General features: G+C 48.4%; 48 protein-coding genes (2 of these 48 cut by a window edge). 39 read left to right on the plus strand and 9 right to left on the minus strand.

Features of this window, described 5'->3' with window-relative positions:
- The 6 genes from DMN77_RS13005 to DMN77_RS13030 form a co-directional block, all read left to right on the plus strand.
- Positions 1 to 1,065 carry the 3' portion of an extracellular solute-binding protein gene (locus DMN77_RS13005; RefSeq protein ID WP_179015334.1) on the plus strand. Its footprint begins 252 nt before the window's first position, so only the last 1,065 of its 1,317 coding nucleotides appear in the window; its start codon lies off the left edge, out of view; its stop codon occupies positions 1,063 to 1,065.
- Positions 1,065 to 1,943, plus strand: a complete 879-nt coding sequence (locus DMN77_RS13010; RefSeq protein WP_229716894.1) for a carbohydrate ABC transporter permease — start codon at positions 1,065 to 1,067, stop codon at positions 1,941 to 1,943. The genes DMN77_RS13005 and DMN77_RS13010 overlap by 1 nt, the downstream gene beginning before the upstream one ends.
- A complete protein-coding gene (locus DMN77_RS13015) occupies positions 1,930 to 2,769 on the plus strand; it encodes a carbohydrate ABC transporter permease (protein ID WP_068782665.1) in 840 nt (279 codons plus the stop codon). Before DMN77_RS13010 ends, DMN77_RS13015 begins: the two co-directional genes overlap by 14 nt.
- A 49-nt stretch (positions 2,770 to 2,818) precedes the next feature.
- The gene (locus DMN77_RS13020) at positions 2,819 to 4,477 is read left to right on the plus strand and encodes an alpha-glucosidase (RefSeq protein ID WP_372775867.1); all 1,659 of its coding nucleotides are present in this window, start codon (positions 2,819 to 2,821) and stop codon (positions 4,475 to 4,477) included.
- 95 nt (positions 4,478 to 4,572) lie between these two features.
- A complete protein-coding gene (locus tag DMN77_RS13025; RefSeq protein ID WP_120464844.1) occupies positions 4,573 to 5,520 on the plus strand; it encodes an MTP-1 family protein in 948 nt (315 codons plus the stop codon).
- A 25-nt stretch (positions 5,521 to 5,545) separates the two neighbouring features.
- Positions 5,546 to 6,607, plus strand: coding sequence for a BtaManbiosPhlase (locus tag DMN77_RS13030; RefSeq protein WP_068782663.1), 1,062 nt, complete (start codon positions 5,546 to 5,548; stop codon positions 6,605 to 6,607).
- A gap of 105 nt (positions 6,608 to 6,712) precedes the next feature.
- Here DMN77_RS13030 and DMN77_RS13035 read toward each other — a convergent pair whose 3' ends face one another.
- Entirely contained in the window at positions 6,713 to 8,062 is a 1,350-nt protein-coding gene (locus tag DMN77_RS13035) for an extracellular solute-binding protein (RefSeq protein WP_179015343.1), read from the minus strand.
- 395 nt (positions 8,063 to 8,457) lie between these two features.
- Here DMN77_RS13035 and DMN77_RS13040 point away from each other — a divergent pair, with 395 nt between their 5' ends.
- The 17 genes from DMN77_RS13040 (at position 8,458) to DMN77_RS13120 (ending at position 27,023) form a co-directional block, all read left to right on the plus strand.
- On the plus strand, positions 8,458 to 9,462 hold the full coding sequence (locus tag DMN77_RS13040) for a hydroxyacid dehydrogenase (protein ID WP_179015344.1): 1,005 nt from the start codon (positions 8,458 to 8,460) through the stop codon (positions 9,460 to 9,462).
- A 28-nt stretch (positions 9,463 to 9,490) separates the two neighbouring features.
- Positions 9,491 to 10,663, plus strand: coding sequence for a GNAT family N-acetyltransferase (locus tag DMN77_RS13045; protein ID WP_179015346.1), 1,173 nt, complete (start codon positions 9,491 to 9,493; stop codon positions 10,661 to 10,663).
- Positions 10,664 to 12,061: 1,398 nt separating this feature from the next.
- Positions 12,062 to 13,129, plus strand: a complete 1,068-nt coding sequence (locus tag DMN77_RS13050; RefSeq protein ID WP_068782659.1) for a methionine ABC transporter ATP-binding protein — start codon at positions 12,062 to 12,064, stop codon at positions 13,127 to 13,129.
- Positions 13,126 to 13,806 carry a methionine ABC transporter permease gene (locus DMN77_RS13055; protein WP_068782658.1) on the plus strand — a complete coding sequence of 227 codons (681 nt, stop codon included), beginning with the start codon at positions 13,126 to 13,128 and terminating at the stop codon, positions 13,804 to 13,806. The genes DMN77_RS13050 and DMN77_RS13055 overlap by 4 nt, the downstream gene beginning before the upstream one ends.
- Positions 13,807 to 13,898: 92 nt before the next feature.
- Positions 13,899 to 14,360 carry an S-ribosylhomocysteine lyase gene (locus DMN77_RS13060; protein WP_068782657.1) on the plus strand — a complete coding sequence of 154 codons (462 nt, stop codon included), beginning with the start codon at positions 13,899 to 13,901 and terminating at the stop codon, positions 14,358 to 14,360.
- Positions 14,361 to 14,365: 5 nt separating this feature from the next.
- Positions 14,366 to 15,136 (plus strand): SDR family NAD(P)-dependent oxidoreductase, encoded by a 771-nt coding sequence (locus tag DMN77_RS13065; protein ID WP_068782656.1) that lies wholly within the window; start codon positions 14,366 to 14,368, stop codon positions 15,134 to 15,136.
- Positions 15,137 to 15,267: 131 nt separating this feature from the next.
- Positions 15,268 to 16,116: a MetQ/NlpA family ABC transporter substrate-binding protein gene (locus DMN77_RS13070; RefSeq protein WP_068782655.1), complete on the plus strand. Its 849-nt coding sequence runs from the start codon at positions 15,268 to 15,270 to the stop codon at positions 16,114 to 16,116.
- Between the two features lie 10 nt (positions 16,117 to 16,126).
- Positions 16,127 to 16,849 (plus strand): 5'-methylthioadenosine/adenosylhomocysteine nucleosidase, encoded by a 723-nt coding sequence (locus DMN77_RS13075; protein WP_179015348.1) that lies wholly within the window; start codon positions 16,127 to 16,129, stop codon positions 16,847 to 16,849.
- Between the two features lie 253 nt (positions 16,850 to 17,102).
- A complete protein-coding gene (locus DMN77_RS13080) occupies positions 17,103 to 17,849 on the plus strand; it encodes a LytR/AlgR family response regulator transcription factor (protein WP_218652961.1) in 747 nt (248 codons plus the stop codon).
- A gap of 252 nt (positions 17,850 to 18,101) precedes the next feature.
- Positions 18,102 to 19,244 (plus strand): sensor histidine kinase, encoded by a 1,143-nt coding sequence (locus DMN77_RS13085; protein WP_179015350.1) that lies wholly within the window; start codon positions 18,102 to 18,104, stop codon positions 19,242 to 19,244.
- 160 nt (positions 19,245 to 19,404) lie between these two features.
- Positions 19,405 to 20,145 carry a sensor histidine kinase gene (locus DMN77_RS13090; RefSeq protein WP_068782652.1) on the plus strand — a complete coding sequence of 247 codons (741 nt, stop codon included), beginning with the start codon at positions 19,405 to 19,407 and terminating at the stop codon, positions 20,143 to 20,145.
- A 445-nt stretch (positions 20,146 to 20,590) separates the two neighbouring features.
- Positions 20,591 to 21,814, plus strand: coding sequence for an FTR1 family iron permease (locus tag DMN77_RS13095; protein ID WP_179015351.1), 1,224 nt, complete (start codon positions 20,591 to 20,593; stop codon positions 21,812 to 21,814).
- A gap of 45 nt (positions 21,815 to 21,859) precedes the next feature.
- On the plus strand, positions 21,860 to 22,492 hold the full coding sequence (locus DMN77_RS13100; protein ID WP_068782651.1) for an iron transporter: 633 nt from the start codon (positions 21,860 to 21,862) through the stop codon (positions 22,490 to 22,492).
- Positions 22,493 to 22,550: 58 nt separating this feature from the next.
- On the plus strand, positions 22,551 to 23,852 hold the full coding sequence (locus DMN77_RS13105; protein ID WP_179015353.1) for a Fe-S-containing protein: 1,302 nt from the start codon (positions 22,551 to 22,553) through the stop codon (positions 23,850 to 23,852).
- A 33-nt stretch (positions 23,853 to 23,885) separates the two neighbouring features.
- Positions 23,886 to 25,184 (plus strand): ABC transporter permease, encoded by a 1,299-nt coding sequence (locus DMN77_RS13110; protein ID WP_179015355.1) that lies wholly within the window; start codon positions 23,886 to 23,888, stop codon positions 25,182 to 25,184.
- A 3-nt stretch (positions 25,185 to 25,187) separates the two neighbouring features.
- Positions 25,188 to 26,327 carry an ABC transporter permease gene (locus DMN77_RS13115; protein ID WP_179015356.1) on the plus strand — a complete coding sequence of 380 codons (1,140 nt, stop codon included), beginning with the start codon at positions 25,188 to 25,190 and terminating at the stop codon, positions 26,325 to 26,327.
- Between the two features lie 21 nt (positions 26,328 to 26,348).
- Positions 26,349 to 27,023, plus strand: coding sequence for an ABC transporter ATP-binding protein (locus DMN77_RS13120; protein WP_179015358.1), 675 nt, complete (start codon positions 26,349 to 26,351; stop codon positions 27,021 to 27,023).
- 262 nt (positions 27,024 to 27,285) lie between these two features.
- On the opposite strand, the gene DMN77_RS13125 is transcribed toward DMN77_RS13120, so the two are convergent.
- The gene (locus DMN77_RS13125; RefSeq protein ID WP_068782647.1) at positions 27,286 to 28,059 is read right to left on the minus strand and encodes a GTP pyrophosphokinase; all 774 of its coding nucleotides are present in this window, start codon (positions 28,057 to 28,059) and stop codon (positions 27,286 to 27,288) included.
- Between the two features lie 193 nt (positions 28,060 to 28,252).
- Between DMN77_RS13125 and DMN77_RS13130 the strand changes: the two genes are divergently transcribed.
- Complete coding sequence (locus DMN77_RS13130) at positions 28,253 to 29,947, plus strand: M3 family oligoendopeptidase (RefSeq protein ID WP_179015359.1); 1,695 nt, start codon at positions 28,253 to 28,255, stop codon at positions 29,945 to 29,947.
- A 95-nt stretch (positions 29,948 to 30,042) separates the two neighbouring features.
- Here the strand turns inward: DMN77_RS13130 and DMN77_RS13135 are convergent, their stop codons facing one another.
- The 3 genes from DMN77_RS13135 to DMN77_RS13145 all read right to left on the minus strand — a co-directional run bounded on the left by DMN77_RS13135 (position 30,043) and on the right by DMN77_RS13145 (position 33,575).
- The gene (locus DMN77_RS13135; protein WP_068782645.1) at positions 30,043 to 31,341 is read right to left on the minus strand and encodes an NRAMP family divalent metal transporter; all 1,299 of its coding nucleotides are present in this window, start codon (positions 31,339 to 31,341) and stop codon (positions 30,043 to 30,045) included.
- A 190-nt stretch (positions 31,342 to 31,531) separates the two neighbouring features.
- Entirely contained in the window at positions 31,532 to 32,176 is a 645-nt protein-coding gene (locus tag DMN77_RS13140; RefSeq protein ID WP_068782644.1) for a DUF1232 domain-containing protein, read from the minus strand.
- Positions 32,177 to 32,804: 628 nt separating this feature from the next.
- Complete coding sequence (locus DMN77_RS13145; protein ID WP_179015361.1) at positions 32,805 to 33,575, minus strand: MurR/RpiR family transcriptional regulator; 771 nt, start codon at positions 33,573 to 33,575, stop codon at positions 32,805 to 32,807.
- A 159-nt stretch (positions 33,576 to 33,734) separates the two neighbouring features.
- On the opposite strand from DMN77_RS13145, the gene DMN77_RS13150 reads away from it, so the two are divergent.
- From DMN77_RS13150 to DMN77_RS13205, 14 genes are all read left to right on the plus strand, one after another.
- Complete coding sequence (locus tag DMN77_RS13150) at positions 33,735 to 35,714, plus strand: fructose-specific PTS transporter subunit EIIC (RefSeq protein ID WP_179015362.1); 1,980 nt, start codon at positions 33,735 to 33,737, stop codon at positions 35,712 to 35,714.
- Between the two features lie 68 nt (positions 35,715 to 35,782).
- The gene (locus DMN77_RS13155; RefSeq protein WP_179015364.1) at positions 35,783 to 38,413 is read left to right on the plus strand and encodes a glycoside hydrolase family 38 N-terminal domain-containing protein; all 2,631 of its coding nucleotides are present in this window, start codon (positions 35,783 to 35,785) and stop codon (positions 38,411 to 38,413) included.
- 5 nt (positions 38,414 to 38,418) lie between these two features.
- Complete coding sequence (locus DMN77_RS13160; protein ID WP_179015365.1) at positions 38,419 to 40,116, plus strand: alpha-amylase family glycosyl hydrolase; 1,698 nt, start codon at positions 38,419 to 38,421, stop codon at positions 40,114 to 40,116.
- Positions 40,117 to 40,841: 725 nt separating this feature from the next.
- Positions 40,842 to 41,672, plus strand: a complete 831-nt coding sequence (locus DMN77_RS13165; RefSeq protein WP_179015367.1) for a helix-turn-helix domain-containing protein — start codon at positions 40,842 to 40,844, stop codon at positions 41,670 to 41,672.
- Between the two features lie 15 nt (positions 41,673 to 41,687).
- Positions 41,688 to 41,855 (plus strand): hypothetical protein, encoded by a 168-nt coding sequence (locus tag DMN77_RS13170; protein WP_157259366.1) that lies wholly within the window; start codon positions 41,688 to 41,690, stop codon positions 41,853 to 41,855.
- A 711-nt stretch (positions 41,856 to 42,566) separates the two neighbouring features.
- A complete protein-coding gene (locus DMN77_RS23920; RefSeq protein WP_256872375.1) occupies positions 42,567 to 42,974 on the plus strand; it encodes a hypothetical protein in 408 nt (135 codons plus the stop codon).
- Positions 42,975 to 43,014: 40 nt separating this feature from the next.
- Positions 43,015 to 43,401 (plus strand): phosphotransferase, encoded by a 387-nt coding sequence (locus tag DMN77_RS23925; RefSeq protein ID WP_256872376.1) that lies wholly within the window; start codon positions 43,015 to 43,017, stop codon positions 43,399 to 43,401.
- 26 nt (positions 43,402 to 43,427) lie between these two features.
- Positions 43,428 to 43,637 carry a hypothetical protein gene (locus tag DMN77_RS23930; protein ID WP_256872377.1) on the plus strand — a complete coding sequence of 70 codons (210 nt, stop codon included), beginning with the start codon at positions 43,428 to 43,430 and terminating at the stop codon, positions 43,635 to 43,637.
- A gap of 135 nt (positions 43,638 to 43,772) precedes the next feature.
- Complete coding sequence (locus DMN77_RS13180; protein WP_179015369.1) at positions 43,773 to 44,147, plus strand: hypothetical protein; 375 nt, start codon at positions 43,773 to 43,775, stop codon at positions 44,145 to 44,147.
- Positions 44,148 to 44,378: 231 nt separating this feature from the next.
- Positions 44,379 to 45,389, plus strand: coding sequence for a LacI family DNA-binding transcriptional regulator (locus DMN77_RS13185; RefSeq protein WP_068782709.1), 1,011 nt, complete (start codon positions 44,379 to 44,381; stop codon positions 45,387 to 45,389).
- A 319-nt stretch (positions 45,390 to 45,708) separates the two neighbouring features.
- Positions 45,709 to 47,832, plus strand: a complete 2,124-nt coding sequence (bglX, locus tag DMN77_RS13190; RefSeq protein WP_179015475.1) for a beta-glucosidase BglX — start codon at positions 45,709 to 45,711, stop codon at positions 47,830 to 47,832.
- A 154-nt stretch (positions 47,833 to 47,986) separates the two neighbouring features.
- Positions 47,987 to 49,060, plus strand: a complete 1,074-nt coding sequence (locus DMN77_RS13195) for a helix-turn-helix domain-containing protein (protein WP_179015370.1) — start codon at positions 47,987 to 47,989, stop codon at positions 49,058 to 49,060.
- 6 nt (positions 49,061 to 49,066) lie between these two features.
- Entirely contained in the window at positions 49,067 to 50,320 is a 1,254-nt protein-coding gene (locus DMN77_RS13200; protein ID WP_179015372.1) for an FAD-dependent oxidoreductase, read from the plus strand.
- 251 nt (positions 50,321 to 50,571) lie between these two features.
- Positions 50,572 to 51,486, plus strand: a complete 915-nt coding sequence (locus tag DMN77_RS13205; protein WP_068782634.1) for a DUF5692 family protein — start codon at positions 50,572 to 50,574, stop codon at positions 51,484 to 51,486.
- 78 nt (positions 51,487 to 51,564) lie between these two features.
- Here the strand turns inward: DMN77_RS13205 and DMN77_RS13210 are convergent, their stop codons facing one another.
- The 4 genes from DMN77_RS13210 to DMN77_RS13225 all read right to left on the minus strand — a co-directional run bounded on the left by DMN77_RS13210 (position 51,565) and on the right by DMN77_RS13225 (position 56,715).
- Complete coding sequence (locus tag DMN77_RS13210) at positions 51,565 to 52,704, minus strand: toxic anion resistance protein (RefSeq protein ID WP_068782633.1); 1,140 nt, start codon at positions 52,702 to 52,704, stop codon at positions 51,565 to 51,567.
- Between the two features lie 24 nt (positions 52,705 to 52,728).
- Entirely contained in the window at positions 52,729 to 54,417 is a 1,689-nt protein-coding gene (locus tag DMN77_RS13215; protein ID WP_068782632.1) for a vWA domain-containing protein, read from the minus strand.
- A gap of 13 nt (positions 54,418 to 54,430) precedes the next feature.
- The gene (locus DMN77_RS13220) at positions 54,431 to 55,174 is read right to left on the minus strand and encodes a hypothetical protein (protein WP_068782631.1); all 744 of its coding nucleotides are present in this window, start codon (positions 55,172 to 55,174) and stop codon (positions 54,431 to 54,433) included.
- Positions 55,175 to 55,458: 284 nt separating this feature from the next.
- On the minus strand, positions 55,459 to 56,715 hold the full coding sequence (locus DMN77_RS13225) for a chitinase (RefSeq protein ID WP_068782630.1): 1,257 nt from the start codon (positions 56,713 to 56,715) through the stop codon (positions 55,459 to 55,461).
- 403 nt (positions 56,716 to 57,118) lie between these two features.
- Between DMN77_RS13225 and DMN77_RS13230 the strand changes: the two genes are divergently transcribed.
- Positions 57,119 to 57,671, plus strand: partial view of a DNA-binding transcriptional repressor DeoR gene (locus DMN77_RS13230; protein ID WP_179015374.1) — the 5' portion only. It continues 383 nt past the right edge of the window; the window shows 553 of its 936 coding nt (coding positions 1–553); its start codon is at positions 57,119 to 57,121; its stop codon lies off the right edge, out of view.

Here is a 57,671-nt window from a genome sequence, read left to right on the forward strand (position 1 = left end):
GCAATTGCAGGCGGCAATGCGCCTACGATTTCCGAAAATATCAACCGTGGCTTCGCCGCTCAGCTGTCTAACAGTAAAGCGCTTGTCGCACTTGAAGAACTGCCACAATTCAAGGAAATCATTGAAAAACGCAACATGGCAGAAACGATTAAGCCTTGGGAATTTGCTGATGGTCATCAATACGTGCTTCCGATCTACTCCAATCCGATGCTGATCGGCTGGCGTACAGATATTCTTAAGGAAATCGGCTATAATGAGCCGCCAAAAACATATAGCGAAGTACTTGATGCAGCAAAGAAGCTAAAAGCAAAATACCCTGATAAATTCATGTGGGGGAAAGGTGCTGACTTGGCTGATCCTACGGCCTGGAAGCGTTGGTTTGATTTCTTCATCATGTATAACGCTGCTTCCGATGGCAACAAATTTATCGAAGGCTCCAATTTTGTAGGTGATGAGAAGGCCGGTATAGAGATGCTTACGTTTGTAAGTGATCTTGTGAAGGAGAAAGCGGTCCTTACCAAGCAGGCAACAGACCCATTTGAAACAGGCTTGGGTGTGTTCACCGATATCGGTCCATGGACGTTTGATATGTGGAAAGAAAAATATCCTGAATTGAAATACAAAGAAAACTATGATCTTACGTTGCCTCCGGTACCAGACAATATGGATCCGGCTGATTCCAAGACTTATGCCGATGCGAAGGGGCTTGTGATCTTTGCAAGCGCTCCGAAAGATAAACAAGAGGCTGCTGCAGAATTCCTCAAATGGGTATATTCCGATAGTGCCAATGATGTTGCTTGGTTCCAAAAAACAAACTTGCCTCCTGCGCGTGACGACTTGATGGAGCTTGAAGAGTTCAAAAATGTCATAGCAGAGAAGCCAGAGCTTGGACCTTTTGCAGAAGCTGTATCCAAGGCAGTTCCTTCTATTGATAATCCACGCTTTAATGAACTGCAAACGTTGATTGGTTCAGAAGCTTTTAACAAAATTGTTCGTGGCGAAATTGATCCGCAGACGGCTTGGAATAATATGAAGAAAGCCATTGAAGGGGAACTTCAGCAATGATCAATAAACAAAATAATCGGTTGGGCTGGCTCTTTGCCAGTCCCTACCTTATTTTTGGACTTATATTTTTCCTGGGCCCGCTCGTCTGGTCGTTCTATCTTGCCTTTACAAATTGGGACTTGATAGCACCGACGTATGATTTTGTGGGGTTCAAAAACTTTGCGAAGGCATTGGCATCACCGGGTGTACAATCTTCGTTCTGGGTTACGTATAAGTTCATGCTGCTATTTGTGCCACTTGTTACTGTGATGTCTTTGGCAGTAGCTGTATTGGTACAGGGGTTGCCAAAGTTAAAGAGCTTGTATCTGATTGGCTTCTTCTTGCCATATCTATCTTCAGGGGTTGTATCTTCTCTGATTGCCAAAGGCTTTTTGTCTTATAACAGCCCTGTAAATCAATTTTTGCGCAATACCTTTGGTTGGGATATTGACTGGCTTGGATCACCTATCTCAGCCCTTGCTATTGTAGGAATTATTCTGGCCTGGAAATTTACCGGTTATTATGCGCTCATACTAACCTCAGGTCTTGAGAGTATTGATCGTGAAGTGTATGAAGCTGCCGCGATTGATGGTGTTACGGATCGTCAGCGGTTCTGGAAAATTACGTTGCCGCTGTTATACCCAGCTCTCTATACAACCTTAATATTATCCTTTGGGGTCACTTTCGGAATATTTACAGAGGTGTACCAGTTAACAGGCGGTGGGCCAAACTATGCAACGAATACATGGCAGATGGAGATCTACAATCAGGCCTTTACGAATCTGCAAGCAGGATATGCATCCGCAATTGCTATCCTGGCGTCTGTAGTGACCTTTATCTCCATTTTCGTGATTAGAAAACTTCTGGAAAGTTGGGGTAAGCGAAATGGTTGGGTCTAAAAGAAAAAGCAAACTTCGTCTTTCAATCCGATATATTGTTGCGACAGCGCTGTTGCTTGTAATGGTCTACCCTTACCTGTATATGGTGCTTAACTCCTTTGCAGATTGGACACAGATTGATAAGCAGCTTGTACCCTCGAAATTTACGTTGAAATCATATGGATGGTTGTTCACGGGTGGAGAAGTTGGTATTGCCAGACCATGGGTGAACTCATTTTTTAACAGTATTCTTGTGTCCTTGGCATCTACGGCTCTTATGATGTTGTTTGGTGTCATGGTAGCATATGCGCTGTCCAAGCTGAATTTCAGAGGACGCGATACGGTGAATAACTTTGTATTGTTCCACATGTTCTTTCCGGCGATTATACTGCTCATCCCTCAGTTTCTCGTGATTCAAAAGGTGGGGCTGTATGATACGTACTGGGCTATGATCATTCCAAAGGCTGTCAGCTTATGGGCGATCTTTATGTACACCAACTTCTTCAAGGCAATTCCTACTGTATTCATTGAAGCGGCAAAGCTTGATGGGGCCTCTGACTTCAAGATTCTGTATCGAATTATGATGCCGATGTCGAGGTCTATCACAGCTGTCATCTTCTTATTCTTGCTGATGGAACGTTGGACAGAACTCCTATGGGATATGCTTGTTGTGCGCAGTGATAATATGCTGACCCTGAACGTACTCTTATCCCAAATGTTCGGACCTTATGGAAGCTATCCGGGTCCTTTGTATGCAGCATCCGTAATTCTTACGGTTCCGATTATCATCATGTTTGCGATCTTTGGTAAGAAGTTCAAGGAAGGCATGCAGTTTAGTCTTAAATAATAGGGTGCCATTATTTTTCATCCTGATGAGCATAGCATGAGGTGGTATTGTGGGAGCAGCGGAGATAGATTCCAAGGTTTTGTGGTGGCGCCGTACTGTTTTCTATGAGATTTACATGCCAAGCTTTTGCGATGGCAACGGAGACGGCGTGGGTGATTTTGTGGGGATAACTTCGAAGCTGGATGATCTAAAGACATTAGGGATCGACGGCATATGGCTAACCCCGTTCTACAAGTCGCCAAAAGTGGATAACGGCTACGATATTGCGGATTATTACAACATGGATCCTGACTATGGAACGATGAAGGACTTTGATGCTTTTATAGAAGCCGCTCATCAGCGTAATATCCGCGTCATCGTGGATCTTGTATTGAACCATACTTCTTCCGCACACCCGTGGTTCCAAGCGTCCAAATCTTCTAAGGACCATCCCAAGCGTGATTGGTATATCTGGAAAGACCCTGTAGATGAAGGCATGCCGAACAACTGGGAGTCTTTCTTTGGGGGTCCGGCCTGGGACTATGACGAAGCAAGCGGACAGTATTACTATCATGCGTTCGCAAAGGAACAAGTCGATTTGAACTGGGCAAATCCAGAAGTCAGAGAAGCCATGAAGGAAGTGATGGGCTTCTGGTTGGATAAGGGCGTAGATGGATTCCGCCTTGATGTCATTAACTTTTTGAAAGTGTCCGCTCAATTCCCAGACAATCCATATCAGGACAATGGAGAGCAGGATCATCGATATGACAAGGATCAGGACGGAATTCTGGATACGATTCGAGAAATTTGCGAATTCGTTCATCAGCGTGAAGGGGTCTTTATGGTTGGTGAAGTAGGTTCTGAGGATATGTCGCTCCTGAAGCGGTATAGTGGGAATGGTCTTCTTGATGTTGTGTTTAACTTCAACCTGGGTAGTCAGGAGCACTATCAGCCGAACCAGCTGATGGATCAAATTCTTCTGATGGAACAGGTACATCGCCCAGATCAGGTTCCGACCTTGTTTTTCAGCAGTCACGATATGGCAAGGCATATTAGCCGTTTTGGCGAAGGGAATCCTGAACTTGAAGTGCTTCGCGCAAAGCTGATGGCAACCTTTATGCTTACAGGTAAGGGTGTCCCTTTCCTTTATTACGGAGAAGAGGTCGGGATGAGGGATTATTACTGCCCTTGTATTGAGGATATGAGGGATATTCAAGGGCTAATGCATTATCAGTTGGCAAAAGCAGAAGGGTTGTCGGAAGAAGAAGAGCTTCGACGCGCGAATGAGAAGAGCCGTGACAAATCGCGTACCCCGATGCAGTGGGACGGAAGCGAATATGGAGGCTTCTCTAATGTGAAGCCGTGGATCGCGATGGGACCGGGCCATAATCAGATTAATATAGAGGCTGAGCGGACAAAATTGGATTCGATCTATATTTATTATCAGCAACTGCTAATGCTTCGGAAAGATCATCCCTCGCTTGCTGAAGGGGGCTACTCCAATATCGAGTGTAGAGGTAATACGTTGATTTATACGAAAAATATATCAGAAGACGTATCATTTGTTGCGCTCAATTTTGGAGCAGAGTCTGTGGAAATAAGCCTGGCCGAAGTGGAGAACCTTTCGCTTCAATTTGCAATTGCCTCACAGCCTCTGGAGGATGACCAAACAGATAGCAAGATCATATTGCAGGGTCATACTGGCGCAGTATGGATCAGCCGTAAATAAGTTTTTATATTGATATTGATCTTATTTTAGTTATTTCATTGATATAGCAAGGGTAAATAGCAACGAAAACAGGATAGGAAAGGGAGAAATCCACCATGGCATTGTATAAATCCGATGTGAAAACATGTGAAACGTTATTGAAGGAGTACCAGGCGAAGGATTCACTGGCCAAAGACCCAGTAAAACTGAGCTTTACTGGCGTAGGTAACAAGGATGTATATAACATTACGGCTCCTTTTGAAGACCAGGGCGAACTGGTTATTGCAGGCCGTGTGGAATCCAGGGACAGCGAACATTCTGAAATTCATTTCTTTGTTGAAAAGGGCGGGGATTGGGTGCCCCGCGAAGGTGCGCCTGTATTTACCCTTCAGGATCCATTTTTCACTTTTATTCATGGTGAGCTTGTTCTAGGCGGTGTTCAGATATTTCCGCATCCTACACAAAAAAATGCGTTGATGTGGCGGACGGTGTTCTACAAAGGGAGAAGCATTCAGCAATTGACCCCATTTTTTGTTGGTCCGGATGCCATGAAGGATCTTCGTCTAGTGGAGCTTTCCAATGGAGAAATCGGCGTATTTACTCGCCCTCAAGGAGAGAAAGGTGGACGCGGGAAGATTGGCTTCACAACAGCCAGGAGCCTCCAAGAGCTGTCGATCGCACTGGTGAATGACGCCCCGCTGCTTCAAGATCAATTTGTTGATGAGGAATGGGGCGGAGCCAATGAACTTCATATCTTGAAAAATGGACTTGTTGGCGTTCTTGGTCATTTTGCCTCGTTTGATGATGAAGGAAATCGTTATTATTATCCGATGATATTTGCGCTCGATCCTGCAACAGGAGAGTATTCTGACATTGAACTGATAGCGACTCGTAACAAGTTCCTTCCAGGTGCAACGAAGCGTCCGGATTTGGTCGAGGTTGTATTCAGTGGTGGATTGGTGCGAAAAGCGGATGGAACAGCTGATTTGTATGCGGGTATCAGTGATGCTGAAGCGCATCGCTTGACAATTGCTGATCCATTTTTGAAATTTGAGCAAAATTAAGCTTAGGATTGGAGTACGAGACACCATGAATATCTATAGATACGAAGAGAACCCACTGATAACACCTGCCGATGTTAGGCCGCATCGGGATGATTTTGAGGTCATTGGCGCATTCAATGCAGGCGTTGCCGAATACAATGGAGAGATTTTATTGTTGCTTCGTGTGGCAGAACGTCCTATCAGCAAGGATTCGATGATTGTGAAAGCTCCTGTATATAATGTGGAAACGAAGCAGCTTGATATTATCGAATTGCGTAAGGATGACAAGCGATATGACTTCTCCGATCCACGCGTTATTCGCAATGTATCGAAGAGCGCGACGTTCGATTATTTGACCAGCTTATCATATATCCGTATTGCTCGCAGCAAGGACGGGCATCGCTTTACAATTGACGACGAACCGTTGGTATATCCATCCCAGTCCCTTGAGACGTTTGGGATCGAGGATCCGCGTGTGACCCAAATCGGGGATACGTATTACATTTACTTCTCCGCTGTATCTCCGGTTGGTGTTGGCGAATCGATGGTATCGACGAAGGATTTCATAAACTTGACTCACCATGGCATGATTTTTGGACCTGACAACAAGGATGTATTGATCTTCCCGGAGAAGATTAACGGTAAATTCTATGCGCTGCATCGTCCCACGACGAGGAGTACTGGCAATCCGGAGATGTGGATCGCTGAATCTGACAATTTGCTGTATTGGGGCAACCACAAGCACCTGGCAGGTCTTCGTGAAGGCATGTGGGATAGCGGCCGAATGGGCGGAGGCGCAGTTCCATTTAAGACGGAGAAGGGCTGGCTGGAACTTTATCATGGCGCAACACTGGATCATCGCTATTGCATGGGTGCGCTCCTATTGGATCTGAACGATCCATCCAAGGTGCTTGCCCGCTCTGAGCAGCCGATTATGATGCCAGAAGCTGATTATGAAAAGAAGGGCTTCTTCGGCGATGTTGTCTTTTCCTGCGGAGCTGCTGTTCATGGCGATGTTGTGAGAATGTATTACGGTGTATCTGATACATCGATGGCATGTGCCGAACTTAGCGTACAAGAAATTCTCGACAGCTTAAAATTTGAATAAAATATACGGCGCTGATCAATAAGGGACGCCGGCTTAGAACAAACCCCACCATATCTCTGGTGGGGTTTTAGGTTTAAACGGATAGCAATCTGTACTTTTATGATCTTAAGAGAACACATCCAGCCCTTCCATCCTGGACAGGTAGAGCTTGATACGCTGGCGGATGTCTCCAAGCTCTGAATAAGTGACGTTTAGCGCAGTGTGGTAGCAGAAGCTGGGGAAAATCTCGCGATAGACGAAATAACGTGATGGCAGCTTAACCTTTCCATGTCCATTCCATTCCGCCGCGCTTTTGAGGCTAGGGATACTTAATGTATTTTGCCGAATGGTCAGCTGGGTGTTGTCAGACATCATGAAGTTAATAAAGGCTTGAGCTGCCTGCTTATTCTTGGAGTTCCTGTGAATCGCCAGGCCGATGGCAATGACCAGAGTCCGGGGCGTGCCCAGATAGGGCAGCGGCGATATATCATAGGAGAAATCGACGTCCTTGATCTTGTTCAGGCAGAAGTAAGACGTCAGGATCATCGACACCTTCTGCTGGCAAAATAGCATCTCAGCATCGTCATCATTCTCCGATCTGAACGGCGGAAAAACCTGATCGAGCAGTTCCTTAGATATCTGCAAACTCTCGGTAAGCGCGGCTTCATCAAGGTTCAGCTGCTTGTCCTCACCGTTGCTGCGATGAAAGCGGACGTTATTCTGCAGCAGGAAGATAGGCCAGCGATTATCGGATAAATAGTGGAAGAAGAACCCGTGGCGAACTGTACCTTCGGCGAGTAACTTCGCGGTTTTTTTGACGGTATCCCATGTCCAGCTGCTGTCTGGTTCCGCCAGTCCCTTCTCAGAGAAATGCTGTTTATTGTAGCAAAGAATGATCGGCGAGAATAAGAAGGGCTGTACATATAAGTTCCCATCACGCATAAAAGGTTCCGTCAAGACCGGATAGACCCCTTCTATCGGCTGCAGCGGCTCTAATAGCTCAGGCGGGCTGTCAGACTCTGCAAACAGCTCAAAATTCTGATTGTTAATCGCCATTACATCAATGTCATCGGTCTCCATAAAATCTCGCATCGTTGGTTTCGCGTGGCTTGAGGGCATCGGGATCATAGTGACGCGGATCAGCGGATGCTGCTTATGAAATTCGTCCACCAATGCCTTGAGATCAGCTTCCTCGAAAAGCGAGGGATAATATCCGAATTTAATGGATACCCCGGCAGGTGCTTGCCGAATACGATTGCCTACGCGCGGTATTTTCTCAATGAACCCTTCAGATACCAGTAGATCCAATCCCTTGCGTACGGAGTTCTTGCTTAATTGAAACCGCTCGGCTATATCGTTCTCGGAGGGGAGAAAGCTTCCTTCTGCCCAAATTCCGGTTATGATTTCGTTCCTTAATGAAGCCAGCATTTCCTCATAACGTCTTCTAAAGGTAGAGCGCTTGGGTCCTTTCGTCATTTCTATACACCTCTATTCCAATAAATACCTTATTATCAAATGATTAATTATATCATTACTAAAGAAAGGTCAAAAAGTCCACTTTTGATACGAATAGCGATCGAGGCAAATTCAAGGCTGAGCGTCCGCGACACTAATATGGTTCTTGTGTTCAAATTACAATTGACAGCGTTTTCTAACTTAGATTATAATCTGTTGTGAACCAGATAAGCAACATAATTATGTGATTGAAATTAATGATATATTTTATTCTTATGATGACAAAGGAGGGTTATAGCCTGTTTAATGCAGGTTTCTGGAATTATTATGTTATACATCTGGTTCATAGTGGCGGATGTGTTCTCACCTCAAGTGTGAATATTCGTGGATGAATCATAGAAAGGCGGCGTTCCAATATGGAAGCATTGAAAATTCTTGTCACGATGCCGAAGGGCGAAATCTTTGATACCTTCTTCAATGAAGATTTAAAATCGAAGCTGGAAGAGATCGGCGAGGTCATCTGGAATGATAGCACAGCACAATATACCAAATTCCAAATATGTGAGAAAATCAAGGATGTCGATATCTGCGTTACAGGCTGGGGGACGGTGACTTTTGACGAAGAAGTATTAAATCACGCCAATAAGCTTCGTCTAATTGCACATACAGGCGGTTCCGTTAGACCCTATGTTACGGATGCCGCATATGATTGCGGGATTCGTGTGGTAAGCGGCAATGAAGTGTTCGCCGAGTCGGTAGCAGAGAGTGTAATTGCTTATGCATTGGCATCTTTGAGGGATATTCCGCGTTATTCCGGCGATTTGAAGCGGGGAATCTGGCCATCAGGCTTCTATAATAAAGGGCTGTTAGATAAGACGGTAGGCTTGGTAGGCTATGGCATGATCGCGAAGATGGTTGTTGAGATGCTGAAGCCGTTCCACGTCAAGATCAAGGTGTTCTCTCGTCATATTTCTCAGGAGGAATTGACGAAGCATCATATGGAGAAGGCGGAGCTCCCTGAAATATTCTCGACCTGCGATATCGTCTCTATTCATAGCGGCATGACACAGGAAAATTATCATCTGATTACAGAAGAACTGCTTAATATGATGCCTGAAGGTGCTCTTCTTATTAACACGGCACGCGGAGCTGTCATCGATGAAGAAGCTTTGTGCAGAGTGCTTGCGAAGGAGAAGATTCATGCGGTACTTGACGTATACGAAGTTGAGCCGCTGCCGGCTGATCATAAGCTGTTAGAAATGAGGAATGCTATTTTAATGCCGCATATGGGTGGGCCAACGATTGACCGACGTTTGATCGTAACTCGCTCAGTAATTGGAGATATTAAGCTCTTTTTGCTAAACAAGCCCATGAAGTGCGAAATCGATCGCGCCTATGCGGCCAAGATGTCGACCCATTAGAGATTAGAGATAAATAGGAGGGATAAGGATGGAGGTATTCGTCAAGGGTGCGCCGGAAGATGCTCAGGATATTATAGACTTTGCGGATATGGTTTTTAGTAAAAATTCGGGACCACATGATTTTGCCCAATTGGTTCCAAAACTCTATAGTGATGGAGCGGATACGCAGAAGTATCACTATCTGGTCAAAGAGAATGGGAAGATCAAGGCGATGGTCTGCGTACTGCCGGTTACCTGCAATGTAGCAGGCATACCATTGAAGGTTGGATGCATAGGTTCCGTATCCGTGCATCCGCGTTCGCGTGGCAAAGGCTATATGCAGAAGCTGATGAACATGGCAGTGGAAGACATGAAGGCACAGGGTTATTCCATGAGTGTTCTTGGTGGTCAACGCCAGCGGTATGAGTTTTTTGGCTATGAGCCGGCAGGGATCAAGCTTGAATTTACGTTAACCTCAGATAATATTCGCCATAAATACAAAGGGCTGGATTCAAGCGGAATTCGCTTTGAACCTTTGTTTGATGATAGTTCGCAGCTTGATGATGCTTATCAGTTGTATCAGCAAGGGGTCGTCAACGGGGCTCGAACCAAGGGGCAGTTTGCCACTATTTTGAGAACATGGAAAGCAGAGCCGCTGCTTATTTTAGAGAATAGCAAGTTTATTGGATATGTGGTCTTGTCTAAAGAGGGTAACGGCGTACATGAGCTTGAAATGATTGACCCTACTCTGCTGCCGGTAGTTAGCAAAGCGCTGAGTGCAGAGAGAGGGCTCGACGAGCTTCATTTTACGGTTCCTCCCTATGATCTTGGGAAGATCGCCTTATTAGGCGATGTATGCGACTGGTATAGAACTAGCTTTGAATATAATTATCATATTATGGATTATCCCTCGGTGATCGAGGCGTTCTTGAGATGCAAAGCGCAGAGCAGGATGCTGCAGGACGGCCGTATTGTACTTGGAATTGAAGGCTCTGACATTGTAGAAATCGTTGTGCAAAATAATCAGGTCGTCGTGAACAAATATGATCCTGACCCTACAGACATCCAGGCGCAAATGACCCTGACGAAACGGGAGGCCACTGCTCTGTTTTTCTCTCCGTTAAGCGAATATACGAACGGGAAGCAGACAACACGGCCATTGAACCTTCCTTCGGGCTGGTTGCCACTGCCTTTGTATATCCCGTCATTGGATATCTGCTGACTTGGAAGCCATAAAATGATCTGGAAAGCATAAAAACAACTTTGAGGTTGAGCTTTCAACTTTTCGCACCGCGCGCAGCTCCCAGCGCGCGGTGCATTGCTGTATGACGGCGGTCGGCCAAACCACATTAAGAAGTTGTTTTTTGCCCCAATTGTTGGATAGAGATCGCTTAAACAGTTCGCCGTCGTTTCGTACATCTAACGGAACTCCAAGCCCTTATTTGCGGGAAAAAAGGGTGATTAATTTTCTAACGGAAATGTGAGGCGTTATTTGCTTCAATCGAGCTGAAAAAGGGCGAGAAACGCAAAATAAGGTACTCTATTTCCGTTAGATTCTGCTAGGCTGTAATTTTGGCGAAATAGCGGCATGTATTTCCGTTAGGGAGAGGAGGAATCAGGAGGAAGCCGTAACTTTTGATGATACGCCGAGCCCCAGGATCTCCGCAGGACTAAGGTACGATGATACGCCGCACCCGGGATTCCCGCAGAACTAAGTTTCGATGATACGCCGCACCTAGGGCTGCCGCAGAACTAAGGTTCGATGATACCTCCCGCCCCCAGGAACTCCGCAGAACTATGGTACGATGGTACCCCGCCCGCGGGATTCCCGCAGAACTAAGATTTGCTGAAATCTCGCCCCCCAGGGCTGCCGCAAAACTAAGATCGATGATGTGCCCGCGGTATCTTCGCAGAGGATAGGTCGCTTAAGCAGCTCGCACACTTATTTCTAACGGAACTCCAAGCCCTTATTTGCGAGAAAAGAGGGTAATTAATTTTCTAACGGAAATGTGAGGCGTTATTTGCTTCAATGGAGCTGAAAAAGGGCGATAAAACGCAAAATAAGGTACTCTATTTCCGTTAGATTCTGCTAGGCTGTAATTTTGGCGAAATAGCGGCATGTATTTCCGTTAGGGAGAGGATAGCCAGAAGGGAGCCGTAACTTTTGATGATGCCCCGCCCCCAGGACCTTAGCAGAACTAAGATACGATGATCCCCCGCCCCCAGGACTACCGTAGAACTAAGGTTCCATGATACGCCGCCCCCAGGACCTTAGCAGAACTAAGATACGATGATCCCCCGCGCCCCAGGATATCCTAAGTTCTGATGATGCCCCGCTGCCAGACCTCCGCAGAAAGGAGATAGAGAGCCTGCTTCTGCGGGGGGAGTGCCATGTCGATTGTCCCGCCTGCCGATGAAGCTCTTTGTCTACCATCCGTCGAATTGGAACGACGCTGGGTGAATGGGGCGGTTGGAGAAAAGAAAAGCGCCGCTCACAGCCCAATTTCCCAGGGAGTAAAAAATTTTAGTAGTAATTCCGAGTAATCTGATGTAAAATGACAGAAATAAATTTTTCGGAAAATGCTGAGAGTGCAAAGAAGTCTAGAAAGGGTTGGGCATCATGATTACTTTATCCAATATTCAAGTTACCTTCGAAACGGGATCGCAGTCAGTAACCGCCGTTCGGGATGTCAGCTTACACGTTGATGCGGGAGATGTGTATGGCATTGTCGGCTATAGCGGGGCTGGGAAGAGTACGCTGGTCCGTGTGATTAATCTGCTGCAGCGGCCTACGGCAGGAACCGTTGAGGTGAATGGCCGCGATCTGCTGGCCCTGCAGCCCAAGGAATTGCGCTCGGCAAGGAAGAAGATCGGGATGATCTTTCAGCATTTTAATCTGATGAACTCCAGAACGATCTATGACAATGTGGACTATCCATTGAAAAGCTCCAAGCTATCCAAGACCGAGAGAGATCGGAAGGTTAAGCAATTGCTGGAATTGGTAGGCTTATCGGATAAGCTGAATGCCTATCCCTCCCAATTGTCAGGGGGGCAGAAGCAACGGGTAGCTATAGCAAGGGCGTTGGCTAATGATCCGGAGATCTTGCTATGCGATGAAGCGACCAGCGCTCTGGACCCAAAGACGACGCTATCTATTCTCGAGCTGCTGAAGAAATTGAATCAGACGCTGGGTCTGACGATCGTCATTATTACGCACGAAATGCAGGTCGTGAAGGAGATCTGCAACAAGGTGGCCGTGATGGAGGCCGGAAGAATTGTGGAACAAGGCGATATCGTCTCGATCTTCAGCCGCCCGCAAAATACGCTGACTCGCGATTTCATCAATACAGCTACCCATATCGATCAGACGCTGGAGAAGCTTACGCTCCATCCGTCTCTCGTTCATCTGAAGGATAACGATATGCTGTGCAAGATTTCCTACATCGGCGATAGCACAAGCGAACCGGTTATTTCCGAGCTTACCGCCCGGTATCGAGTGAAGACGAATATTCTGTTCGCAAATGTAGAGATTTTACAGCAGACGCCGATCGGCAATCTGATTGTGGTTCTGTCAGGCTCCCCCGGCGATCTGGAGGAAGCTCTACTCTATTTGCAGGCAGCCCAGGTCGATGTTGAAACTATCGATTCCCGACTTCTTGAGGACAGAAAGGTAGGTGAGCCTGTATGAGTGAGTTTTTTACAAAGTATTTCCCTAACATCTGGAATTTAAGAGAGGATATCCTGATAAGTACTTATGAGACGATTTACATGGTGGTCGTTACCTCGTCATTTTCCGTGTTATTCGGGATACTGCTCGGCGTTGTCCTCGTCGCTACAGACCGGGGAGGGATTCTGGAGAACAAGCTGGTGTACAGTGTCCTGGAGAAAATTATTAACCTGTTCAGATCCATTCCGTTCATCATTCTTATCGCGGTTGTCGTGCCGCTGACCCGTCTTATTACGGGGACATCGATCGGCATGAATGCCGCAATCGTACCCTTGGTCATCGGTATCGTGCCTTTCTATGCAAGGCAAATCCAGAATGCGCTGGTCGAGGTCGATCCCGGAATCGTGGAAGCAGCACAATCCATGGGGTCGGGGCCGATTGAGATTATTTTTCGCGTATATTTGAAGGAAGGTCTGACCGGAATTATCCGCGCTTCCTCGGTGACGATTATCAACCTGATCGGACTTACGACGATGGCTGGAGCGATTGGCTCGGGCGGCTTGGGCAGCCTGGCGATCAATAAGGGGTACAATCGGTTCCAGTCCGATATTACGCTCGTAGCTACAATTTTGATCTTGATTCTAGTATTCGTCTGCCAATTCATCGGCGATTATTTTACCAAAAAGTCAACGCATTAACACGAGAGCTTAACAGCGGTTTATACAGTATGCCGCTTCTAGCGGAGTACTGAATGAAATATATAACACTACAAAAAAAGGACTGAAGAACAATGGCAAAAGTAGAAAGTTTTCAATTGGACCACACTATCGTAAAGGCGCCTTATGTCAGAGCAGCAGGGCTTGAGCATGATGAGAAGGGCAGCACGGTACAAAAATACGATTTGCGCTTCCTGCAGCCGAATAAAGACGCGATTCCTACTGCGGCGCTTCATACGCTTGAGCATCTGCTCGCTACGTATATGAGAGACGAGGTTCAAGGGATTATCGATATTTCTCCAATGGGATGCAGAACGGGTTATTATCTGATTCTCTGGAATGAGCATGATCCGGAAGAGATCGCCTCCGCACTGGAAAGAACGCTGAAGCGTGTACTGGAAACGACAGAGGTTCCGGCTGTATCCGCACTGGAATGCGGCAATTACAAGGATCACTCCCTCTTCTCCGCACAGGAGTATGCAAAGATTGTATTGGATGCCGGAATTAGTAGAGACCCGTTTGAGAGAGTACTGTAAAGCCTATGATTACGCTGGATTTATCGTATCAGACGGCGGTTGTAACCGGCGGAAAATCGGGAATCGGGCGTGGCATCGTGCAAATTTTGCTGCAAAGCGGCGCCAGAGTCATATCCGCCGATCTTGCTTATGACGAGGAATATAAGGGAGTAGATGGACAGTTGTTTGAGTCCCGCCTGGATCTGTCCAAATCAGAGGATATAGAACGCTGGTCCCGGCTTGTTCTGGAACAGGCCGGTGTTCCGGATATTGTCGTAAACTGTGCAGGCACTTCCACCATGGATTATGTAATTGACAGCAAACTGGAGGATTGGGAAAAGGTATTCTCGATTAACTCCACGGGGTTATACCTGGTATCCAAAATATTTGCAAAGGCGATGGTCGATGCTGAAAAGCCGGGAAGGATCATCCAGATCGCCTCGCAGGCCGGTAAGAACGGTTATCGGGCGATGGGCGGATATTGTGCATCCAAGCACGCGGTTCTGGGCTTGACGAAGGTCATGGCAATTGAACTGGCGCGAAATAACATCCTGGTAAATGCGGTATGTCCTGGGATTGTGGAGACCCCGATGAAACATCGGGAGCGGATCGAGGGCGGAATCATCCGCGGGATGACCGCCGAGGAGATCTATGCAGAGGACTGCTCTCAGGTTCCACTGGGGAGAACCGCCGAGGTTCAGGATGTTGCCAATGTTGTATTGTTCCTGGCAAGTCCCTTGTCTTCCTATATGACAGGACAAGCGATCAACGTAACCGGCGGCATGACTATGCACTAGAAATAAACTATGCACTAGAAATAAACTATGCACTAGAAATAGATAATGCACTAGGATAGATCAACTCGGGATGACTTCATCCACGCCAATGAAGGGTTCAACTTATGAAGATATAAAGGGGGAGAGATCAAATGAGTAAAAGAAAGCTGTGGGGTGGCCTCGCGCTCGGATTGGTATTGATGCTGGTGGTTGCAGGCTGCGGAAGCAAGTCGTCCGGCGACGGGGAGAAGATCGTGGTAGGCTCGATGGGCTCTGACGCTCAGATTTGGAAGCATATTGCTGAATCCCAGGCGGCCAAGGACGCCAAGCTGAATATTGTTGTTAAGGAAATCAATGGTGGCGTTGAGATGAATAACGCGACCAAAGAGGGCGAAGTCGATGTGAATGCTTTTCAATCGTGGGCTTACCTCGTCAGCTACAATAAAGACAGCAATGCCAACCTGGTAGCGGTAGCGACTACTTATCTTGAACCAATGGGCATCTACTCACAGAAGATTAAGGATATTCAGGAAGTTCCGGACGGTGCTCTTGTAGCCCTGGCGGACAACCCGGCCAATACGGCCAGAGGTTTAAGCCTGCTGCAGGCTGCCGGATTGATCAAGCTGAAGGATGGTTTTGATCTGGGGACGGGAACGGCAAGCGATATTGTCGACAACCCTAAAAACCTGAATTTCAAGCTGATCGATGATACAACAGGCCCGCGTGTCATTCAAGACGTGGATCTGGTGTTGATCAGCAATACGGTCGCTCTGGAAGGCGGCTTGAATGTGCTGAAGGACTCTTTGTTCCATGAGGAAATCTCCGTAGACACGAAGAACAGTATCAATATACTGGCGACTACCGCGGAGAAACAGAATGATCCTGGTATTTTGAAGTTAGGCGAATTGTATCACAACGAGGATACGCAGAAATATATTGAGCAGGAGTTCGGCGGCACGAAGGTGCCTGTAGATAAGCCGATCTCATATCTGCAAGAATAGAGAGGGCCCTATGCGGATTGCTATTATTACAGCGATGGAGGAGGAAATGGCTCCTTTTCGCAGCCAGGCGCTCATCACATCCAGGACGCAAGTAGGCAAGGTTATCCTGGAAGAAGCTATCTATCGCGGCCAGCCTGTCATTCTCGTAGAGAGCGGCATTGGCAAGGTGAACGCAGCGGTTGCGACAACGCTGTTGATCGAACGGTATCGGCCGGATCTGATCCTTAACTCCGGCTCGGCTGGCGCGTTTGGCGCCGGGTTGAGCGTCGGTGATGTCGTTGTCGCCACGCAATATATATACGGGGATGTCGACGCTACCTGCTTTGGCTATGAGCCCGGGCAGGTCCCGCAAATGCCGGCGGAATACGATCTCGATTCAGCCTGGCTGGATCGGGCGCAAGGAGTTGCAGCAGCGGCGGAGCTACCGTATTTGCTCGATTTCGGACTGGTATTAACCTTGGATTCATTCATGAGTGAATCCGAGCGGGTAGAAGGGATCAAATCAACCTTCCCAGCGGTCAAGGTATCGGATATGGAAGGCCTGGGTATTGTTCAGGCTGCCGCACAGTACGGTATCCCGGTATTAGCCGTGAAGGCGGTATCGGATATCGCGGGGCATGGCGATGTGACGGCCAACAGCTTCGATGATAATCTCGATGATGTCGCCACCCATGCCGCGCACTTTACCGATCTGCTGGTGCAGCAGTTTCAGACATCTTTTGTAGGCCGTTGAGCAAATAAAAAAGAGCAGCGTTTTCGCTGCTCTTTTTTCTATTGTAAATGGATGAAAGAGCTGTCTCCAAACTTATATAGTACGAAAAATAGCGAATTCAGGATATAAATAATCTGCGATCCCTAAATTAGAATATAATTACAAATTGATTAAAGGCGACAGTTGTCGAGATTCGTACTTTCAAGCCCTTATTTGTGAAATTAAGTACTATTTTGTGGAAATTAGGCGTCTTGGGAAGTAAGCAGAGTGGTGAATGGATTTGATAACAATATATTTATGTGATGATAACGAGGACACAATCGAGAAGTATGGCCGTTGGATTACCGATATTGCAAAAAGGCACAATGTAGAAATTACATTGTTCACCTCTATCAGCAGCGAGGCTTTGTTGTTTCATTTGTCTGAGTCGCCAAATCAGGCGGCGATTATCTATATGGATATACTCATGGGATCGATGAACGGCATTGAGGCGGCTAGACAGCTCCGTGAAAGTGGGTGCCAAGCTGAAATCATCTTTTTAACCACCAGCGAGGACTATGTATATGACGCATTTGACATATCGCCAGTTCAATATCTGTTGAAGTCTTCAACTTCAGTGGAGAGGTTTGAGGAGGTTTTTTTGCGCGCTGTAGCCCTGTCAGAGAAAAAAGCTGCCAGCATGTTCTTATGCGAGGTAGGGAACACCAAGCAGTTGATCCCCATCAAGGATATTTCTTATTTCGAAATTTGGAAGAGAATTATTATGGTTCATTACAACGGCACGGATACCGCTGAATTCTACGGGACAATGGATCAGGTAGAGCAGCAGCTTCAGAACAAAAACTTTATACGCGTCCATCGCTCTTATCTTGTCTCCATGCCGTATATCTCCAAATTTCAGCCCCGTCATCTGCTGCTTAAAACGGGGGAGATTATTCCCGTGGGCGTAACTTACATGAAGATGGTCAGGCAGATGTTTTCAGAGTACATATCTCAATTCAATATCCACAGGCTGGTATGATGCGAGGAGGTCTGCATGCTTTTTTCAGGGATAGCGATCGTTGTTTTCTCTACCAATAATTCTCTTATACTGCTATATATCAGAAAAATATTTCCTGTTAAAACTGCATATCGGGGCCGCCTCGCCTTAGTTGCTACTGTTAATCTCGGTATTGGTACAATATCGAGTCTTTTTAATTCATTTGATATCGGTGAATTATGGTTTACCGCTTCTATGATTCTCTCAATTTATCTCTTATTCACGGTGAACCTATTGCAGATTTTTTTCCTGGTTATTTTATATCTGTTTATGATCAACAGCACCCGGGGAATTCTGGATTTCATCTCTGTATTCCTATTCGGCGACATTATCAGCAATCTTCTGCAGCTCGATGCGGCCTGGCAGATCTTATTATGGCTGTCGATGTTAACTTCCTCTCTGTTATGCTCCCTGTTTGGAAAGAAGGTTGTCCCTGTCTCAAGAATGAAGCAACTGATGAATAACCGGGAACAACTTAAAAAGCTTTTGATTCACCTGCTGATTTGGATCGTCTATCTTAAATTTATTTCGACCAGCTATTTTATGGAGATGACGACGGTCTGGTTCTATATGCTGTATGGCATATCCTGTATGATTAGCAAGTTTGGACTTTATATGATTCTGAGACATGCGGTTCGAACCTCCGCTTTATTTGAATATGAACAATATACAACAGAGCTGCATGAGCAGCTTGAAAGGCAGATACAGCACTATAACGCTTATCAGACCTTTATTGAAGAATTCCGCACTTTCAGACATGACTATGCCAGCCTAATGAACTCGGTAAAGCTGCTGCTGAACAATCAGGAGACCGAGAAGGCCGTTCAGTTAATCAATGAGATTGAAGAGACCGAGAAATGGACCAGAAGGAACTATAAGTCCTATTCCAATCACCTGATTCTCGATGCAATGCTCCAGGAGGTAGCCCAGCTTTGCGAGCAGAATCATATTGACTTTTTCGCACTGCTGCCTGTACCGGAGCATATCGGGCTTAAAAATGTGGATATAATTCGTGTATTCTCCAATCTGTTCCGGAATGCGTTTGAAGCTTGCAGCAAGATCTCCAGTCATTCTGAGCGTTTTCTAAAAGTTAGAGGTCATACGAGCCAGGATTGGGTATACGTTGAGGTGATGAATTCCTTTCATGGGGAGGTCAAACTGGTGCAGGGCAAATTGTACACGACCAAGTCCGATGAGCATAACCATGGGTTCGGTATGGGCATTGTTAACGAAATAATCGAGGGGATGGGCGGAGTGGTTCTTGTCGAAGTGGATCAGCCGACTAGAGTATTTACGGTTAAGCTTCATATTCCAAGATGGATGGAAGACCGGATTCAGGATTCGGAAGATTACGAGGCTTTTTCTATAGGTACATAAGCTGTTTATTGTCCCAAAATCTTAATTGAGTACCAATATGAATTGATTTGGAACAAGTTGTAATTTTAGGGGGCCGAGGGATGCTAAAGTGAAGGTGCATATCTATTGAAACTCCTTCTATTTTTGGAAAACCATTTTCTAAGACGGGGAGGAATCCTTAATGTTTCAAGTTGCGTTGGAAATTCTATATGATTGTAAAAAAACGGAGCAGGTGGTCTGTGTGGATGGTAATCCCGCGCTGAACAGCAATATGTCGGCAGTGATCATGCATGAGGTGCGTAACTCTTTGACAGTAACTCGGGGATTTATTCAGCTTTTGCAGCCCCATTTCAGAACCATCGGCCGAGAAGAATATGCCCGCGTCATTTTGCTGGAGATTGATAAGGCTTGTGAAATGCTGCAGGACTTCATGACTTATTCCAGGCTGAGGCCCCCAGAGAGAATAATGATAGAAGGCTCAGAACTGTTTGGAGAATTAGGGACTTTAGCGAGCAGCCAGGCCTTTGTGATGAATTGTGAGATAGAGCTTATAGCTGCCGAAGAGAGTCTGCCGCTTCTGATCGATCTGAAGCTGATTAAGCAGGTTATGTTGAATTTGATCAAAAATGCTGCTGAATCCGTGGCTGATCTGCAAGGAAGACGCCCCGGAATAATCCAAATTCGAATGGAGAAAGAAGGGGAATTCGCCAAGTTTGCGATTGGTGATAATGGCAATGGTATTGCCGCAGAGGTGCGTGAGAGACTGTTTGAACCCTTTGTTACCACGAAGGAGAAAGGTACCGGTTTGGGGTTGGCGGTCAGCCAACAGATCGTGAATGACCATGGAGGAACAATTGGAGTAAGCAGTACGATAGGGGAGGGGACGATATTCGAAATTTATCTTCCTCTGGCATACTCTTAATTGAACAATACCCTATTGTCACCTCTACTGTCACGGGTGTCCAAGTCCGGTTTGGTTCCAAGCGTACTCATGGATTCATACATAACAGGATTGTGTTGAGGTGCCTATTTACAGGCAGATATTCATAAAGTGAACAACCCACAGATGCAGGCAGCCAAACTTGAAATTGCCATTCGGCGGGGGAGAACCGTATAAACTCGAAGGAATGCTTTGAAATGAACAGGGAGTGCCCATAAGAACGGCGAGTATGCCGGACCGCGGACGCTCTTTTTTTCGTGTTATAGTTCAGCGATTGTTATTTTTTTCTGCTTTAGCTCATTAATGTGATGTTTTTCACATATTTTTCTTGTACATATTCATTAAAATAACCCCATAAATGATTATGATTATCATTATCAATTAGGTGAGAGGCAGTTATATGCTCGCCAGCAAAGGGGGGATTAACTTGCAGATTCGGTTTTGGAGAACCGGACTGATCTTGATGCTGCTGCTGGTATGGATCATACCAGGCCGGGTTTATGCGGCGGACAGCAATTGGAATAAGGTAGTGGACCAGATTGAGAATACGCTGCAGCAGGCGTTGAAGACCTATGTCAGTGGGGACGTCGCTGAGGCGAAGACTCAGGTGAACAATGCCTATTATGGGCCGTATGAGAGCGGACAAATGGAGAAGGCGGTGAAATACAATATCTCCTCAAAGCGCAACGCGATTATCGAGGAGGAATTCCGCCAGATCCGGAAAGCGATGACTGCAGGCGCATCTGAGGCGGACGTTAAGCAGAGGATGTCGGAGCTGGTGAGTATGCTCCGGGATGATGCGCAGACGCTGAGCAAGTCCAGCAGCGGTCCGTTTGGCTTATTCCTGTCCTCCTTTGGCATTATCCTCCGTGAGGGTATCGAGGCGATCCTGGTCATCGCGGCAATTATCGCTTATCTTATTAAATCCGGCAATCAGGACAAGGTACGGGTCATTTATCAGAGCGCATTGTTCGCTCTTGGGGCAAGCGTACTTACCGCCATCGGGCTGAAGTACCTGTTTAATATCAGCGGGGCAAGTCAGGAGAATCTTGAAGGAATCACAATGCTGATCGCTGTAGTTGTGTTGTTCTCCGTAAGCTTTTGGCTCATCGGCAAAGCCGATGCCAAACGATGGAAGAACTACATAGAAGGCAAGGTTCAAACCTCGGTGACTTCCGGCAACACATTAACCTTATGGCTTGCAGCATTCCTTGCCGTGTATAGAGAGGGCGCGGAAACCGTGCTGTTCTATCAGGCGCTGGTGACCGGACAAGACCGGGCCGGTGTCAGCATGATCGGCTTTGGCTTTTTAGGCGGCGCGGTGGCGCTGGTTGCAGTTTTTCTGATCATCCGTTATGGAAGCATGCGTGTCCCGCTCAAGCCGTTCTTTATAGGGACAAGTATCCTGATGTATTATCTGGCCTTCATGTTTGCCGGAGAAGCCATCACGGAGCTGCAGGCGGGCCAAATGATCAGTGCGTCAACCATTCCGGGATTCCCGGTGATCGGACTGCTGGGGATATACCCGACGGTAGAAAGCCTGGTTGCACAAGGCATTTTGCTGGTTGCTACGGCCATCGGCTTCGTATGGTATGCGCTCTCCTCCCGTCGGAGCGCGGCCGTGGCGGGTGGCAAGCGAAAAGCTGGCTAATTCAAGTGTTCATAAATTCAAATAAAAATACAGGAGTGTTATGAAATGAAAAAAATACGCAAAGTTCTGATGTTATCAATATTCGCAGCGGTGTTCTCCCTGGTTGTGGCAGGATGCGGCACCGGTAGCAGCAACGATAATCAGGCGACTCATACCGGAAACAACAATTCGGCAGTAAATTCAGCGGCCAACGAAGAGGCAGCGGAGTTTGAGGAGTTTCCGATCGGTGAAGAGCAGGAGGTCGAAGGAATCAAGGTTGGAGCCATTTACTTGCAGCCGGTAGACATGGAGCCTTCCGATAAAGCTGGACTTCCCGCTTCCCAATCGGACTTCCACCTGGAAGCAGATATCGCCGCCTTGGAGGGCAATGCGACTGGCTTCGGAATTGGGGAATTCATCCCTTACCTGACGGTTCATTATCAGATCAAAGCCAAGGATAGCGACAAGGTCGTGTCTGAAGGAACCTTTATGCCGATGAATGCCTCCGATGGCGCGCATTACGGGGCTAACGTCAAGCTGGCGGGCGCAGGGGAATACGTGCTGACGTATGTGATCGAATCTCCGGAGAAAATGGATTACCTGCTGCACACGGATGATGCCACTGGCGTGAAAGGCCGTTTCTGGCAGGAACCGATCGAATTGACTTGGGAATTCTCATGGGTACCTAGAACTTGGTAAGATCGCTGTTTTCAAAGCGGATCAAGGGGTTTAGACCAAAGAGTGTGGTGAGAGATAAATGTTAAAAGCTGTTGCATTAATTCTTGGCAGCGGGTTCGAAGCAGCGTTGATTCTCGCAATCATGATCATTTGGCTGCGCCGTACAGCCAAGATGTATTTGTCCAGATGGCTTGCCTGCGGTGCAGCTGCCGCCTTGCTAACCGGATGGCTCGTATTATACGTAATGGTTCTGTCCGGCCCTAAAAAGGAAAGATTTACAGGCTGGGCGATGGCAGTAGGTCTTATAACGGAACTGGTCTGCTACGTCTGGTTACTGAGACGTCTTCGCCGGGGCAGCGCATCAAGCGAAGCATCCGGACCATTATTCAGCAGAAAAACGCTGGAGATCGCCATAGTTTTTCTGACCTCAGGCACGCTGACCCTTCTGCCGTTTATGAAAATACTGCAGTTTCCCAGCAATATTTTTATTCAAACCTACAGCGTGGTTAATACCGAGCTGATCCTTAAGTTTGCCGGCGGTGTGCTTGGAGGTGTCTTGTGCTTCCTGTTTGCGCTGGCCTTCCTCAAGAATACCCGTACCTTATCGGTTGGAAGCATTGCAATTGGCAGCACCGCTCTAATCATCGTTCTGATGGCGAACCAGCTTTCGACGATCGTACAGATTTTGTTTGCTCGGGGTGTTTTTCCTTTAACTCCGCGGGCTATGAAGATTTTGGTGCCGTTAATTAACAACATGGACAAGTACATCTATGCGCTGATCGCTGTATCTTTAGTATGGACTTTATTGGCTGTTGCATCCTTCCTGCGGCGCAGAGAGCGCCTCTCCACGGATTGGAACCCAGCGGTACAGCGCAAGTTCAAGGCCGGTGAGCGCAGCAGGAAGCGCTGGGCCGCCGCCATCGTCAGCCTGTTGATTATGCTTCCCGGCCTAATCGGCCTCGATGCGTACTTGGCCGGCAAGACGGTGGAGCTGTCTCCGGCCGAACCCGTTGCGCCCGATCATAACCATAATATCGTAATTCCGCGCGCTTCCGTTGATGACCGGAACCTTCATCGCTTCGGTTATACTGCGGCCGATGGCACGATGGTCCGGTTCATCATTATCCGCAAATCAGAGACGACCTATGGCGTCGGCTTTGATGCCTGCAAAATATGCGGCTCCACGGGATATTACCAGAAGAACGGCAAAGTCATCTGCCGGAAATGCGATGTTATTATGAATATTCCGACGATTGGCTTTGAAGGCGGCTGTAATCCGATTCCGCTCCCTTACCAGATGAACGAAGGCAATCTGGTCATCGCCAGCGCCGATTTGGAGAAAGAGACCGCCACTTTCCATCAGGAGAGTCTGTTTGAATAACTAGCTTGGCTTCGCAAGATGGGGGATGGGAAGATGTTTTTTAGAATGCTCGCCAAGGCGTTTACGGTTGGCTTCAAAGGCAAGGTTCTGCTAATTCTTACCATTGCCTTCGGTGCCTCGCTCGCTACGGCCATGTTAAATGTTTCGCTTGATGTCGGCGACAAAATGAACCGTGAACTGAAGACGTATGGTGCGAATATGCTTATCGTACCCGAAGCGGACGCTTTGCCTGCCGAGATTGACGGCGTTGATTTTAATCCGCTCGCAGACCGGCAATTTATTGAGGAAGCTGAGCTGCCCAAGATCAAGACGATCTTCTGGGCGTACAATATTGTAGCTTTTACGCCTTATCTTGAAGTGTCTGCCGCAGCCGAGGGACGGAGCCATCCAATTGCGGTAGTAGGCACGTGGTTCAACAAGACGCTGGATTTGCCAACAGGGGAACGCATCGAGACGGGGATTCGGGAACTGAAGCCATGGTGGCAGGTCGAAGGAGAATGGATTACAGATGAGGCGAGCGACGCGGCTATTGTGGGCGCTTCATTGGCTCATCAGCTCGGGATCAGCGCTGGACAGTCCTTATCTATATCGATTGAGACGAGTGAAGGAAGCCGGGAGCTGCCGCTTAAAGTCAGCGGGGTTGTAAGCAGCGGGGGAACGGACGATGAGAAAATCTTTGTTCCTTTAAATACGCTGCAGCGGACAACCGGTCTGTCGGGCAAAGTGGCCAAGGTCGAGGTAAGCGCATTGACCACTCCGGAGAACGAGCTGGCGCGACGGGCGGCAAAGAACCCGGACCGGCTGTCGGCCAAGGATTACGAGACTTGGTACTGCACTGCATACGTAAGTGCGATTGCGTACCAGATCGAGAAAGCTCTGCCAGGCTCGGAAGCCAAGGTTATCCGCCAGGTGGCGGAGTCCGAAGGTATTATTTTAACGAAGATCCAGCTTCTGATGTTCATCCTGACCGCGGCGGCCCTGATCAGTTCGGGACTGGGGATTTCCGGCCTGATGACGACCAAGGTGCTGGAGCGGGCGAAGGAGATCGGTCTGATGAAGGCGCTAGGCGCTCACAGTTCAGCGGTCCTGCTGTTATTTCTGGCTGAAGCGCTGATCTCAGGAATACTTGGAGGGATGTTGGGTTATGGGGCCGGACTTGGCTTCGCTCATATCATTGACCGGACTGTATTTAACGCCACGCTTTCCTACAAGGGAATAGTTCTCCCGCTTGTCCTGCTTCTCTCCGTGCTGCTGACCCTGGCTGGAAGCATCTCGGCAATACGCATGGTTATCCGGCTCCAACCGGCTCATGTCATGAGAGGAGGCAGCTAGGGGATGATGAACAAATCGCGAATGTTCTATCGCATGCTGGGAAGCTCCTTCCGGCAAAGAAGATCAAGAATGCTCATTGCCCTGTTTGCTATCGTGGTAGGAACGGCCGTTATTTCGGGGCTGCTAAACGTTTATTACGATATCAACATTAAGATGGGGAAGGAGTTCCGCTCCTATGGGGCCAACCTGATCCTGACGCCGGGGACGGAATCCCGGCAGAAGGTTTTTTCGCTCAGTACAGCCCAGGCTGTCGTTGAACAGTTTCCCCAAAAAAGTGTAGTCGGATATACGCCTAATCTTTACGGACTGGCGCAGATTCATTCCCAGCGGTTGGTTATCGTAGGTACCTGGCTGGATCAAATTCCGAACATCACTCCATATTGGGAGGTTACTGGCGAATATTCCGCGGATCGCAATGCTACAGGAATCGCTCTGGTCGGCAAGGCAGTCTCGAAGAAGCTTGGCTATAAAGCTGGCACGGTTCTACCACTGAAAGACGAGATCAGCGGGAACGAGTTGAATGTGACGGTAGAGGCTGTCATCAACAGCGGTGGCACGGAGGATAATCAGATATTCATCAGCCTTGGGGATGCGCAGAAGCTCTTTGCCCAGGAATCGTCTGCGAATGCTGCTTACCTTAGCGTCGCCGGAGAAGGGCTGGAGAAGGCTGCTTCCGCAATTAATATGCAGTTCCCAGATATGGAGCTTCATCCGATCAAGCAGATTTCCGGCTCCGAAGCGTCGCTGCTTGATAAGATCCGCTCGCTTGTCTATATCGTGGTTGTAATTATTCTGCTCTCGACCTTGCTTTGTGTGGCCACAACGATGATGACGATGGTTATGGAGCGCAGGCAGGAAATCGCACTAAAAAAGGTGCTGGGTGCGGGTAACAGAGCATTATCCCTGGAGTTCCTGAGTGAAGCCGCTGTGCTTGGACTTATCGGCAGCGTGGCCGGCCTGTGTTGCGGCTATCTTCTTGCCCAGGTGATCGGACACAGCGTGTTCCAGTCCTCAATCTCCTTCCGCGCTGCGGTGATCCCGCTCGTCGTATTCGTGTCGCTCGCCGTTGCCGGCCTTGCGTCCATGATTCCGCTGCGATCGGTCATCGGCGTTGAGCCGGCCGTGGTGCTTAAGGGAGAGTAAGCAAAGTAAGGAGGCAATGCAATGAGTATTTTGGATATAACCGGAGTGAGCAAGATCTATGGCCATCTGCATGCGCTTCAAGATATCACCTTTTCAGTGGGGCCAGGCGAATGGCTGTCCATTATGGGCTCCTCGGGATCCGGCAAAAGCACGATGCTGAACATGATCGGACTGCTGGATAAGCCAACCTCCGGCACGATCCGTATTGAAGGCACCGACACTACCTCGCTTAGCGCCAGGAAGCTGACGGAAATCCGCAGAGACAAGATTGGACTCGTCTTTCAGCAGTTTCATCTCGTTCCACACCTTACAGCGGTTGAAAATGTAATGGTCGCACAGTATTACCACAGCATGCCTGACGAGAAAGAGGCGCTCGCCGCGCTGAAGCGGGTGAGGCTGGAAGGTCGTGCCCGGCATCTGCCGCGCCAGCTGTCCGGCGGTGAGCAGCAGCGCGTGTGCATCGCCAGGGCGCTTATCAATTATCCTTCTTTGATCCTGGCGGACGAGCCAACAGGAAATTTGGACGAGGCTAATGAGAAGATTGTGCTCGAATTGTTCCGGGAGCTTCATCAGGAGGGGCATACGATCATTATGGTGACCCATGCGCCGGAGGTAGGGGATCTTGCTGAGCGGCAGATTCGTCTGGCGCACGGTAAAATCCGTGAAATCCGGTATCCGGTTAGGAACGGGATATAAGCTTGATAGCTGATGGAAGAATGGACAGCGTTGTGCAGCCTGGCAATACCGCAACACAAGTTGGCATTTCCAGGCTGCATAATGGAGGTTAGGACAATCAATGAGGGACAAAGTCTCCGGCCCTGTCTGGGCCGGAGACTTTGCATAGATCGCTGAATAAATGGGACTTGTCTCTTAGAGGCAGCTAAGTATAACTAAGCATAACTAAATTCAGTCACATGCAAGAGCTCCAGTTGGCGATTCCAGCAGCCAAATGTTACCGTTACAATTCGGAATCAGGCTGCGAATCCTCATCTTCACTTCCTGCCTCCAGCGCCAGCTTCAGAAGATGATCGGGGATTTTGAACTTTTCGTTATTTATAAATAGCTCATTAAGAACGTTTGTCTCTGAATGGTGAGCCAGCTTGATTTCATTGATCTCATTGTGAAGCCGCTCCATTTTCTGGTCGAGCTCAAAGGCGGTGTCGGCGGCAAGCTTCAAGTCTTTCAATAGCTCATCGGGTACTGTCTCATTGCATTTGTAGAAGATTTTATGCTCCAGGCTGGCCCAGAAATCCATGGCAATTGTGCGGATCTGGATTTCAACGCAGACCGGCTCTACGCGGTCGGACATAAAGACAGGAACCTCTACCAGCAGATGCAGGCTCTTATAACCGTTTGGCTTCGGATCTTTAATGTAATCCTTGACGGATACGGTTGTCAGGTCCTGCTGATTTTGCAGCATTTCGCTGATCCGGTAAATGTCCGATATGAACGAACAGGTAATGCGAATACCGGCAATATCTTTAATGGTATGCTTGATATCCTCCAATGAGCCGATTCCACCCTTACGGTACAGCTTCTTCATAATACTTTCCGGGGATTTTAATCTGGATTTGGTATGTTCAATTGGATTATAGTCATGCAACAGCTGAAATTCTTCCTGTAAAATATCGATCTTCGTCTCTACTTCCTGCAGAGCAAATTTATACATCATAAGGAATCGAGTTATCTTCTTCTGCATCAGCTTCATTTGTTCTATTGGATTATCTATCATGTCTGTCGTCCTTTTCGTATATAATGATAGCCTAGCTAAATCACTCAGCTTTATCTATTATAACTTAGTCTCAAACCTAATTTCCAGAATCGCCCCAGTAAGGTGAATCCGGGTGAAGGAAATCATGGGATACCGTGGAATATAACTAAAGATATAGCACTATTCTTATAATGAAAGAGGGTAGAGTCGGATTATGAAATTCAGCGAATATACTTATCAGCGTCCTGTTGTCAAAGAGTTCGAAGTGAAATTCAAGGAGCTCCTGAACGGCTTCACTTCTGCAGAAAGTTATGAGGAGCAGGATGCGGCGATGACGGCGATCAACCAGCTTCGCAGCGAGTATGATACGATGCATACGATCGCCAGCGTTCGCCATTCGATTGATACGAACGATGAATTCTATAAGGCGGAGAACGATTATTATGACGAGGTTGATCCCGTCGTCCTGGAATTTATTAATGACTATTACCGCGCGCTTGTAGGATCGAAATTCAGAGCGGAACTGGAGCAGAAATGGGGCAAGCAGCTATTCCAGCTGGCCGATCTGTCACTTAAGACATTCAGCCCCGAGATTATTGAGGATCTGCAGCAAGAGAATAAGCTTCAGACGGAGTATACACAATTGATCGCCTCGGCGAAAATTCCGTTCGAAGGGGAAGAACGCACTCTGGCCCAATTGATTCCTTTTATGCAGTCTACGGATCGAGATTTGCGCAAGCGGGCTGAGGAAGCGCGCGCTGGCTTTTTGGCTGAGAACGAGGATCGGCTCGATCGTATCTATGATGATATGGTGAAGGTACGGACGCGAATTGCCAAGAAGCTGGGCTATAACAACTTCGTTGAGCTGGCTTATGCCAGAATGAGCCGAACAGACTATAATGCCGAGATGGTCGCTAATTTCCGTGATCAAGTGCAGAAATATATCGTACCTGTCGTTACGAAGCTGAAGGAGCGGCAGCGGCAGCGTATTGAAGTGGATCAATTGCTCTATTATGACGAGAACATCAGCTTCAAGTCCGGAAATGCCACGCCGAAGGGCGATCCGGACTGGATCGTAACGGGCGGCGAGAAGATGTATGCCGAGCTTTCTCCCGAGACGGATGAATTTTTCAGCTTCATGCAAAATAATGGACTGATGGATCTGGTCAGCAAAAAAGGCAAACAAAGCGGCGGCTATTGTACGTATATTAGCGAGTATGGGGCACCGTTCATCTTCTCCAATTTTAATGGAACGTCTGGGGATATCGATGTGTTGACCCATGAAGCGGGTCACGCCTTCCAGGTGTACACAAGCAGACATCTGCAGGTACCGGAGTACAGCTTCCCGACTTATGAGGCTTGTGAGATTCATTCCATGAGTATGGAATTTTTCACTTGGCCGTGGATGAACCTCTTCTTTGAGGAGGAAGCCGACAAGTACCGCTTCGATCATCTGGCCAGCGGGTTAATCTTCATTCCGTACGGCGTGTCGGTCGATGAGTTCCAGCATTTTGTGTACGAGAATCCGGATGCTACGCCAGCGGAGCGTAAGCAAGCATGGCGCAATATCGAGCGCAAATATTTGCCGCACCGTGATTATGCGGACAATGATTATTTCGAGCGCGGTGGCTTCTGGCAGAAACAGGGTCATATTTATACGACCCCATTCTACTATATTGACTACACGTTGGCCCAGATTTGCGCGTTTCAATTCTGGAAGAAAATGCACGAGAACCGCGAAAAAGCGTGGGAGGATTATCTGCGCCTCTGCCGTCAAGGCGGCAGCTTATCCTTCACTGAATTGGTCAAGGTAGCCGATCTGATCTCTCCATTTGAGGATGGTTGTGTGACTTCGGTTATTGGCAGCATCGAGAATTGGCTGGACCAAGTGGACGATAAGGCGTTGTAGACCTAATAAAATGTTCAATACAACAGCGCGTACCTGATGACGGTACGCGCTGTTTGAGTTTGAGCAAAATAAGCTGTTCATAGCTTATTTCTTATTTAGAAGAAGGTCTGCCAGAACGTCGCTACCGTCAGGCCGATCAGAAGACCTACCATGGACCACCCCCAGATTCTCCCGAACAGCTTGGTTCGGTAGTCTCCCATCAGCCGCTTATCGCTGGTCATCAGCACCATAAATATAAGCAAGGGGAGCATCAGGATGCCGCCGATGACCTGAGTGATAATCGAAATAAGGTTCAGCGGTAAATTCGGAATCAGAATTGCCGCAGCTGCGAAGACCAGACTTCCGATATATACGGCATAGAACTTCGGGGCCTCGGTAATCTTGTCATTCAAGCTCTTGGACCAGCCGAACAGTTCGGCAATGCTCCAGGATGAAGAGAGAGATACGGTGATAGAGGCTAAGAACCCTGCATTAAACAGGCCAAGTCCGAATAAAATAGCAGGCCATCTTCCGACGACTTGGTCTATTGCGCTAATCATCTCGGCCGGTCCGGCATCATTCATATTTTGAACATGACCGAACAATGCGGCTCCGCAAATGATAATGCCTGCTGCAATGATCACCTGTATGATTGAGCCAATGGCTGTATCGATCCGGCTGAAGCGCAGTTCCTTAGCGGTAACGCCTTTATCGATCGTCCCGCTGCCTTGAAAGAAGATCATCCAGGGGGCGATTGCATTGCCAATCGTAGCGATTATGAACCAGACGAGTCCATCCTTTAAGTATTCAGGTACATTCCAAGTGATGAAGGCGCGTCCTATATCGGCCATGCTAGGATGAGTCATGGCGGCAACGACGAGGAAAATAATATTAAGAGCGCCGATGAATAAGGCCATCCGTTCTTTAGTCCAATAGCCGGTGAACAGAACAAAGGTAATAATAAGCGCCAGGCAGACCAGAGAGCTTAGCCATAGCGGAAAACCCAGCAGTACTAATCCGGCCGTCATTCCTATAAATTCGGTGATCAGCGTTAACAGATTCTCAAAAGCTAAGGTAGAGATATGGTAGTATCCCCAGAACCGCCCATACCGTCTCAGCGCCAGTCTGGAGAAGCCTTCCTGGGTGACTGCCCCCAGCCGCATGCTCATCTCCTGAATCGTATATGCCAGCGGGGCCAGGCAAATCACGAGCGGTACAAACAGGCCGATGCCGAAGTGGGCTCCTGTAACCGCATAGGCGATCACCCCTCCGGCATCATTATTAGCAATGGCCGCCAGCAACCCGGGCCCCAGCAGCGCCCATAGGACCCATAGAAAGCGGCGTGGTCCTCTTTTTGGTCGATCCACCATTTCTTTGAACTTGGAACGACTCTCTTCCGCTTGAACTTGACTCATGTAGCGTTCTCACTCCCTCTTGGATGTTAATTATGTTGCAGTCTATTCGGGAGTGTTGAGAAAAGTGCAACGAATTTTGAGCCTTCTGCAATATTGCTTGCTTATATTTTCTCCGCTTTAATGATTTAGGCAGACATAAGCCCCTAGGATAAACAAGGGTCAGCCATTGCTTATCTTAGGGGCTATACATTTAAGAAGCAGAATCATCAATTCGCGATAGCCGTTCCATTACGAGCTGGACTGCAATCGCGTCATCGACGTAGCCAATCGGGAATAAATAATCAGGTATGATATCGACGGCAGAGATGAAATACAATAGTCCGCTGCCGAGTACAGCCTGTTCCTCCGGAGATATATCCTCATGACAATATTGCTCGAACATTCGATTCAGCTTTTCGATGAAGGGTCCGGCACCATTCACCTGCTCTACCTTGGAATGAAAGTCATCGCGAATCATTTGCTTGCCTTCAGCCGTTTGGGCGTATTGCTCGTATTTCACTAATTCCTGTTGCACGCGTTCTGTTGTAAACTGCGGGTCGAAGCTAGTGGAGGAAGTCAGAACGTCTTGAATCGTATTAATGGAGTGATGAAGATCGGTGAGCCGTTCCTTTTCCAATTCTTCGCCGTCCAGCATGGCTGCTTCGATGAGCACTGCCAACGGTACATGCAGATGTTCAGCAAATAACTTCAGGTGGCTCGGCTTGGCCGACTGTTTGCCATTTACAATACGAGATATTGTCGCCGTATCAATTCCCGTCAATACACTCAGCCTTCGCATGGATAGCGAGTTCTCCTGCAGCAGCGATTTAAGTATAACGCCAAAATTGGCCTCCATTTTGAACACTCCTCCCCTTGATCATCATCCACCTGTTTAGATCAATATATGAAGAAAGTATGTGGCCTTGTTCATATTCTTCCTTTTGAATCTGCCTATTGTTGATAATTGCTCAACAGCCTGCTTGGCAGTCATGCACCAAACCCAAGCAGCCTATTGGTTGGTATTGGCTGTCTTTATTTATTTATATTACTGAGCCTCAACAATAGCACTAATTGTAAGCCTCAGAGAGAGTTCCTCTTTGTCGGAAGTAAGTTTCTTATCATATGTAAGCTCCAGCGAGTCTGCACTACTTGCCGGAAAAGAGGGGAGCGGATGGACCCAATCTGTAAAAGTGCGGTTTTTTTGAAATGAAATTGCCGATCTCAAACAAAATCCCTGCAAAAACGCAAGGATTAATATGTATATACTTGGATTTTAGGCTTTTAACCTGAAAAGACTGCCTTTTGTGAACCGTAAATCGTTTAGCTTGATGAAAGCAGCATTTATGCAGGGAATGGCGGGTGATTAGTGGTCACAGCTTGACGGCAGCAGTGAATCATTTCGAGCTGGGATGGCCCGGCCGGCAAGGCGGCGCTGAGAAGATTCCCCCAATAAAAGCCGCACCTTCGCAGTAACTTCCGGTCAGCTAGGGGTATCTGTTAGACGGTTTTCGCTCTGCCAGCTTCTTCATATAGGTTTCCAGCAAAATATCCAAAAGCACAACGAGTGGAGAACGAGGGGTTATATCATAGCCGGAGAACGATTCCGTGGGCAGACTGGTGCTGATGTTATGGGTGGCCAGCTGGGACAAGCGGCTTCCGGCGTTATTGGTTACTGTAAAAATCTGTGCGCCGGTAAAGCGAATTTTCTCCGCCGCTTTAACCAGCGTGGCCGTCTGTCCGCTCATTGAAATAAATACGACAATATCGCCGTTTTGCAGCATATTCGGGAGCAAGTCAATGATGTGTGATTCATATACATGCATATTCTGTTTATGTACTTGCAGCAGCCTTTTGGCAAAATATTCACCAAGCGCTTTAGTAAGTCCTACCGAGACTACAACGATGGTTTTGGAGTGCAGCATAATCTGTGCCATCTGACTGATCCGTTCATGATCGATGTTATCAAGCGACTGGTGCAGGTGCTGAACGTATTTTTGAACGACATAAAGGTGGTCCAAGGCATTATTATCGTTCAAGGTACGCAAAATATAGCGTAAATCGGCAAAACCGGTCAGACCGAGCTTTTTGCAGGTACGGATTACTGTGGTGGTAGAAACGTTGATAGCTTCCGCCATCTCTACCAGCGACTGTCTTTTTGCCGTCTCAAAGTGATTATCAATGTAGTATAGTACATATTTCTCCGCATTGCTGAGCTGCTCAATGTAAGTCCCAAAACGCTCCAGTACCTGTCCCATTTTTGCTGCTTGGCCTCCCTGCTATTTCGACTTTATTACGATTGTACAATTATACATGATCTGTATCTTATACAAAAACAAATTTGGTTATTATATAAATGAAAACGCTGTTAACAGCCGTAATATAACTGATTTTACGGGGAAGAGAGGTTTAACGACATGAAGCTTCAAACAATGACAGGATCTCATCTGTTGTTTCTGGACGTTGACTGGTCAAGCAAAGAGGAAGTGATTGATCATCTGGTTGGCGCTTTGGCAGATGCCGGGGCTGTCGAATCTAAAGAACAATTTAAACAGGTTGTCTTCGAACGGGAGGGACATTCGCCGACGGGGTTTGAGCATGGTCTTGCTATTCCTCATGGCAAATCGGCTCTTGTTAAGGAAGCCAAAGTGGCGATCGCCCGATTGAAGACGCCGATTGAAGGCTGGGAGTCGATTGATCCCGATAATAAAGTAGACCTGGTCTTCCTGCTGGCGATTCCTGCAGCGGAGTCGGGCTCGACACATGTGCGGCTGTTGGCTCAGCTGTCAGCCAAACTGGTAGATGAGGATTATCGTGCGCGATTGTATTCAGCCAAGTCGCCGGAGAGCTTTCTGAACAGTTTGGACGGGACGGAGGAGAACAGCACGCCGGAGCAGAGCAGCGCTATCGCTAAACGCACTGTGCTTGCAGTAACCTCCTGCGCCGCTGGGATTGCCCATACCTATATGGCAGCTGAAGCTCTGCAGAAAGCGGGGAATGAGCTGGGCGTGACGGTGCTGGTTGAGAAGCAGGGAGCCAATGGACAAGAGGACCGCCATACGGCAGAGCAGATAGCCCAAGCGGACGCCGTGCTGTTTGCCGTGGACACCAAGGTGAAAGAACGGGGACGTTATGCCGGCAAACCGTACGTTCAAGTAAAGGTGGCCGAACCGCTCCGGCACGGCAAGGAATTGCTGCTGCAGGCGCTTGAGAATCCTTCCGGTATTGTTGAGAAGGAGGAAGTGCAGGAAGCAGCGGTCAAAACAGCCCCGAAGGGATTTAAGGGCCTCATCGGTGAAATGGCGCAGGCGGTCATGACCGGGATATCCTATATGATTCCGGTGCTGGTGGCCGCCGGACTTATGCTCGGGATCGCCAAATTGACCTGGCTGTACGGTCTGGGGCTTCCAATCGCGGATATCGGCAGCGCGGACTACGCGGCAGTTGGAGGATTGAAGGAGTTCCTGCACAATCTGGACGCCTTCGGAAACCTGATCTTCAAGTTCCTGTACCCGGTATTCAGTATGTTTGTCGCTTATGCTCTGGCTGACCGGGTTGGTATTGTGTCCGGCCTGCTTGGGGGAGTATTCGCCAGCGGTATGCATTACACCTTTTGGGGTGTGGAGGGTGGAATTCCAAGCGGTTTTCTTGGAGCGCTCGTATTGGGGTTAGCTGCTGGATACATGGCCCGCTTCTTGAATCAAAAAATCCGCTTATCGCAAAATTTTGCGGCCATGAAGCCGATGCTCCTTATTCCAGGTATCAGCATTCTTCTATTATTCATTCTGAACCAGTACTTGGTGGATCCGTTCTTCAGCCAGCTGAACCGCTGGATTGCCGACTTTATTCAGGGCATGACGGGGACCGGCGAGCTTACCTTGTCGGCGGTTATCGCGGCGGCAACCGCCTTTGACCTTGGCGGGCCTGTCAATAAGGCAGCCGGGGCGATCGCGATCGGGATGGCTGCAGATCATATTTTTCCGCTTACCCCACGCGTGCTGGCCATCGTTATTCCGCCGCTCGGCATTGGCCTGGCGACTATTATTGACAAGTTTGTTGTAGGGCGGCGTGTATTTAGTCCGGATTTGCGTGTTGCAGGGAATACTTCGTTTCTGCTCGGATTTCTGGCTATTTCTGAAGGGGCAATTCCCTTCATGCTGAGAAACCCGCTGCTCACCATCCCGATTAATCTGATTGGAGCGGTCGCTGGTTCCTGTACTGCGGTCGCACTTGGCGCCGTTCAGTGGTACCCGCTGCCAGCTATTTGGGGCTGGCCGCTGGTGGAACATTTCCTGGCTTACTTTATCGGTTTGGTGGTAGGTATCGCCATTATCGCTTTTTCCAACATCTTTATTCGTTATGCCATGATCAAACGTGAAGAATTGAAGGATAGCTGAGCTGTTTAACAAGATACATCAGGCTGTGCGGCAGCACAGCCTTCTCAATTTCATTGGAGGTACGCATCATGAACTGCAAATCCAAAGTCCATATTGTACCGCACTCCCACTGGGACAGAGAGTGGTATTTTACAATAGAAGATTCGAATATATTGCTTGTTGAGAATCTGGATGCTCTGTTGGAAGTGCTGGAGCAAAAGACATCCTTTCCAGGGTATGTCTTCGATGCCCAGGTTTCCGTCATAGAGGATTATCTGGCGGTTCGTCCGGAAAACCGCGAGCGTCTTAAGTCGCTAATAAGCCAGCGGAGGATTTTTATTGGCCCCTGGTTTACACAGACGGATTCGCTGCTGGTCAACCGGGAGTCGGTCATCCGTAACTTGCTGTATGGTGTACGCGGCGCAGAAGCCATGGGACATTCTATGAAAGTGGGTTATTTGCCGGATATTTTCGGTCAAAATGCTTACCTTCCGTCTTTTTTTCAGGAGTTTGGCATTCAGTACAGCGTTTTGCAGCGGGGGGTTTATGACGATCAAGTCCCGCGCGATCTTAATTTTACGTGGGTGTCGCCGGACGGTAAGGAAGTGAAGACCAACTATATTTATTTTGGTTATGGCCCTGGGAAGTTTCTGGAACCTTCGGCTGCTTACTTCACCGAGCGTTTAAACCCGATCCTGGAAGCACTGGAACAGAAAAATACCTCGACGAATCAAATTTTGCTGCCAGCGGGCGGCGATCAGGTGCTGATTCGGGCGGCTTTCCCGGAGACGGTGCAATGGCTGAACCAGCATGATCCCAGCCGGGAATATGTATTGTCTGATTATGAGGCGTTTATGAAAGAGACATGGTGTGGAGCAGGCTTCAAAGAACGCCTTGAAGGCGAGCTTATCGCGGGCCAGAAGGCTCGAATCCACAGCACGATCCGTTCGCAGCGCGTGGATCTGAAGATGCTTAACTACCATGTGGAGAACAAGCTCCTGTATGTGCTGGAGCCATTAGCTTGTATCGCTTCAGCGCTTGGCCTCAAATACCCGGTCATGTGGATGAACCGGATCTGGAAGCTGCTGTTTGATGTGCATGCTCATGATTCCATCGGCGGCTGCAATTCGGACGATACGAACCGCAGCATCGAAATGCGCCTGATCCAAAGCGAGCGGATGATCGACGGATTGTGCAACGTTCTCAAGAAGCAACTGGCCAGAGCTGCATTACACAATGAGGAAGGCGGAGACCTCCTGGTATTCAATTTATTGCCGCGCCATAGGGAAATACTCCAGCCGATCGTAGTATTTACCAGGGACAGCCAATTTTGGTTACAGGACAGGTCCGGAGCATCTCTGGAAGCCATGGTGGTGAGACAGGATTATATCGACGGGGGGCGTCAGGTCCTTGTCACCGCGGAAGGCGAGCAAGAAGTGAAGGCCCCCGGTTATTACCGGACGGAACTTCTGGTTAGAACCGAGGTGCCGGCCATGGGGTATACAACCCTGCGGGTTAAAGAAGGCAAGCGACTGGAGCATTGGGCGCCGGTCAGAGAGCCGGTGATCCAGAACGAGATGTATCGGCTGGAATGGGAGAATGGTGAAATGATATTGGAAGACCTCAGAAGCGGCAGAAGAATTTCCGGATTGCTGCGCTTTGAGGATGCTGGCGATGCCGGCGATTCTTACGACTTCTCGCCGCTTGCCGGGGCGGATTCTCTTTTTGGCAGCACCTGCGAGCTGGTGGATGTCAAACAGGGAGCATTAAGCAGTTTATTGACGGTCCGCCATACGATGAAGGTCCCGAATCATATCGATGAGCGGGCATTAGGCAAGGCTGAGCAGGAACTTGTTATAGAAACGGCCTTCGAGCTGCGTCAGGGCGAAGCTTACGTACGCGTGAAGCATGTAGTGGATAACTCCGTGCGCGATCACCGTTTGCGCGTGCTGCTCCGGCATCAAGGAGAGCATACCTGGGCTGATCAGGCATTTACTGCGCTGCGGCGGGAGAAGGTCAACCCTCATTGGCAGAATTGGCGGGAGAAAGGCTTTGCTGAAGCGCCGGTACCTATTTATCCCTTGGAGAATTATGTAGTCGCGGAAGGCCAGGATGGTCAGCTTGGCGTTATTACCGAAGGACTCAAGGAGTATGAGCTCTTGGAAGAGGAACTGGCGCTGACGTTGTTTCGCTCCGTCGGGCAGTTGGGTAAGGATGACTTGGCCTGGCGGCCAGGGCGGGCTTCCGGCATTAATAACAAGGTGGTAGAAACCCCGGATGCCCAGCTTCTAAAGCCGCTATCTTTTGCCTATGCGCTTCATATTGCTGAGGGCCCGTTCCGTGCGGAGGAATGGAGCAAAATGGCGGAGGAATATATCGGACACGCTACGGCATACCACCTTCAGACGCTTAATACCTTTGAAGAACGGCTGGAGCGGTTCGAGCTGCCGCAGCCGATAAACCAGGCGCCGGTTGAATTTTCCTTACTGTCGGTCGAGGGAAAGGTTCTCTTCTCGGCGCTGAAGCGGAGCGAGGAGGGGGACGGTATAGTACTAAGGCTATTTAACCCCGGGGATGAAGACGAGCCGGTTATGCTTCACTCTGAACTCTTCGCTGAAATTCAGCGGACTACTTTGGCGGAGCTTCCTACACCCGATTCCGTCAACTCGATAGCTGCCAGAGGATATATGACACTCAAATGTCTAACGGAGAAGGAGTAGATCGTATGAACAAACAGGAGCTGAAGCAGGACCTGCGAGAGAAAATGCTGTTCATCTATGGGGAGAGTCAGGGCTTGCCGGCCTATGAAGCGATGCTCTCGCTTGTAGAACGGTGGGAATCCGTTGACTTCGGGCAAAGCGGGGAGCTGAGCGAGCGCAATGCCTTCCTGATTACTTATGGAGATGCTATCCGTATGCCGGGGAAGACGCCGCTTGCCGCCCTGCACACCTTCCTCAAAGAGCAGGTTGGCCGCGATGCAATCACCGATATTCACCTGCTTCCGATGTTCCCGTATACTTCAGACGACGGGTTTTCGGTGACAGATTACCGTGCGATTCATCCGGACCTGGGAAGCTGGGAGGATATCGGCGGGTTCCTGGATGATTACCGACTGATGTTTGATTTTGTCGCCAATCATGTATCGAAATCAAGCGAGTGGTTTCAAGGTTATCTTCGAGGAAATCAGCGGTATGAGCACTATTTTATTCCCAGGGAAGAAGAATTTGATGTATCGCAGGTAATCCGCCCCCGCACCTCGCCCTTGTTCCATGAATATGAAGGAAGCTGCGGACAGCGAACAGCCTGGACTACGTTCAGCGAGGATCAGGTGGATCTGAATGCGAGCCATTTTCCAGTATTATGCGAATTGAGCGATATATTGCTGGACTATGCCCGGCACGGGGCCTCTGCTATTCGACTGGATGCGATCGGTTTCTTGTGGAAGGATTCAGGAACGACCTGCATGCATTTGCCGCGTACACATGCGATCATTTCTACATGGCGTCGGCTATTGGATTATTTTAAGCCAGGAACTCAAATCATTACCGAGACGAATGTTCCACACGCCGATAACATCAGTTACTTTGGGGATGGCATGAACGAGGCCAACATGGTCTACCAGTTTTCGCTGCCTCCGCTCGTTTTGTTTACCCTCACTGTTGAGGATGCAACAAAGCTGACGCAATGGGCGAAAGGGATTAAGCGAGTGTCCGATACCGCTACCTATTTTAATTTTCTGGCTTCCCATGACGGAATCGGTATGCGTCCCGCAGAAGGCATTCTGAATGAACAAGAACGACAGTTGCTGGCCGAGAAGACGGTTGCCAACGGCGGGCGCATCTCCTACAAAAATAACCCTGACGGCACAAAATCGGTATACGAGCTAAATATCAACTATATTGATGCGCTCGCCAATGCCGAAGAGAAAAACAATATTCATCTTGTCACGCAAAAAGCGCTGGCCGCTCACTGCATTCTTTGCTCGGTCATTGGCGTTCCTGCTATTTATTATCATTCTCTGTTTGGCTCCTCTAATGATTATAAGGGATTGGAGGAGAGCGGCATTAATCGTCGGATAAACCGCGAGAAGCTGGATGCCGGAAGATTGACCGCGGAACTAACTGGCGATGAGCGGCGACGTACTATATTCAGCGGCATTACAGCCATGCTTGCTGCCCGGAGAAAGGCCAGCGCATTCTCCCCTTATGCCAGCCAGGAAATTCTTGAGCTGGACAGCCGGGTATTTGCAGTACGCCGGAATAATGCCAAGACAGGCTGCACGGTTACGGCAATCATTAATGTGACGGGCAGACCGGTGCAGATAAAGGCCCCGAAATCAGGCAGGGATCTGCTAACCAATAAGGAAACCGGCGACATGCTGGAGCTCGGCCCTTACGGATATATGTGGATTCAGGAAAATTAAGCAACGATCAGGTGTTATCCTAACGGTAGGCTCCGCTAGTCCGGAAGCGGTGGGTCGGGGTGTACGCTGGCTGGGATACGGGCCTTGATACCGTCTAAGACTAAGTTGTAGATGGGCTTGGATATCGCCGATGATAAGGTCAAAGGTAGGTTCGATATCACCCATGGCCAGGTCCAAGAGTGACCTTAATACCGCCGTGACTAGGTCGAAGACGAGCTTTGGTATCGCCAATAACAAGATCAAAGACAGGCCTATCGCTATCTCACCGATAACAAGGTCATAGATGGGCTTCGATATCGTCCGTGATAAGGTCAAAGATAGGTTCGATATCACCCATAGCCAGGTTCAAGAGAGACCTTAATACCGCCGTGATTAGGTCGAAGACGAGCTTTGGTATCGCCGATAACAAGATCAAAGACAGGCCTATCGCTATCTCGCCGATAACAAGGTCATAGATGGGCTTCGATATCGTCCGTAACTAGGTTCAAGACTATGATTTAAAGATACCCGCAAGCGAAGCCGGAGGATCGGCCCGTTTGCGGGTTGTTTTTGTTCGTGTGATTCTTTTTTCGTTTTCGTTCTGCAGGATTTACTTAACAGCCCTGAGACCTATGCCCTGATATGCTTGTGGAATAAGGGATGCAACCGCTGGTTGACATATTGTCAGCTTAACTTGGTAGCTAGCGGCCCGTTGACTTTATATGATGGCGTTGAGGTGATGGATAATGGATTTTGCAGATAAATTGCAAAGTTATAGGAAGCAGAGGGGAATGTCGCAGGAAAATTTGGCGGAGGCAATCGGGGTATCCAGACAGGCCGTGTCCAAATGGGAATCGGGTCAATCGTACCCTGAGATGGAGAAGATGATTGCGCTCAGCGAACTGTTTCAGGTAAGCATTGATCATCTGGTGAAGGGAGTAGCTGTGGAGGATAGCCGTATTCAGGAAACTAATGCTTCCCCGCACTATAAACCTGTTCCGGAAGAGGGAGTATCTTCAAGCATGCGCTGGGTAAGAGGATATTCATACCATTATGAATATAAGAGCAGGGCAACACTCTACGGGGTTCCGATAGTTCATATTAATTACGGCCGTGGAAAGCTTCATGTTGCCAAAGGGATCATTGCAGTAGGGAATATTGCCATTGGCGCCCTATCGTTGGGACTTCTTGCTCTGGGAGGTATAAGCATCGGGGTCTTGTCAGCGGGCCTCATTTCATTGGCGGGGTTTTCGTTCGGCTTGCTGCTAGCTATCGGAGGAGGCGCAATCGGGACGATTGCAATAGGCGGATTGGCTCTCGGCATTTTTGCCCTTGGAGGCCTGGCTTTGGGAATGTTCTCGCTCGGCGGGGCTGCGATCGCTTCCCGGGTTGCTATTGGGGGATATGCCAGTGGGCACATAGCTATCGGCGATACTGTGAGGGGAGCCTATACTTTGATTGCGCAGGAGGGTCAACTTAGCGATATTTATGCCGACGATGTCAGGTCGTTGATCTATCAGGAATATCCAGGATTATGGAGAACGATCGTGGGGTTGCTGGTTTGGATGTTTAGGTAGCGGGATAGAATTGAGATGTCTCTTTATGCCAACCATGCTCATTGTGATGAACCTGAAGATAGCGCAACTATCGAGCTTTGTGGATCAATCGGCAAAATGCAGGTCTTGGGTTTGCTGAAGCTGCTGCCAATTCTTTCTAACGAAACAGGGTATCGCTATTTGGGTCAAAAAGAGCCGCTGTAAAATCTAACGAAACAGGATATCGCTATTGGAGCCAAATTTGAGCATACACCCCTTATTTTCCCTAAATAACGATCCGTAGTTTCGTTAGAATTATTTTGCTGCCGATTAAGGGGAAATAGCGATCTGTAGTTTCGTTAGAAATCGGTTGGGCCAATAAATACATTTTAACGAAACAGGGTATCGCTATTTGGGTCAAAAAGAGCTGCTGTAAAATCTAACGAAACAGGATATCGCTATTTGGGTCAAAAAGAGCTGCTGTAAAATCTAACGAAACAGGATATCGCTATTGGAGCCAAATTTGAGCATATGCCTCCTATTTTCCTCAAATAACGATCCGTAGTTTCGTTAGAATTATTTTACTGCCGATTAAGGGGAAATAGCGATTAGTAGTTTCGTTAGAGATCGACCGGTGCTTTGCGGCGGGATAAAATACTTTAAATCAATCTGGGAATCGCCCTGCGTAAGCCGTCAGGACTAAGATGGAGTTAGCTTGATACGGAGGGAGTGATCGGTATGAAACGCCCGGCTAATTTTTCTATTGTATATGTTAAGGTGTACTTCTACTATTATTAGGCTAAATAGGGCTGTGGACAGCTGTGCCGCATCGGGTTCAACCAACCGCCGTCATGCAGCAAAGTGCTGCACACTGGGAGTTGGGGCGCGGTGCAAAAGAGGTCCATGGCCTTTTATACGTGTGTGAGGGGCTATTGTGTGTCTGTTTTTAAGTTACTTAAAAAAGGAACTGAAGCGTTGCTGAAATTGAAGTTTCTGTTCAACAATGAAGATTTAGCGGAGATGATCGTGAAAAATTGGACGTATGATGAGGATTCGCTGGAAATGTTCCAGTTCTACAGGATTTCCTCTAATGCGATATATCCATTTCGATATAAAGGGAAGATAAGATTGCTCAGATTTGCGCCAGTGAAGGAGAAGAGTAAGCAGAATTTGGAGACGGAGCTCGAATTTATTTCGTATTTGCGTACGAATGGCTTTCCGATTGGAGGTTGTGGAGAGCAAGAGCGGCCAGTATTTAATCAAGGTTGGGACGCCGTGGGGAGCATACTATGCCTTGGTATTCAACCGCGTGCCCGGGAACCCGATCGGCAACATCGACTGTAATGATTCGATTATTAATCGTTAGGGTCAAGCGCTGGGCAGGTTGCATCATTTATCGAGTCAATACACACCGATGCAGGCCCGAAGATGGTCATATCTGGATTGCCTCGACGGGATAGAGGAGCAACTATTAAATTACCTGGAGCACGAGCAGCGCGATGAGTATGAACAGTACGAACAGCACAAGTACCACAAGCAGTACGAGCAGCACGGCGCCGCATTGGCGGAGGCCAGACTGCTGCGGGATTATTTCGCGGCCATGCCTGCGACTAAGGTAAATTTTGGATTGATCCATTATGACTTCGAATATGATAATGATTTCTATGATTCTACTTCTGAGGAATGTTATGCGATTGATTTTGATGACGCGATGTATCATTGGTATGCGATGGATATTGAGCAGGCCTTAAAGAGTGCACCCTTCCTATAGAATTTGAGCGTAAGAAGCAGCGCATTTTGGCAGGATACACTGAAGAATATGAGCTTCCGGATTTTACTGCTTTGCTCCCCGCATGCCGGAGATTTGCTAACTTGTATAGTTATGTCCGCTTGCTAAGTTCCACTGCGGAACGTTGGGATCATGAGCCTTCATGGCTCATTCATCTAAGACAGAGACTGGAGCAGGCAATGGCGGAAAATACCGCTGAGTTTATGATGGAACTATAGATAAATATTTGCTTCAGATGGCCGGCGCCTGCTACCGAGGATGCCGGTCATCCTCTTTTATTATTGTCTCTATAATTTATCATTAAAGGATATATGAACCTAGAGATGAAATAACTATAATGGAGTTTATAAAGGTTGTTCGCTTTTGATCACGAAGTAACTCTGAGAGCTGATTCGGCGCCGGATTTTAAATTCAGCCTGAGGGCCCGCCTAAGCATATGCTTGCGAATACCTGTTTCCTATGAAAACATCTTAAATGCTCACGCAGGATTCATCCCGGGCGGAACCGTGTTGATGAAGGGGACTACTGAAGACCTCTCAGGAGTTCACGCAGGATTCATCCCGGGCAGAACCGTGTTGATGAAGGGGACTACTGAAGACATTTCAGGAGTTCACGCAGGATTCATCCCGGCCAGAACCGTGTTGATGAAGGGGACTACTGAAGACATCTCAGGAGTTTCACGCAGGATTCATCCCGGGCAGAACCGTGTTGATGAAGGGGGCTACTGAAGACATTTCAGGTGTTCACGCAGGATTCATCCCGGGCGGAACTGTGTTGACGAAGGGGATTACTTGAGACCTCTCATATGTTCACGCAGGTTTCGCCCAGCTCCTCGGTCCCTGGCTTCGTTGAGCGGAAGCATTTTGGAAAAACGCATGTCGGAAGCATATGCTGCGGTACTGAAAGTCGAACTTTTTGCACTCGTATTTATAGTTAATGAAGGGGATGGATGGAATAGAATGGCTACAATTAAGGATGTGGCGAAATTAGCGGGGGTTGCATTGTCAACCGCTTCTTATGCGCTGAGTGGAGATCATAGAGTCAGCGCTAAGACCCGGGAGAAAGTCATTGAAGCGGCAAGGCAGCTGAATTATCACAAGAACGGTTTTGCCATGGATTTAAAGCGTAGCCGCACGAATACCATTGCTCTGATTCTGGCGGACTTGTCGGGTCCTTTCTACTCGGAGCTGATCCGAAGTGTTCAGGAGGTAGCCTTATCCAACGGTTACGATCTGATCGCTTGCAGCTCAATCGGAGAAAGAGACTCAACGGCGGTTCGTTTTTTACGTGAGAAAAGGGTGGATGGAGCCGTCGTGCTGGCTTATAACATGACTGATGAAGTATTACAGGCTTCAGCTGGACCCAATTTCCCAATTATTGCAATGGATCGGGTCATCTCAGGTGAAGGTTTGGTCAGCATTATTGTGGATGGAGAGTCCGGAGGATATGAGGCAACTCGCTACTTAATCAATAAGGGGCATCGAAAGGTTGCTTATATCAGCGGTCCTTCGAATTCTTTTGCGAATTCGCTTCGGTACCAAGGGTTCCTGCGAGCTATGAAGGAGGCCGGGCTTGAGGAGCAGGCTAAGTGGCGGCTTAGCGGGGGATTCATTCGGGACGGCGGATATAGGGCGACGAAGATGATGTTGATGCAGGGGGAACTGCCAACAGCCATATTCTATGGAAATGATGAGATGGCGATTGGCGGACTTAAGGCTTTCGAAGAAAGTGGAATAAGGGTGCCGGAGGATATATCCATTATTGGATTTGATGACATCGAATTGACGGAATTTATTCGGCCGCCGCTTACTACTATACGTCAGCCAATGTATGAGTCCGGTTCATTAGCGGGTCATTTGCTGTTTCAAATGCTGAACGGTGAGAGCGTGAATGAGTCCTATAAGCTAAATGTTCAAATCATCGAGCGTCAATCTGTCTCTGCACCGGCGAAGCATAATAGTTCCGTATAGTATAACTACTGGCTAGCGAAATGGGCTTGAAATTTTCGTTGCCGGAATGACGATAAGGCTAAGGTGATGAGTCGTACATCGTAAATTTCGAAGGCGTACGCTCAAATGGTAGCTGGCTCATGCGACATTTCGGCTCCAGGCAAGCTAAAAACGATTATTTATGGAGAATTCAAATTTTCTCTCGAAACGTTTCGATTTTAGTGGTAACTTATTAATGTAGAACATGAATTTATAAAGATATTAATAAATCAAAACGATTCGCAATGAGTGGAGGAATTCATCCGTGACAAGTCAACGTATTAGTCAATTAGTGAAGGAGATGACGCTGGAGGAGAAGGCGGCCCAGCTATTGCAACTCGCAGCTACTTTCTATGAAGACGGAGATGGGCAGATTACCGGACCGATGGAATCGCTGGGCATTGGCGAGACAGAGGTTAATTATGCCGGATCAGTGCTGGGCATCTCGGATCCTGAGAAGATTATTCAAATACAGCAAGCTTATTTAGCCATGAACAGACTCGGAATTCCGCTTCTGTTCATGGCGGATATTATTCATGGATTTAAGACGATCTTCCCGATTCCGTTAGCGATGGGCAGTTCCTGGGATTTAGAGCTGGCGGAGAGAAGTGCTGAGGTAGCGGCCAGGGAGTCGGCGGTGTCAGGCTTGCATGTGACGTTCGCCCCGATGGCGGACCTCGTCCGTGATCCACGATGGGGTCGGGTGATGGAGTCGACGGGCGAAGACCCTTATTTGAATGCTCTCTTTGCAAGGGCGATGGTTCGTGGATTCCAAGGAGAGGATTTGACGCATGAAGTTGATCGTGTCGCTGCTTGTGTGAAGCATTTCGCCGCTTATGGACTGGCTGAGGGCGGCCGGGATTATAACACGGTTGATCTGTCTGAACGTAGTTTGCGTGAGTATTATTTGCCAGCCTATAAAGCAGCGCTGGAGGAAGGCTGTGAGATGGTGATGACGTCGTTCAATACGATCGACAGCATTCCAGCAAGCGGCAACCGCAAATTAATGCGTGATCTGCTGCGCGGCGAGTGGGGCTTTGATGGAGTGCTTATATCGGACTGGGGGGCGATCGGAGAGCTGATTCCCCACGGCGTAGCCGAGGATGAGCGCGAAGCAGCACTGAAGGCAGTCATCGCCGGAGTTGATATTGAAATGATGACGCCGGCCTATGTACATCACATTCCGCAGTTGGTGGCAGAAGGATTGGTTGATGAGGCGCTGGTTGATGAAGCGGTTACGCGCATTCTGGAGCTAAAGGAGAAGCTGGGACTGTTTGACAACCCGCTCCGCGGCGCTGATCCCGAGGCAGCGCGGGAAGTTGTATACTGTGATGAGCACCGCCGGATTGCGCAGGAGCTGGCTGCGAAGTCCTGTGTTCTGCTTAAAAATGAAGGGGTACTGCCGCTGCGCCGTGAGCAGAAGATCGCGGTTATCGGGCCATTCGCCCAGAGCGGAGACATCCTGGGCTCCTGGTCCTGGGCGGGGTCGCGGGAGACGGCGGTGCAATTAGGTACGGCCATGCAGAAGCTGGCTGGTGCGGATCAGATTGCCCTCGCGGAGGGCAGCGATATCATGTCCATCAGTGAGCAGCAGCTGCAGCAAGCCCAGGCCGCAGCGCAAGAGGCTGATGTGATCGTCCTGGCCCTGGGCGAAGCCTCTGCAATGAGCGGCGAGGCAAGCAGCCGCAGCGATATCCAGCTTCCGAAGGCTCAGCTTGAGCTTATTCAAGGGATGAAGCGTCTTGGGAAGCCGCTTGCTGTCGTGCTGTTTAATGGTCGTCCACTCGACCTGCACGGGGTTATAGATCAAGCGGATGCTGTGCTCGAGGCCTGGTTCCCGGGCAGTGAAGGGGGCGCAGCCATCGCCGATCTATTGTATGGGGGAGTCAACCCTTCCGGGAAACTGACGATGTCATTCCCTTATGCGGTTGGACAAGTTCCGGTTTATTATAATCACTATAATACCGGTCGTCCGAAACCTGCGGAGGATACGAATGAGCAGTATGTGTCCAAATATTTAGATATTCCTAATGCGCCACTACTGCCTTTTGGCTACGGATTAAGCTATACGACATTTGAATATGGTTCGCTGGAATTGTCTTCTGAAAAGATGACGTCGGAGGCAGCTATTAAAGTGTCCATAGAAGTTCGCAATATCGGCGAAGTGACAGGGATCGAGACGGTTCAGCTCTATGTCCGTGATATTTCCGGTGAAGTAGTGCGGCCTATGAAAGAGCTTAAGGATTTCCGCAAGATTGAACTGGCTCCAGGGGAAGCGGCACAGGTTGTATTCGAGCTTGGCGAGGAGCAGCTTCGCTATTATCATAGCGATCTGTCCTTCACCAGTGATGCTGGAAAGTTCGAAGTCTTCGTTGGGCCAAACAGTCGTGATACTAGGCAAGCCGGATTTCATCTCGTTAAATAAAGCGATATAAAAGCGATAGCAGATTTATATACAGCCGCTCTGTGCAGTTTTCTCGCATGGAGCGGCTGTAATTCATTTCACGGTGTGTAAGCCCTTTATTTCATATACTCAAGAAGAGAGGCAGAAGGAATGGGAACGGTAGGGAGGGATGGAAATGAATGAGCAGCAGAAGTACCGGATTATTATGCAGGGGATGCGCAGCGGCAATGTGGCGGAGACCTGCAAGGAATTTGGCATTTCCCGGACGCTGTACTATCGCTGGTACCATGCTTATATCCGTCAGGGTATGGCCGGTCTGAGCGAGAAGCCGCGCCTGCCGGTGATGCCAAATCAGGTGGATCGCAGGACAGAGCGGATGATTCTGCAATATGTGGTGCGCTCCCCGGAGGATGGGCCAAGACGAATTTATTATGAGCTGCAGGAAGAAGGCATCCGTACGGGAGAATCGGGAATATATAATGTGCTGCGCAGACATGGACTCAGCCGCAGGGGGGAACGAGAGAAATTTGCTGAAGAGATCAAGAGCCGGAAGGGAAGCCGTGGCCGAAGATCTGATTCCGGTCAAAGCGCGGACAACCGACAGCTTCATTCAATGCGGCCCAAGGGTGAGAGGCATCCTCAGCTGGATTACCGAATGGAAGATGCGGAGCATGCTTATCCCGGATATATCTGCCTGCAGACCATTCAATATTTGGGCAAATTCCCGGAGGTGGGGAGAGTATATCAATATATTATTCTTGATTCTTACTCCAGACTGGCTCTCGTTAAGCTGTACAATCAGAGGTCGTCGATCAACCTGATCGATTTCATGCGCTTCAGGATTATGCCGCTGCTTCGAACCTTTCATCTGAAGATAGACCACCTGGTCACGAATAAGAGCCAGGAATTTTCAACCGCCTGGGAGCGGGGGACGCATAAGTATACGGATTATTTACATAAGCATGACATTCATTTCATAGCGTATAGTGCCGATCATTCCGAAGTATTCCAGCCCTTGCATGAGTTCACAGGCGTATTGATGAACCGGTTCTACCAGCCGCTTTGGCATGAAGGAAGCCCATCTTCCTTCGATTCGCTCGAACAGTGTCTTGATCAGTATATGAAGCACTATAACTACGTTCGCCCTCTGGAAGAGGGGGGAAACAGGGGCAAAATTCCTTCGGATATTGTGCTGGACTCCAGAGGAATACAGGAGCCGCTGCCATTATGGCTGTATACGAGGAGATGAGTTATTTTGGCGGGAAGAGAAGGGCATATCGGAATTGTTGGGGCGGGCATCTCCGGATTATCCCTAGCTTATGAGCTGGAATTAAGGGGGTATCGCTCCGTCACCGTTATGGAGCAGGCTGACCGGGTGGGCGGCAAATGCTGCTCCATTGAATATAAAGGTCGGACCTATGAGATGGGCGCTTTGATCGGCTTGCCATCCTACGGAAAGACGATGGAGTATATGAAGAGATTTGATCTGCTGGAGAAGGGGCCGCTGTTAGACAGAGGTTTCTTCCACCCGCATGGAGGCAAAATCTCGCAGATTCCTATCGAGCAGATGCCTGATTTCGCTCGTGAGTTCAAACGTCTGCCAGCGCTGATGAGCCGCTATGAAGCTGTCAGAGAACCTGGGTTCAAGCCAATGCTACCCGAACTATGCAAGCCGTTCTCTACCTGGTGCAATGAGAATGGGCTAACTGTGCTAAGGCAAGTATTTATGCATTATTTTTGCGCCTTCGGCTTCGGCAATATAGATGATGTACCGGCGGTATACGTCTTGAAGCTGCTCAATTACGATAATTTGGTGTCATTTATTGAGATTACGCATATGATCTCCTGGCCGAACGGTGTCACCGAGCTGACGCGAAGAATGGCAGACCGGGTCTCTGATCTGAGATTGACCTGTGAGGTACAGCAAATTCGCAAGGAGGATACGGGCAGGGTTAGAGTGGAGACAAATCAAGGGCCGCTATTTTTTGATAAAGTGATCTATACCGCTCCCCTGCAGGACTTTGCCCATAGAACCGAGTTAACCCGCGAGGAAGGGGAGCTGTTCAAGAGTATCAGGGACGAGAAATTTCGCGTCTATGCCTACAGGGTAGATCATATGCCCAAGCTCTCCGGATACATTCCCGGCAATATGGGACTTGGGTCCAGAGGGCAAATGATGGCGTGGTATTACAGATGGGCAGACCTGGCCGAGACCGATCTGATCACGGTTTATGTAGCAGAGAATGAGGGCATGAGTGACGCGGAAATGCGTGAAAATATCGAGTCTACACTGGCAGGGCTTGGCGGTGAGAATATCCGGCTGTATATGATGAAACGGTGGAATCACTTTCCGCATGTGGATACAGCGGCGCTGGAGAGCGGGTTTTATGAGCGGCTTGAAAGTATGCAGGGGAAGTATGGCATTTATTTTGCAGGCGAAATTATGAACTTTCCGACGCTTGAAAATTGTATCCGTTATGCTAAAGCACTAGTGGACCGTTATTTTTGAACTAGTCGTTAATTGTCGAATTATGCGAATATTTTACTTTCAAGTCGTGTTTACAGATAAATGATGAATTTCCCGCGTTATACACGGATTTTAGAATGGAAAAGCAAGGATAAGCATAGTGTTAACCTATCTCCAAAGTAATGTCTACGAAGCCTATAAGGACGGGCCTTCTCGGGATTTGATAGCTTGGTCATGAATCGATATATTCAAAGCGAGAAGCGAATACATCGATGAAAGAGGAGGCTAATACAATGTTCCTATTTGAGGCAATGCCTTGGTATTCTATCGTGATGTGGTTTGTTGTGCTTGCCGGCTTGATGCTGGTAAATGAACTGGCGCGAATGAGTAAATGGGTTTCTCTGGCTCTCTTCCTGGTGCTGCCAGTTGTGCTGACGATTGCGGTATGGCCAAACACGGCGGGGGAAGGTTCAAGCGTGGGCACCTGGTTCCACTGGGTTAAGGTCTATTCAGCGCTTGCTGGTTGTCTAGGATTTATGGCTTTAAGATTCATGAAGGGGATGGACAAAAATAAATACATGCTGATGTTCCCGGCGATTATTCTAGCGATAAACATTCTTGAAGCCGTTATTCGGGATTTTCAGGTATATAGCCTGAACGGAATGGTAGATGGCGTTATGATGATTGGCGGTCCATGGAACATCATGAACGGCATCGCCGGCTTGCTGAATATTATTACGATTTCCGGATGGATGGGCATTGTAGTCAGCAAAAGCCGCTCCCGAGACATGGTCTGGCCGGATCAGCTCTGGTTCTGGATTATCGCCTATGATATCTGGAATTTCGCTTATGTGTACAATTGCGTATCCGACCATTCTTTCTATGCCGGTGCTGCCCTGCTTATCTCTTGTACGATTCCGGCATTCTTCTTCAAGAAGGGGGCCTGGCTGCAGCATCGCGCCCAGACGCTGGCAATTTGGATGATGTTCACGATGTCCTTTCCGGCATTTGTAGGTGAATCCAAGTTCGCGGTGCAATCTTCACATAGCGAGACGGCATTATGGGTCGTCAGCGGTTTGTCCCTGGCAGCGAATATTGCTGTATTCATCTATCATATCTATAAAATTACGAAGCATAAGCGCAATCCGCTCAAGGTTGAAGTGTATAGCGATTTGAAGGCATACAAGGCGGTCGCTGAGCAGAACTAAAGATCCGATCATGAAAAAGAAGAAGCTGCGCCTTATAGGTGCAGCTTCTTTCTATATTTAACGTTTTGACCCTGCTTCTTATAGTCCCAATGCTTTACCCTTTTCAAGGCGCCGGATCTGCTGCTCGCCGGTCTCTGCCAATTCCCTGAATTGGATGATCGTATCCCGCATTTTAGGAAGCGCCTCCTGCTTGTAGGTACTGATCGAATCAAAGGCTTCAATCACATCCGTGAAGGCCTGCTTAAGCGTATCCACGGAAATCGACGATTCCAGCGCCTGCTTCTGGATGGCTGCCCCCTGATCCTTCAGCATTTTGGAGGTGCCGCTGATCAAATTATTAGTCGTCTCATTAAGCAGTTCGATCTTCTTCAACACGATGCGCTGGTTATAGAGGGCGCTTGCAACCGTAACGGATATTTTCAGGGCCGATACTGTCACATTACGCGCTCTATCTACGCCGCGGATCAATTCCTTATTGTTTCGGATGACAACCTCGATCGCCATAATGCCTTGCTGATTGACGACCAGCATCTGCTGCAGGTCCATTAAGCGCTGGCGTAGTGGGAATAAGACTTCCTCGGTAATGAAGCGAATTTTCTCTTCCGATTCCATGCGTGCTTTTGCCGCTTCGAGCTGGGTTTCGATCTCCTGATCCATGTATGAGCCGAGTTGAATTTCTTTTTGCAGCTTCTTGGTCAGTTCTCTTAATGCCTGTTGTTCGAATTCCAGCGTCGTATTGTCGTTCTTCAGGATGGTCTTGCCCTTTTCCAGGGAGACAATGATATCGGAGATGACGGAGTCAGCTCTTTGAAATTTGGCGAAATAGGCTCGCAGCGGGTTAAAGAACATGCCGAGAATACCGCTCTTGGCAAAATCGATGGCGCTCGGGTCCAAATCTTTGAGCTGCAGCTGCAGTTCGGTTAAGCCCTTGGCTACCTGGCCGCCCTCATCGCCGGTCTTGGACAGGTTCCCTACGGATACATGCAGCAATGCATTTTTCTCCGAAGAGGTTCTCATCGTATTTATACCGAAGGTATCGATGGATTGCAGAATCTCCTTCCGCTTCTCTAAGGAGTCCAAATCAAGGTCGAGAATCGCCGACACGTTATTTGTTGCCAGCACTTTAAGCTCTGTTACTTCCTCCGGCTCCGGTTTGACCTGTTCTTCAATTGCGTTCTTCAATTCCTCCGGGCTGACTACTTCCATGGAAAATGACATTTCAACCTCTCCCTATATCAAAATTTACATTTGCACATTTAATAAGTTGCCTATTTTATACACAACGTCATCTGTATCCGCATTGATGCTAGCTGCTTCGTTAATGCTGGAAATGGTCTGAAGCGCCTGGATATTTGCAGTATATCCAATGGTGTATATAGGGATTTTATAGGTCTCGATCAGCCCACGGATATCTTTGAGAGAATGGCCTTCATTGGTCTCTCCGTCGCTTAGGACGAAGATCAGCGGCTTTACGTCAGGGTTAGCGGATATTTGATCCTGCAGCATCTTCATGGCGACCACAATTGCGTCGAAGGTAGCTGTTCCGCCGCCAGCCTGCAGGCTGTTAATCGCACCGACAAACATGGATTGCTGATTCGTATCATAGATACCAATTGGTAGGTTAATCGTTACATCGTCAGAGTAGGAGACAAGACCAATGCCGTTATCTCTGCCCAGAAATTTCTGACCTTGCAGCAGTGATTCCTTCAGTCTTCTTAGCGGTTCTCCATCCATACTGCCCGATACATCGGCTACGAAGACTGCGGCGATCGGCTTATTGCCGTTCTTCTTCTCCTTCCACAGCTTCTGGGCTGCGGACAGGGTATTGCCGTCGACCGGTTTCAGTTCTGAGCGATAATCTTCCAAAATGTTGAAGCCTTTGTCCTTGCCCAAGCTTTGATATTTATCCTGCTTGGCGAATTTGGCGAATTCCTTGATGATGTCCAGCTTCTCCTTGGGCAAATCGCCAAGCGCGTACAACGGGCTGTCATGCCGCACGCCAAAGGGGGTGAATTCATAGCCGCCCTTCAGATCTGCCGCATTTGCATAGAGCTGATACTCAAGCACAAAGGAATCCAGAGCGCCAGTCTTGGCCGCATCGCGCATTTGCAGAGTTGTGGAAGCAATAAACGGCACGTTGGCCTGGAATTTCTCGAAGCCTTGAACCGCAGTGTCTCCAAGAAGGTTCGAGCTGTCAAAGGTGGAGAGTGCTGTGACCAGGAAATTGAGTCCAGTCGAGCTGGCAAAGGGGTCCGTATAACCCATGGACAGCTCATTATCGGCTATCGCATCCGTAATGGTCTTCACATTAACGGCGCCGTACTTCTCTACAAGCTCACTGTACTTGGCCTTACTGGTCACAATTCCGGCGACATTGCCCACAAGTCTCTCCGTCACCATCTCGGCTTTGATCCCTTGTGCCTTAACCATCTCACCCCATAGCTCATTGGAAGGGGTGAAGGCGTCGGGGATATATTTCCCGGAGCGAATGTAATCCGTGGCGGTACCTGAAGCGATATTGCGAATTTTGACCGAGGCGGTCTGACCGTTGACTGAGATTTGAGCTTTGTTGAACTCCTCAGCAACCTCATTTAGCCAATCGTCGGATCCTGTCCCGGATTTCTCAGGGGAGGAGAAGATCTCAACGAAGCTATCCGTTGTATTGTCCACCGTAATCGGGAACTTGGATATATCGGGCAGGGAATCAGCGATATTAACCGGATCAAGATCGATCTGTCCCTTTACCGGTTCCGCGTTTGTTATGCGAATTTTGTTATAGAGCTTCTCCAGCCGCTTCGAGGCATCCTCCGTAGTGATCTGCGTCTCGGATTTGCCGATATTGGAGGTCAGATTGATTCCGAAATAGACCAAGGCAAATACGACCACCGCTATGATTGCAAGTACTATAAATGATTTTCCTCTTCTCGCCATTCTCATCTCCCTTTCATTGCTTATAAAATTTAGTCTGATTAATCAGTGCGTCGATCTCTTTCATACAAGGCATTTCCTCGACATCCTTATAATCCGTGCTGCCTAGCTGTGTGATCTCCAGCAGGAGCTTATCAAGCTTCAGCAAAATCTCTTCGTTTGCACCAATGTAGCCTCTGATCGATGCTATATATTCATCGTATAAGAGCTTCTTCTCCTGAATCAGCCTGTTGGAGAAGCGTCCGGAGGCTTGCTGATTGGCCAGGCCGGAGAATTCCGAAGCATCAAATACGCTCAGCTTATTAAGAAGACCTCTAACATTGAGATAAAATAATTTCTCAACCTCGTTGATCACAGAATTAAATTTCTTATAACTTAGCTCGGTCGAATCAAATCGCTGTCCAAGGACCTCCATCAAGGTTCCTTTCTTCTTCTCGATTCGCTCGAGCTGATCCAGGGACAGGACAATATCGCTCTTCAGCGGAGTGATGCCCCTATAATGATACAGCGCCTCTATGTAATCCTCGTGTATAATTATGTCTTTAACGGGTGTCGGGGCAGGAGGTTTAAAGAGCAGGCTATAGCTCCCATTGAGCAGGACAAGAAAACTAATGACCAGCAGCGTTACGCCGAGGGCAGTCTGGAGAACGCTATCTCCGCCTATGCGCAGTCCAATGAGCCCTGGGGATAAGATAATGACATTCAGGAGCACAATTCCGACGATAAGTCCTAACAATTTGGGAAGCTTCGAGTTGTTCAAATGCCACACCTCCTTTGCTAATACCTAGATTATAGCAGCCCATAAAAGGCTATGTCGCAAAGCTTTTTTTTAATTTTAGCAGATATTAACTGCAATGGCTCCTAAATATTTGTAATCAAGAGCCACCCGGGGCCTGTGTTAGTTATTACGGGATTAAGGAATCATTGTTTCAAAAATTTGAATTGTTTAAATTGAACTAATGATTGTAAGGCATTTATAAAAAAAGCGATTCCATGGAATAAATTCCATAGAACCGCTTGCTTCTTCTTAAATATGCATATGAATCAACTCTCAAAAGGTTTCATATTAAGCGTGTCAACCTTCTCCCCGGAAATATCGAGGCCCATTCGCTTCGTAATATCACGATAGTGGCCGGCACGGCGCTGCACAGGACTTCCCTCGGTCTCCCCGAGATTGGTCTCCAGCCCGTTCAGCACCATGATCGTAATGCCAAACCCTGGACGATCCAGCCCGAGCTGCTTTTCCTGGGCATTCGGTTTCCATCTGCCAACCATGACATCATGCGCGGATGGCTTTGGCGCTTGCGGTGTCATCCAGAATAGAATGGCAGTCATATAGCCGATTTTACCGTCGGCGGCCACGATCTCGGGGTTATCGAGCAGGATGCTCTTATCTCCATAAATAATCGAGCTGAACAGGCCATAGTTGAAGTTCCAACTTAGCATAATCGGGCCGCGGCCGTAATAACGTTTGCCTGCTGTTCCGGGGAACAGCTTGGCACTGGCCGGATCAACGAAGGCATCCATATTGGCGCCAGTTCTTCCCGCGATATTCTCATTCCAGAACAGTCCCCATTTGAGCGGTCCGCCAGGCGCGGTCGCCCATCCCCCGCCGGTTTCGTGCGATAGATTTGCCAAAAATGCAGCCAGTTCACGCTTGCGGTCTTTCTTGAACCCTTCCTTCAGGAAGGTCCCGCAGTCGACGATGACCGTATCGATCGGCTTGATTTTGTTCGCAGGTGAATTGAAGTCGTCGGAGCGAAGGACAAGCGTCTCGACCTTGGCTTCTTTATCCAGTCTGTAAATTTCCTGGGCGGTGCTCCCTGCACGGGTGCTGATTTTAATCTTGATATTTGATACTTCCGCAACAGCATTTAATAGATTATCATAGGAGAAATAGTCGCTTTGATCGGCTTTGAAGTATTCTTTGCCATCAGCTACCTTGAACCATTCCTTGGAGCCGAGGCGATAGGGAAACAGATCTTCGAAATCCTGCTTGGTCAGGAGGTTTTTTACCGCTTCAATCGCTTTGTCCGGCAAATAATCCGGATCAAGGTCCTCCCATTCCTGGGCGATATCTTTGCGGCTTAACAGACGATTCTCGCCGACAGCAAGGAAACTTCCTTCATATTGCACCGGTTGAATAATAGGGGAGGAGGCCGTCTGGCTGACTGCTGCCGTCATGTTGGTCAGCTCCGAGGCGTGCGCCGAGAGGGGAACAGCCAGCAGTGAAATACATAGAGATAAAGTGGTTGCAGTACGTAATGCAGTGTGAATCAAAGGATACTTCCGAACGGACATGCGCATTCTCCTTTTTCACTTTTTTGGATAACGCTTACATGGTAGCAATGCGCATTTTTTTTGTATATAGGCGAACTTGCCCATGAAGATTTGCGAGTGTGTCGTTCGGCATATACGATCAGGTGAGGAGGAATGACTATCAGCAGGGGTGTTGTTGTAGAATAGAATCGTCCTTCATGTCGAAGCAGTGTTTGATCATTCTGGAGGCCTAAGACTTGGATATTACCCTAACGACCGTGTATATAGGCTAATTGAACGTGGGATAAAATCCTATTCTATTAGGGGGAATATTTTATAATCCTCGGTTAGGTACCCTATTTCACAATTAATTGTTAAAATGTAGGGGAGAGCAGTGTGCAACAGATTAAACAGAAATTATTTCTAATAAAAGTAGGTCATTCACATGGATCAAGATAAACAAAGATTGAGTATTGAGGCAGCAAGATTATATTATTTATCGGATTATAGCCAGATCGATATAGCCGCCAAGCTGGGGGTCTCCCGTCCGACGGTGTCCCGGCTGCTGCAATATGCGAAGGAGCAGGGCTATGTGCGGATCGATATCTCTGACCCTTTGGAGGATTTGAACGATCTTGGCGCTCGTCTTAAACAGAAGTACGAACTGGAAACGGTGCTAGTCTGTTATTCGCCAGTGAATGAGTACAAGGAGATCCAGAAATATATCAGCAAGGCTGCGGCCGATTATCTGCACGAGACGGTTCAGAATACGGATATTATCGGGGTCTCCTGGGGAAGAACGATGCATGTTGTCGCGCTTCAGCTCCAGCAGAAGCAGGTCCGTGGCGTCGAGGTTGTGCAGCTTAAGGGGGGCATCAGTCATTCCCATGTCAATACGTATGCAGCGGAGACGATGAACCTGTTCGCTGCGGCTTACCATACGATTGCGCGGTATTTGCCGCTCCCGGTTATTTTCGATAGCGTAGCGCTGAAGGAGA

The sequence above is a fragment of the Paenibacillus sp. 79R4 genome (genome assembly GCF_013393165.1).
Taxonomy (GTDB): Bacteria; Bacillota; Bacilli; order Paenibacillales; family Paenibacillaceae; genus Fontibacillus.

Bases quoted from the DNA above. Each gene is read 5' to 3' on its own strand.
- DMN77_RS13155 (WP_179015364.1), top strand. From the start codon at position 35,783: ATGAACTGCAAATCCAAAGTCCATATTGTACCGCACTCCCACTGGGAC.
- DMN77_RS13165 (WP_179015367.1), top strand. From the start codon at position 40,842: ATGGATTTTGCAGATAAATTGCAAAGTTATAGGAAGCAGAGGGGAATG.
- DMN77_RS13100 (WP_068782651.1), top strand. From the start codon at position 21,860: ATGAAAAAAATACGCAAAGTTCTGATGTTATCAATATTCGCAGCGGTG.
- DMN77_RS13210 (WP_068782633.1), bottom strand. From the start codon at position 52,704: ATGTCATTTTCCATGGAAGTAGTCAGCCCGGAGGAATTGAAGAACGCA.
- DMN77_RS13215 (WP_068782632.1), bottom strand. From the start codon at position 54,417: ATGGCGAGAAGAGGAAAATCATTTATAGTACTTGCAATCATAGCGGTG.
- DMN77_RS13090 (WP_068782652.1), top strand. From the start codon at position 19,405: ATGTTTCAAGTTGCGTTGGAAATTCTATATGATTGTAAAAAAACGGAG.
- DMN77_RS13045 (WP_179015346.1), top strand. From the start codon at position 9,491: ATGGAGGTATTCGTCAAGGGTGCGCCGGAAGATGCTCAGGATATTATA.
- DMN77_RS13185 (WP_068782709.1), top strand. From the start codon at position 44,379: ATGGCTACAATTAAGGATGTGGCGAAATTAGCGGGGGTTGCATTGTCA.
- DMN77_RS13070 (WP_068782655.1), top strand. From the start codon at position 15,268: ATGAGTAAAAGAAAGCTGTGGGGTGGCCTCGCGCTCGGATTGGTATTG.
- DMN77_RS13015 (WP_068782665.1), top strand. From the start codon at position 1,930: ATGGTTGGGTCTAAAAGAAAAAGCAAACTTCGTCTTTCAATCCGATAT.
- DMN77_RS13145 (WP_179015361.1), bottom strand. From the start codon at position 33,575: ATGGGACAGGTACTGGAGCGTTTTGGGACTTACATTGAGCAGCTCAGC.
- DMN77_RS13050 (WP_068782659.1), top strand. From the start codon at position 12,062: ATGATTACTTTATCCAATATTCAAGTTACCTTCGAAACGGGATCGCAG.
- DMN77_RS13125 (WP_068782647.1), bottom strand. From the start codon at position 28,059: ATGATAGATAATCCAATAGAACAAATGAAGCTGATGCAGAAGAAGATA.
- DMN77_RS13140 (WP_068782644.1), bottom strand. From the start codon at position 32,176: ATGGAGGCCAATTTTGGCGTTATACTTAAATCGCTGCTGCAGGAGAAC.
- DMN77_RS13080 (WP_218652961.1), top strand. From the start codon at position 17,103: ATGGATTTGATAACAATATATTTATGTGATGATAACGAGGACACAATC.
- DMN77_RS13135 (WP_068782645.1), bottom strand. From the start codon at position 31,341: ATGAGTCAAGTTCAAGCGGAAGAGAGTCGTTCCAAGTTCAAAGAAATG.
- DMN77_RS13205 (WP_068782634.1), top strand. From the start codon at position 50,572: ATGTTCCTATTTGAGGCAATGCCTTGGTATTCTATCGTGATGTGGTTT.
- DMN77_RS13225 (WP_068782630.1), bottom strand. From the start codon at position 56,715: ATGTCCGTTCGGAAGTATCCTTTGATTCACACTGCATTACGTACTGCA.
- DMN77_RS13025 (WP_120464844.1), top strand. From the start codon at position 4,573: ATGGCATTGTATAAATCCGATGTGAAAACATGTGAAACGTTATTGAAG.
- DMN77_RS13035 (WP_179015343.1), bottom strand. From the start codon at position 8,062: ATGACGAAAGGACCCAAGCGCTCTACCTTTAGAAGACGTTATGAGGAA.
- DMN77_RS13055 (WP_068782658.1), top strand. From the start codon at position 13,126: ATGAGTGAGTTTTTTACAAAGTATTTCCCTAACATCTGGAATTTAAGA.
- DMN77_RS13195 (WP_179015370.1), top strand. From the start codon at position 47,987: ATGAATGAGCAGCAGAAGTACCGGATTATTATGCAGGGGATGCGCAGC.
- DMN77_RS13105 (WP_179015353.1), top strand. From the start codon at position 22,551: ATGTTAAAAGCTGTTGCATTAATTCTTGGCAGCGGGTTCGAAGCAGCG.
- bglX (WP_179015475.1), top strand. From the start codon at position 45,709: ATGACGCTGGAGGAGAAGGCGGCCCAGCTATTGCAACTCGCAGCTACT.
- DMN77_RS13115 (WP_179015356.1), top strand. From the start codon at position 25,188: ATGATGAACAAATCGCGAATGTTCTATCGCATGCTGGGAAGCTCCTTC.
- DMN77_RS13040 (WP_179015344.1), top strand. From the start codon at position 8,458: ATGGAAGCATTGAAAATTCTTGTCACGATGCCGAAGGGCGAAATCTTT.
- DMN77_RS13110 (WP_179015355.1), top strand. From the start codon at position 23,886: ATGTTTTTTAGAATGCTCGCCAAGGCGTTTACGGTTGGCTTCAAAGGC.
- DMN77_RS13130 (WP_179015359.1), top strand. From the start codon at position 28,253: ATGAAATTCAGCGAATATACTTATCAGCGTCCTGTTGTCAAAGAGTTC.
- DMN77_RS13150 (WP_179015362.1), top strand. From the start codon at position 33,735: ATGAAGCTTCAAACAATGACAGGATCTCATCTGTTGTTTCTGGACGTT.
- DMN77_RS13060 (WP_068782657.1), top strand. From the start codon at position 13,899: ATGGCAAAAGTAGAAAGTTTTCAATTGGACCACACTATCGTAAAGGCG.
- DMN77_RS13160 (WP_179015365.1), top strand. From the start codon at position 38,419: ATGAACAAACAGGAGCTGAAGCAGGACCTGCGAGAGAAAATGCTGTTC.
- DMN77_RS13120 (WP_179015358.1), top strand. From the start codon at position 26,349: ATGAGTATTTTGGATATAACCGGAGTGAGCAAGATCTATGGCCATCTG.
- DMN77_RS13065 (WP_068782656.1), top strand. From the start codon at position 14,366: ATGATTACGCTGGATTTATCGTATCAGACGGCGGTTGTAACCGGCGGA.
- DMN77_RS13075 (WP_179015348.1), top strand. From the start codon at position 16,127: ATGCGGATTGCTATTATTACAGCGATGGAGGAGGAAATGGCTCCTTTT.
- DMN77_RS13030 (WP_068782663.1), top strand. From the start codon at position 5,546: ATGAATATCTATAGATACGAAGAGAACCCACTGATAACACCTGCCGAT.
- DMN77_RS13170 (WP_157259366.1), top strand. From the start codon at position 41,688: ATGTCTCTTTATGCCAACCATGCTCATTGTGATGAACCTGAAGATAGC.